Genomic DNA, 54228 nt, shown 5'->3' with positions numbered 1-54228 from the left:
TGCTCCACGGGCGAGCAGAAGGCGCTGCTGTTGTCGATCCTGCTTGCCCATGCCGCACTGGTCGCCGCTCATCGCGGCCAGCCGCCGGTTTTGCTGCTCGACGAAGTGGCGGCTCATCTCGACCCGTCGCGGCGAGCTGCGTTGTTCGGCCGGTTAAGAAAAATGGGCGGGCAAGTGTGGATGACGGGGACCGAAGATAGTCTTTTCAACGAGTTGGGTCTAGCAACACGGTTAACGGTAACGGCGGGCCAGCTTTTTCGTTCCGCAGGTTAACCCGCCTCCGCAACAATTCACCGCTTGGCGCTTCTCAACTCATCCTGGCTCTGCGCTAAAGACACCACGGGGTTGATAACGCACAACAAGTCGGGGGTCGTTTCACACATGGTCGGTGCTTTTCGCGCATTTATCGCGACTGTCGTGCTTGCGCTCGGCGCCCTGATCGTGACCCCTGCCGCCGCTGGCGTTCTGCAGTGCGCACCCTATGCGCGTCAGGTTTCCGGCATCGCACTTTATGGCAACGCCAATACCTGGTGGGGTCAGGCCGAGGGCCGCTATGACCGTGGTCATGAGCCGCGCGAAGGCGCTGTCCTGGCCTTCGCCGCCAGCCGTTCCATGCCCGTCGGCCATGTCGCCATGGTCAGCAAGGTGGTCAGCGATCGCGAAGTGCTGCTGACCCATGCCAACTGGTCCTATCGCGGCGGCATCGAGCGCAATGTGCGCGCCATCGACGTGTCGCCCAATAATGACTGGACGGACGTGCGCGTGTGGTACAGCCCGATCGGCGGCCTTGGCCTGCGCTCGAACGCCGCCAAGGGCTTCATCTATCCCGGCCATGCCGGTGAGGCCGCGCCGGTTCAGATCGCCATGGCCGATCGCGTGAACCCGGCCGCTGCCGCCGCTGGCGCTGCTTTCTGACAGTTTAACCAGTTCATAAGAGCCGCCGGATAATGTGATCGGCGGTGGGGCGATTCTCAGTGGTTTGAGGTCGCAAATAATGTTTCGATATGTTCGCGGGGCGGCTTGGCTGCTGGCGGCGCTGGTCGCCACGCCGGTATTCGGCGCAACCGCTTTGCAATGCGTGCCCTATGCGCGGATCGTGTCTGGCGTGAATATCCGGGGCGATGCGCTGACATGGTGGGATCAGGCGCAGGACCGCTATGCCCGTGGGCACGTGCCCCGGCGCGGCGCCGTCATGACCTTTCGCCCCTATGGGCCGATGACCCTTGGTCATGTCGCGGTGGTCAGCAAGGTGCTGGACGACCGGCGCGTGCTGATCCGTCATGCCAACTGGTCGGTGCCCGGCGCGATTGAGGAAGATGTGCTGGCGCTGGATGTGTCCGATGCGGGAGACTGGAGCCAGGTGCGCGTATGGCACAGCCCGACCGGGCAGATGGGCGCGCGGACCAATCCGACCTTTGGCTTCATCTATCCCGACAAGCCGCAACTGCATGCGTTCGAGCCAGATCCCGCGCTTGGCACCAGCGTGCGGCTGGCGAAGGCGGATGCCGAGGATTGGAAGCCGACAAAGGCGGTGATCAAGGCTGACGGAGAGGAGCCGTCTCTGCGCCTTGCGAGCCTTGGCCGATCCTTGCGCAAGGCGGCGCACGAGCCGAAGCTGGAAATGGATATGCGGGCGATGCAGTTCGCGGATGCCGCGCCTTCCGGGCGGTCGTTGCGCGACATCATCGCCGATGTGAAGCGGGATGCGCGGCTGCGCTGACGGGTTTGAGCGACCTCTGTTCGTGTCGAGCGAAGTCGGGGCCCGTTATGTGCAACCGTTTCTCGACTTCGCTCGAAGCGAACGGAGGTTATTGGGAAGCGCCGGTCCTATGAGGATAGGCCAGCTTATTCCGCGTCGGCGGCCTTTTCCTCTTCGCCGTCGGCCCCGCGCTCGAACCAGGCTTCCACCGGGCCGGAGAGCTTGATCGTCAGCGGCTGGCCGTGGCGGTCCTTGGTCTTGCCGGCGGCGACGCGGATCCAGCCTTCGGAAATGCAATATTCCTCAACATCGTTGCGGACGCGATCCTTGAAGCGGATGCCGATGCCCCGTTGCAGCACGTCCATGTCGAAATGGGGGCTGCGCGGGTTGGTGGAGAGGCGGTCGGGAGGCGTGTCGCTCATGGCTGTTTCAGATCCTTCGTTTCGCGCCGCCTAGCCTTTTGGCCGCGCCGCCGTCAACCGGGGCGCTTCGTCCACGTCGCAGAAGATGCGCCGGATCACCCCCTGTTCCAGCCAGGAGGCAAAGCGCGTCTCGGCATCGGCCAGCCCCGCGAAGGGATAGGCGACCGGCTGGTCATTGACGGCGCGGCTGGCGTGCACCAGCCGGATCATGGCATCGGGCGCGGTTGTCAGAATGCGGCCGCGCCGGTCGGTGGCGGCGCTGTTGACGCCAATGACATGGCCATCTTCGGCAAAGACGGGGCCACCACTGATCCCGGACAAGGTGTCGTCGCTTTCGGGCAGGCGCGCGACTTCTGCCCAGGCGAGCACCGGCTGGGTTTCCTCCGTCCGTCCGCGCCGGGCGCTGGCCGCGCCGATCAGTTCTGATACGACAAGCGCCGCGTGCCCGGCAGGGAAGCCCATGTGGAAACCGAGCGATCCCGGCGCGGGCACGCGATCCGACAGCGGCAGCGCGTGATCGCTGGGCAGGCCGTCGCGGACCAGCGCGGCGTCGGCTTCCCGGCTCTCCACGATGCGGGACACGGCGCGGGCGACGCCACCGTCCTCCAGCCCGATGCGGGAGCAGTCATGGGTGACATGTTCGGCGGTCAGCCAGGCGCCGTCCCGATCGACGGCGAAGGCAGTGCCCATGCTGTCGGATGGCGCGGCCGCCCGATCCTCGATCACGAAGGCTTCATCGCTCCATTGGGGCATGGGTCGGCGGGGCGATCGGGGATCGAAGCTTTCGACCCGTAGCGGCGTCGGTTGCGTCACCTCGCCGATCCAGGCGATCGTCAATATGACGCCCAGCATCAGCGGCAGGCAGCCGACGCTCCGCCGCGCCATGGCTCAGCCCGCCACGGCCGCTGCCGTCAGGCAGGCGATCGCGACTTTCATCATGGCAAGGAAGACGGCGGCCGACCGCTCATTCGCTTCGATCCGCGCCGACAGGGAGCCGAGCAGAAAATCCACGAAGCGGAAGGCAATGAGTTGCAGAATCAGCGTGACGCTGCCCCAGATAATCACGTCCCAGACATTGACCGACCCGGCGAGACACAGCGCCAGAGGGATGGTCAGCCCGATCGCGGCGCCGCCAAGGGATATCGCCGCCGCCTCATTCCCGGCGCGGATCAGGGCGAATTCGTCGTGCGGCGTGATCCACATATAAAGCGCCAGTGCCGCCAGCCAGGCCAGCGTTGCGGAGGCGAGGTGCAGCAGGAAGATGGGGAGCCCGGACAGCAGGCTCTGGATGACGGGCATGGGATCGCTCATGCGACCAAGGATGCCGCAACCTGATCCCCGCTTCAATCAGGGATCGGGTTGCGGAAGTGTTTCTATGCCCGGAGCTTCGTGCGTTTATCGGCACTGCCTCCTATTTCCGTTCGCCCTGAGCCTGTCGAAGGGTTCTACTTCTTTTTAGGAAGTAAAGGGCTTCGACAAGCTCAGCCCGAACGGGGTTGGGTGATTCAGATTAGAGGCACGATGCTCCAAGTCAGACAGCTATGCCTCAGCGGCAGATACGCACCCGGACGTCCCGGTCGCGATAATAGTCATAGCGCCATTCGGTCCAGCAGCGCTGGCGATAGCGATAATGGCTCCGCCGTCCATCGCGCCAGTAGCGGCGGTCGTTGTCCCAACGGCGGTCGTTGCGCCGGTCCCAATCGCGGTCATGGCGCCCATCACGCCAGTCGCGGTCGCCATAGCCATAATAGCCGCCGCGATATTGCGCCTGGGCGGGCGCGGCAGTCGCGCCCAGCGCGGTAATCGCCAATCCGAGCGCGGTCGCGCCCTTCACGAAGATGTTCATTTCCTCTCTCTCCTCACTAGCACCCCCGGACGCATGGCGTTCAGTGGGGCTACGGATGAGAAGATGCACTTGGTTGACTGAACCGTCCGGGAACGGCGCTGTCAGCCAGCGTTCAGGGGGGCTATTTGCCGCGCAGTTCGTCCTCGGCAGACACCATATAGTCGCGCGTGATCGGCAGGGATCGGCGATTGCGCGTATATTGAACCTGGTAGTTCACCATGCTGCCATGTTCGAACACCGTCGCCGCGCCCGCCAGATAGAAGGTCCACAGGCGGAAGAAGCGTTCGTCATAAAGCGCGATGATATCCGCCCGGCGCGCCATGGCGCGGGCATACCATTGGCGGATGGTGAGGCCGTAGTGCAGCCGCAGCACTTCGACATCCGTCACCATGAGGCGCGTGCCCTCGCTGCCCTGGATCATTTCAGAGAGCGCCGGGATATAGCCGCCGGGGAAGATATATTTCTGGGTGAAAGCGTCGGTGATGCCCGGCCCATCGACGCGGCCGATCGTATGGATCAGCATCACGCCATCGGGCGTCAGAAGATCGCGGCACTTGTCGAAGAAGGTGCGGTAATGGGCCGTGCCGACATGTTCGAACATGCCGACCGACACGATCCGGTCGAACGGCCCCTCTATATCGCGGTAATCGATAAGCTCGAAACGGACATGGTCAGCGACGCCGGCCTCCTCCGCCCGCTGCCGCGCGACTTTCAACTGTTCCTCCGACAGGGTGATGCCGGTCACATCGACGCCGCAGGTGCGGTGCAGATAGAGGGCCATGCCACCCCAGCCGCAGCCGATGTCCAGCACCTTCATGCCCGGCTTCAGATGGAGCTTGGCGGCGATGTGCGCTTTTTTGTCCTCTTGGGCCTGCTCCAGGCTGATCCCGGCCTCATTGTCCGCGTCGGGAAAATAGGCGCAGCTATATTGGCGGTCGCGATCGAGGAAGAGGGCGTAGAGGGCGCCGGACAGATCATAATGGTGGGCGACGTTCGTCTTTGACCGGGCGCGGTGATTGGCGCGCCAGAGCGTCTGGCGGATCGATTTGAACCCGCGCTTCAGCCGCCCCTTGTCGCTGATCGACTTGCCGCTTTCCCAGCTGTTGTTGGCGCGGATCAGCGAGATCAGTTCCATGATCCCGCCGCCTTCGATTGTGACGCGCCCGTCAATATAGGCCTCCGCCATGCCAAGGCGCGGGTCCTTGATGATGTCGAAGGGCACGCGCGCGTCGCGGAATTTCAGCGCGAGCGAGGGGAAGGCCGGATCGGGCGCGCCCGCCGTCACCTTCCTGCCATCATGATAGATGATGGTCAGCTGTCCCCGTGTGACAAGCCGCTTGATGACGCGATCGAATAATTTCATGGGCGGCAAATTGTCAGGTCATGCAGCGCCCGTCAAATGCCTGCATACCAATCATAATTGGCGCGATCTTCCCAATAGCCGCCCTTGCCGTTGCCGATGCCGGACAGGGTGCTGACCGCCTTAATCTCCATTAAATATTTGGCCTGCTTGTAGCCCAGCTGCCGCTCGACCCGCAGTCGCAGCGGCGCGCCGTTAGCTACCCTCAGCGGCTGGTCGTTGAGCGCGAAGGCGAGGATGGTTTGCGGGTGAAACGCGTCGAATATGTCGATGCTTTCATAATAGGGCCGCCCGTCGCCCATGAAGTCCGCGCATTTGAAGACGAGATAGCGCGCGCGGTCGCTCATCCGTGCACCGTCGAGGATGAGGCGGAGCGATACGCCGCGCCATTTGCCGATCGCGCTCCATCCTTCGACACAGTCATGGCGCGTGATCTGCTCGCGATGCGGAAGGTTGTGCAACTGGGCAAGGGACAGCGAAAGAGGGCGGCCGACCAATCCCGTGACCTTTAGCCGCCAATCGGCAAAGCCGGTTCGCCACAGAGCGCGATATTCCGGCGTGTCTGGATTGGCGGTGCCATTGGGCCGGAAGAAGGGGGAAATCTGGTCGGGCCTGAACTCCCGCGCCAGCGCGTCGCGCGCCATCAGGCTGCGCTGCGCCCATTTGTGGAAATTCTCGGCAGAGAATAGCGCGTCCCGCACATGTTCGTTGCGCCCCAGCCGGTCGCATCCCGACAGCGTGGCCGCCGCGCCGAGCATCAGCGTGCGGCGATTGAGGATCAGGCTCATGGCCGCTCTTCCGGTAAGCGGTAGCGGCCGGTGATCATCGATCGCAGCTCGTTCGCCGGGCCTGCCAGCATAACCATCGTGATATGGACGAGGAAGAAGGCGACGAGCGCGAAGGCGGTGATGAAGTGGATCGACCGCGCCGATTGCCGCCCGCCGAACAGATCGACCAGCCACGGCCAGGCGGCGTTCATGCCCGGCGACATGGTGAGGCCGGTGAGAATGATGAGTGGCAGGGCGACGAAGATGACCGCGATATAGCTCGCCTTTTGCAGGACATTATAGCGCAGTGCCGCCTGACCCGTCGGGAAGCGCAGCCGCGCATGATCGAGGATGTCCTGCCAGACATGGCGTGGGGCAAGCTCGCCCTTCCGGAAGGCGAGGTCGCGCGCGATATGGCGGCCCAACAGCGCCCACAGCATATAGGCAAGCAGGGCGAAGGCGAAAATTGGCGCTGCGGTGAGGTGCCAGTGCCGCGACATGGCCAGATCATAATGGGCGGGCAGGGTGATCCACTGACCAAAGCGCTCCAGCTTCAGCCAGGGCTGATCGAAGTTCGCGCCGAACTGCCCCCAGTAAAGGCGCGGATGGGCATTGAAGATGCCAAGTCCGCTGGTGAAGAGGATGTAGAGCAGTCCTGCATTGATCCAGTGCCACAGCCGCACCGGCCAGCGGTGGCGCAGTACCGGCGGCGCCTTGTCGCCTGAGGGGGAGAGGCCGCTGTCCATCGCTCTGCTGTTACCCTTTTGCATCAGTCGCGTCAAAAGCTGCCGTAGCGATCAGAACGTATCCGAAATGAGGTGCCGGTTCATCTTCTGGCCACATTCTCTGTGGATAGGAGCGCTCGGCCTTGCCTCAAGATCACGCTGTGGCGGAAAATGGGGGAATAAGATGGTGAAGAAAAGATGACTGTTGCGAAATAGCATCATCGATCGACAATCTTCATATCGATATTGCAACATTGATCAAAGACAGCCATATGCGCCCTCGCTTACGACGCAAGATCGGGGCAAGCAGGGATGGAGTAAAGGGGTCACTTCATAGCGACGCTCGAAGCTGAAATGCTTCGATACCATGCCTGTTATATATCAAGAGTGCGATCCGCTTCCTGGATAATGCACGTCTTACCGCATGAGGACATTATGAAAACTGTGATTTTCGCAGCTGTTGCTGCTGCCGCTTTCTCGGCTCCCGCTTTCGCGCAGGACGCTGCTCCCTTCACCGGCCCCCGCGCTGGCGTGACCGTTGGCTATGACAGCTTCGGCGACGAAGAAGGCGTAAGCTATGGCGTGAGCGCTGGCTACGACATCGCCCTGACCCCGTCGATCACCTTTGGTCCGGAAGTGACCTTGGGCGACACCACCACCGACGTTCCGGGTACGGACCTGAGCCGCGATCTCGCCGCTTCGGTGCGTCTGGGCTACGTCCTGACCCCGCAGGTCCTGGCGTTCGGCAAGGTTGGCTATGCCAGCACTCGCATTGAAACCACTGGTGTCGGCGGCGCGGCATTCGAAGGCGTCCGCTTCGGTGGCGGCCTGGAATATGCCATCACCGGCAACACCTACATCTCGGCTGAATATCAGCGCACCGAGTATGAAGCTGGCATTGGCGGCCGTGACGCTGGCGTTGTCGGCATCGGCTTCCGTTTCTAATCCTTTCGGGATCTGAAACACAGGAGGGCGGTCCCATCGGGGCCGCCCTTTTTGTTTGTCGGCTTTGGCTTCGCAGGTAGCTTCGCGAAGCTGACGCCGTGAATTGCGAGCAGCCTCGTATGGGGGCGAAGCGGTAAGCGATGCTATGGTGATCGAGCGAAGTCTTGCGTGGGTGCCGGGCTGCTGCCCTCCATCCCCACGAAGCTATAGCGAACCGGCCAGAGCCAGCACCACGCCGCTTCCGACCAGCAACAGGCCCATCACCTCGCCGCGGGTCATCCGCTCTCCAAGGTAGAAGTGACCAAAGCCCAGGGTGAAGGCGACCTCTATCTGACCCACGATGCGGACCAGCGCGACGGGGGCGGTCGCAAATCCGGTGAACCAGCAGGCCGATCCCAGGGCCGAGAGCAAGCCGACCTGCCCTGAAATACGCCAGCTCGCGAAGACTTTCCGCATCTCCGCCGGTTCGCGCAGCAGCAGATAACCGCCCTGCATCAGCGTCTGGAGTGACACGGTGGCCACCAGTACGACGAGGGCGGCCAGGATCGGGTCGCTGCCGCCGACTTCCTGCGTCGCGCGCCTGATGCCGATGGCGGTGAGCGCGAAGAAGAAGCCCGACGCGATGCCGGTCAGCGCGGCGGGCTGACCGAGCGCCTTGAGGAAATCGGCTGGCCCCATGCGCTTGCCGCCGGTCGACAGCAGCATGACTCCGACAACGCCGCAGCCGATGCCCGCCCAGGCGAGTGGGCTGAGCCGCTCACCCATCAACAGGAAGGACAGCGCCGCGCCCTGCACCGCTTCCGTCTTGGAATAAGCGGTGCCAACCACGAAATTGCGGTGGGCGAAGGCCATGATCAACAGGTTGGTGGCGATGATTTGCGCAAGGCCGCCGCCGATGCAGAACAATAGGAAGGACGGGTCGGGGTGAGGCAGGGGCGCCCTGCCTATCAGAACATATCCGGTCAGCAGCAACAGCGCGAAGGGCAGGCCGTAAAGATAGCGGACCAGCCCGGCGGCGTTGATCGACAGGCTATGGCTGACCCGCCGCTGCACGGCGGTGCGCCAAGCTTGCATAGCACCCGCGAACAGGGTGGCCGGGAGCCAGATGGGTGAAGTGATCATTTAATCCTCCCCATCATGAGATGGGGAGGGGGACCGTGCGAAGCATGGTGGAGGGGAAGCGCGCGACAGTTGTTCAGGATATGCCGCATCACGCTATCCAGATCGGTAGGAACATCGATAGCTTTGATCCTCAGAACCCTGAACCCCTGCGCCCGCAGCCAAATGTCGCGCTCATCATGCGTGACCCGCTCGATGTGATCATGCCCGCTTCCATCAATCTCAACCGCCAAGCGGGCTGAAGCACAGTAGAAATCCAGCACATAAGGCCCCACCGGATGTTGGCGGCGGAACTTCAATCCGCTTGGCCGTTGCCGCAGCCATTGCCACAGCGCGACTTCTGGTGGCGACATCTCTCGCCGGAGCCCGCGCGCATTTTCGACCGTTTTTCTTCGCGGAGGCATCGCGCATTTCCCCTCCACCACTCGCTATGCGAGCGGTCCCCCTCCCCATCTTTCGATGGGGAGGATGTAAAGGTCATGCCCCTTCGAGAAGGCCTTCCTTCTTGATCTTCTCCTGCCAGACCAGTGGGGCGAGGCGGTGGACATTCTGACCTTCGCTGTCCACGGCGACGGTCACAGGCATGTCCTGGACGTCGAACTCATAGATGGCTTCCATGCCCAGGTCTTCAAAGCCAACGACCTTCGCGCCCTTGATCGCGCGGGCGACCAGATAAGCCGCGCCGCCGACCGCCATCAGATAGGCGCTTTTATGCTTGGCGATGGAGTCCGTTGCAGCCGGGCCGCGCTCAGCCTTGCCGACGCAGGCGGCGAGGCCCTGTTCCAGCATCATGTCCATGAACTTGTCCATGCGGGTCGCGGTCGTGGGACCGGCCGGGCCGACTACCTCATCGCGCACCGGATCGACCGGGCCGACATAATAGATGACGCGGCCCTTGAAATCGACCGGCAGCGGCTCGCCTGCGGCCAGCATATCGGCGATCCGCTTGTGCGCGGCATCGCGGCCGGTCAGCATCTTGCCGTTCAGCAGCAGGCGGTCGCCATGCTTCCAGCTCTGCACGACTTCCGGCGTCAGATTGTCGAGATCGACCCGGATCGCTTCCTTGCTCGGCTTCCAGTCGACCTGCGGCCATTCGGAGAGCTTGGGCGCTTCCAGATAGGCCGGGCCTGAACCGTCGAGCGTGAAATGCGCGTGGCGGGTCGCGGCGCAGTTGGGGATCATCGCGACCGGCTTGCCCGCCGCATGGCAGGGATAGTCGTAGATCTTGACGTCGAGGATGGTGGAAAGCCCGCCCAGGCCCTGCGCGCCGATGCCCAGCGCGTTGACCTTGTCGAAAATCTCGATCCGCAGCTTCTCGATATCATTCTGAGGCCCACGGGCCTTGAGTTCGCCCATGTCGATGGGCTCCATCAGCGATTCCTTGGCCAGCGCCACGGCCTTTTCCGCTGTGCCGCCGATGCCGATGCCCAGCATGCCGGGCGGGCACCAACCCGCGCCCATTTGCGGGATCATCTCCAGCACCCAGTCCACGATCGAATCGCTGGGGTTCATCATCTTGAACTTGGTCTTGTTTTCAGAGCCGCCGCCCTTGGCCGCGACGTCCACCGTAACCTTGTTGCCCGGCACCATCTCGACATTCAGCACGCAGGGCGTGTTGTCCTTGGTGTTTTGGCGGGAGAAAGCCGGGTCCTTCAGGATCGAAGCGCGCAGGCGGTTTTCGGGGTTGAGATAAGCCTTGCGCACGCCGTCATCGACGACGTCCTGCATCGAACGGCTGTTGTCGTCAAAGCGACAATCCATGCCCCATTTGATGAAAACGTTGACGATGCCGGTGTCCTGGCAGATCGGGCGATGCCCTTCCGCGCACATGCGGCTGTTGGTCAGGATCTGGGCAATGGCGTCCTTCGCCGCGGGATTGGCTTCGGCGTCATAGGCTTTGCCGAGCGCGCGGATATAATCCATCGGGTGATAATAGCTGATGAACTGGAGCGCGTCGGCGACGCTCTCGATCAGATCGGCGGTCTTGATGACGGTCATCTTGCCTGCATGTCCCTAATTAGCGCCCGGCCCTGCACGGCGGGTCTTCGCAGGCGCGGCTAATAGGGATTGCGGCCAGAGTCCAGATATGCCGCGTCAGCTATCGGTTGGCATAGGGGAACATGTGCCACCAGGGCTCCTTCTCCTCCAACACGCGGGCAAAGCTCGGCCGCGCCTCCAGCCGGTCGAGATAGGCGGCCAGTGCCGGAAAGCCGCCGCGCATCGGTTCCACCTTGTCGGCATAGAAGAGAGCGGGGGCAGCGGCGCAATCTGCCAGCGTGAAGTCGTCCCCCGCCGCCCATTGCCGCGCCCCGATCCGCTCCTCCAGCATCGCATAGGCCTTGCCCAGCAGGATGCGCGCTTCGCCCACGCCATGAGCATCGCGCGCATCGTTTGGCCGCAGCCGGTCAGCGACGATCTTCTGCATCGGCGTCATGACATAATTGTCGAACAGCCGGTCCATCAGCCGCACCTCCAGTGCTTGGGCGGGATCGGCGGGGATCGGGCGGGAGGGGCCGGGGCACTGCTGCCCCAGATATTCGATGATGATGCTCGCCTCGGCGATCGTCTGGTCCCGCGCCTCATCGCGCAGCACCGGGAACTTGCCTAGCGGCCACAGCGCGAGCCATGCCTCCGCCACGCCGGGGTCCTCCATCATCGCGCGTTCGAACGATGTGTCATTCTCGTAAAGGGCGATCAGCACCTTCCAGCAATAGGAGGAAAGGGGGTGATAATAGAGAATCATCGGCTCTGCCTCTTTGCATGGTCCGGGGGGGTAAGATCGTGCCTCTTACCATGGTTTCCGGGCGGTTTCTTGGCTGCTCCTCATCCACAGTTGATCCACATCAGCTTGTGGATAAGTTGTGGATGAACCACCATCCTTAGCGGAACAGGGCAGGGGTGCTGACCTGATCCCGGCAATTTCGGGCCTAAGCGAAAATTATTTTCGTTCTCAAATTGTTTCCCTTGCCTTTTGCAGGACCGTGGGAAGTCGGCGCGTCGCTGCAATGCAGGATGACCGCCATGCCATACAGATAGCATCTCCTCCGCCGCCCGGAGTCTCCATACCGTCATTTACCCTCTTGCAAGCAGATCAAGCTGTGGCACTATCCCTTGTATCGGGTTAACGGGGGTTACCCAACAGATTGTGATTGCACCGGCCGGACCGTTTTCCGGGCGAGAGGCGTTTTGTCTCATGCGATCCGCTGCTGGCGCACCCCGCTGCCGTTCCGGGCGGCCTTACAAGATGAGGCTTGACCGAATCGAACGAAACAGGAACATTCGGGGGCTCGGAATGGATTTTCGTGACAGCGAACAGACAGGTGCAAGTGACGTGGCGACGGTAATCGATGAAGTGGTGGAAGCAGTGGCGGAAAAGAAGGCTGCGCCAGCCAAGGAGGCCGTGCGTTCTTCATCGTCCATCCAGGCGCGCCGGTTCGACGTGGTCACGGACGAAAGCCGCGATGCGCTGCTCACCGAGTTCGGCAAGGACACGCTGAAGGACCGCTATCTGCTGCCCGGCGAAAATTATCAGGACCTGTTTGCTCGCGTTGCTGCGGCCTATTCCGACGATCAGGCCCACGCCCAGCGTGTTTACGACTATATTTCGCGCCTCTGGTTCATGCCCGCCACCCCCGTCCTGTCGAACGGTGGCACCGGACGCGGCCTGCCGATCAGCTGCTATTTGAACAGCGTCGATGACAGCCTGGAAGGCATCGTCAACACCTGGAACGAGAATGTGTGGCTGGCCTCCCGTGGCGGCGGCATCGGCACCTATTGGGGCAGCGTGCGCGGCATTGGCGAGCCGGTCGGCCTTAATGGCAAGACCAGCGGCATCATCCCCTTCGTCCGCGTGATGGACTCGCTCACCCTCGCAATCAGCCAGGGCAGTCTGCGCCGCGGGTCTGCCGCCTGTTATCTCGACGTGTCCCACCCGGAGATCGAGGAGTTTCTGGAAATCCGCAAGCCCAGCGGCGACTTCAACCGCAAGGCGCTGAACCTCCATCACGGCGTCCTGCTGACCGACGAGTTCATGGAGGCGGTCCGCACCGGCGCTGAATTCTCGCTCAAATCGCCCAAGGACGGCTCCGTCCGTGGCACGGTCGATGCGCGCAGCTTGTTCCAGAAGCTGGTGGAAACCCGCCTGGCGACTGGCGAGCCCTATATCGTCTTCTCCGACACCGTGAACAGCATGATGCCCAAGCATCATCGCGATCTCGGCCTGAAAGTTTCGACTTCCAATCTTTGTTCAGAAATCACACTGCCGACGGGTCGCGACCATCTCGGCAATGACCGGACGGCGGTTTGCTGCCTTTCGTCCCTGAATCTGGAAACCTGGGACGAATGGAATAAGGACCCCGTCTTTGTTGAGGACGTCATGCGCTTCCTCGACAATGTGCTGCAGGATTATATCGACCGTGCGCCGGACGAAATGGCGCGGGCGAAATATTCGGCGGGACGTGAACGGTCAGTGGGCCTGGGGGTGATGGGGTTCCACTCCTTCCTCCAGGCCCGTGGCCTTCCTTTTGAAGGGGCGATGGCCAAGAGCTGGAACCTGCGCATCTTCAAGCATATCAGCGAGAAGGTGAACGACGCCTCAATGCAGCTCGCGGTTGAGCGTGGGCCGTGCCCGGACGCCGCCGACATGGGCGTGATGGAACGGTTCAGCTGCAAGATGGCGATCGCGCCTACCGCGTCGATCAGCATCATCTGCGGCGGCACATCGGCCTGTATCGAACCGATCCCGGCGAACATCTACACCCACAAGACGCTGTCCGGCAGCTTCGTGGTGAAGAACCCCTATCTGGAAAAGATCCTGCGCGACAAGTCGAAGGATTCGACCAACGTCTGGAACACGATCCTCGAACGCGGCGGGTCGGTGCAGCATCTCGATTTCCTGAGCCAGGAAGAAAAGGACACGTTCAAGACCAGCTTCGAAATCGACCAGCGCTGGCTGCTCGAACTCGCCGCCGATCGGACGCCCTTCATCGATCAGGCGCAGTCGCTCAACCTGTTCATTCCGGCGGACGTGGAAAAGTGGGACCTCATGATGCTCCACTTCCGCGCGTGGGAGCTGGGCATCAAGTCGCTTTACTATCTGCGGTCAAAGTCGGTGCAGCGCGCGGGGTTTGCGGGGGGCGTGGAAGCCGACAACACGATCGACGCACCGAAATTCGAGCTGGCTGGGGGAAGCACAGACTATGACGAATGTCTTGCGTGCCAATGAGCTAATGGGGGGGATGGGCGCGGCGGCGGCAACGCTGACCGCGCCCACACATTCAGCCCCGGAGGCCTTACCCCTCGTCCTGTTCTTCTTCAAAGAGGACGGCGTTGGCACCGGTCGCAGACAGCCGCACAGTGCCATCCTCGTCAACCCCGGCGATCAGTCCCTGGCTGATATAATGATGATGCCCGGAGTGACTTCCCTGGCCGCTATCCGCCTTGATCAGCTTGATACGCTGATGTCCTTCGGCGCCTTCGACATGATCGACAGTGCCGACATGGACGCCATCAGCGCCAATAACCTCAGCATGTTCCTTGATGCTGGTAAGATCAACCATCATATTGCTCCTGTGCCGGGAATGACAGGGACTGAACGTCCCGCGCCCGCGCAGGTTGCGCTTGTCCATTAATTCGCGGAGCCGACCCAATGCCCCTTCTTCAAGCCAGCAAGGTCTACAAGCCTTTCGAATATCCCTGGGCCTATGAGTTCTGGAAGCGCCAGCAGCAGCTGCACTGGCTGCCCGAGGAAGTGCCGCTGGGCGAGGATTGCCGCGATTGGGCACAGAAGCTGTCCGATCACGAACGCAACCTGCTGACCCAGATCTTCCGCTTCTTCACCCAGGCGGACGTGGAAGTGCAGGACTGCTACCACGAAAAATATGGCCGCGTGTTCAAGCCGACCGAAGTCAAGATGATGCTGACCGCGTTCAGCAACATGGAAACGGTCCACATCGCCGCCTACAGCCATCTGCTCGACACGATCGGCATGCCCGAAACCGAATATTCTGCCTTCATGCAGTATAAGGAGATGAAGGATAAGCACGACTATCTGAGCCAGTTCGGCGTCGATACGGACGAGGATATCGCCAAGACGCTGGCGATGTTCGGCGGCTTTACCGAAGGGCTCCAGCTCTTCGCCTCCTTCGCTATGCTGATGAACTTCCCGCGCTTCAACAAGATGAAGGGCATGGGCCAGATCGTCACCTGGTCGGTGCGCGACGAAACGCTGCACTGCGAAGGCATCATCAAGCTGTTCCACGCCTTCACCAAGGAACGCGATTGCCTGACGCCGTCGGTCAAGGACGACATCATGGACATGTGCCAGAAGACGGTTCGGATCGAGGACGCGTTCATCGACCTCGTCTTCGAAATGGGTCCTGTGCCTGGCATGACGCCCAAGGACATCAAGAAATATGTCCGCTACATCGCCGACTGGCGCCTGGGACAGCTGGGCCTGAAGCCCATCTACATGATCGACGAGCATCCGCTGCCGTGGCTGACGCCGCTGCTGAACGGCGTGGAGCACGCCAACTTCTTCGAAACCCGCGCGACCGAATATTCGAAGGGCGCGACGCGTGGCCAGTGGAATGAAGTGTGGGATGCGTTTGATCGGCGGAAGAAGCTGAAGGGCGGTGAGGCGGCGAACGCTGATGAGGTGAGCGATCCCGATATGTTCAAGGCGGCGGGTATCGCGGCGGAGTAGATAGTTAGTGCATGACTAGCTCTGCCGATGGTCATGTTTTCTAATGATGATTTGATAGCTTATGTATGATGTAAGGGACATTGCTAACTTCACGCTAGATATCGCTGACGAGCGCAAGATTAAAATTACAAACCTTGCGCTTCAAAAACTTTTGTACTTCGTTCATGGCTGGTTTTATTCGATGTATAATCAGCCGCTGATCAAAAACAAGTTTGAAGCATGGAGGTACGGGCCTGTTCAACGAGTGATTTACGATCAGTTTAAGGTTTTCAAGGGGGCTGCTATTGAAGGTGTTAGGGCCACTTATCTCAATCCATTAACGGGCAACCCCATATTTCGACCCCCTGTAGTAAATCCAGAGCATGCGGAAATAATAAGGGGTGTTTTGCAGAAGTATGAACGATACACTACTGGCGAACTAGTTGACGAATCCCATGTAGAGGATGGGCCTTGGGAGTATGTCTGGAAGCAGGCCGAGGAAGTTGTTTATCCTGGAATGAAAATTCCGGACACATTGATCTTGGAACACTTTAGGCGTTTGCCGCCAATTCTGACAATCCATTGAGGAGAATCTCCTAGTGCCTCGGACTGTAAATGTGCTTGATGCAGCTCGTATGACTGCACCCACTACGCGGGAGACTACTCTGCGAGTGAGTCAGTATTTTGGCGATGCAGGGCCATTCAGCTACGGGCGAGTTAGGAGCCTAACCTCCATCTTATTGGCGGGTTCTATGCCATATCATGTAGCAACGGCTGGGCTGCATAAGATTAAATTCGAGCTCGCTAGAAAATGCAATTTAGACGTCGCAACACTAGTGGCGGATTGCAAAGAATTTCGAGGCCGAACTTTTTACCCGCTGAAAAAGGCTGTGTATCCAATCGACCGCGACTTTTCACTGAGCGTCCGGCCCGAAACAGTAGCGGTTGTCGACGGGATACCAAATCTGATTTTCCTTCAACCTCGTAAGAATGCTACTCCTTGGGCCTACAATGCTCCTTTCATGCGGAGAGTGCTTGAGGAAGTCTATACAGATTACTTTGACACATTCCGTATTTGGCTAATCGATACCGAAGCGCTAGAGAAAGATGATCGGCAACTAAAATTAGTGGATCTTCAAAACGTTGATCCTATGTCTGAGCGTGAATTTATGCGACGGATTGCTTCACTTCGGACTGCTTGGCGAATACATCTCATTGAACCTCCCGCAAGGAAGGATAAGCCCACGCGGCCAGATGACGGCCAGCCGGGCTTTGATTTCTAAGTACTGTATTCCCGCTGAACGCAACGTTTTGTTCCGTTCATGCAACGTCCATCAGCATTCATGTGTTTAGCTCCACAGCCTGACAAATTATCCCAAGGAGCATCACATGAACTTTTCGATCAAGCGCGCCATCGCCGCTTTTTCGCTGGGCGCTATGACGCTGACTGGCGTTGCTGCGACCCCTGCTTTTGCACAGCCTGGCCATGGCCGACATGACGAGCGCCATGGCGGCAAGCATGACCGCGACTGGCGGGGCGACCGCGATCGCCATGACCGTGGCTGGCGCGGCGATGATCGCCGCCACGACAATGGCCGCCACAATGGCTGGCGCCGTCCCGGTGGCGTTGTCTACAGCTATGACTGGAACCGCCCGGATCGCCGCTATGGCAGCCGCTATCGTCCCGACCGCTATTATCGCAGCGGCTATGAGCCGATCCGCGTGACGCGCGGGACGCGTATCTATCGCGGCTATGATGATCGCTATTATTGCCGCCGTTCGGACGGCACGACGGGCCTGATCGTCGGCGCGGCGCTGGGCGGGTTGCTCGGGGGGCAGCTGGATCGCGGCTATTCGAACACTGCTGGCGTGCTGATCGGCGCGGGTGCGGGCGCTCTGCTCGGCCGTGAGATCGATCGCGGCGGTATCAGCTGCCGCTAACTATGGCACCATGGCTGGCGCGCTCCGGTCCAGGGGCGCGCCAGACCTTCGGCGACCAGCAATGCGCCGATCGACCGGCCCTGTCGCGTCACGATGCGCAGGGTCCGTCCATAGCGATCGCGTTCCCGCTCTACCGGCATAAGTGAAAAGGCGCCCGCATTGAGCAGCGCCAACAGCCGCTGCGTTGCCCGCGTGCCCAGCGCGCCCTCTGCGCTGCAACGCGGCCCGTGGGTTTCCGGCGTGTCGATGTCGGCGATGCGGATTTTGGTCCCCTCCATCCAGAATGTATCTCCATCGACCACGCAATCCGGCCCGCCTATGCCGTGGCACAGGCCGAAGCGCGAAGAAGGATTTTCCGCCCGGACAGGCCCCGCCGATCCGATCAGCAGGACATGAAGGGCGAGGAGGGGAGAGAGCAGTTTGCACAGGCGGATCATCCCGCCAGCCTAGGGCACGCGGTTGACGATGCGCGGTGAAGCTGATCCGTTTACCCTCCGTTATGGCGGCTTTGGGCCGTTAGAGCTTCGAGTCCTTTATCTGGATCACTCAATTCCGTTCGGGCTGAGCTAGTCGAAGCCCTGTTCTTTCTAGACAAAAGTACAGCCCTTCGACAGGCTCAGGGCGAACGGTAACAGGGGCAGTGCCGATTTAAGGCGCGACGCTCTAGCGGCTGGAGGCCGGAAGGCGCGGGGAGAGCGCCTTATCCTGCCTCGGCGCTATTCCTCGTCCTCGGTGTTGCCGAGATAGTCTTCCTCATCATCCATCTGCGGTTCGCCCGCGAAGGCGTCATTGTCGATCCGTCCGGAACGGTTCATTTCCTCCATCCGCTCCACCAGGTCGGGCGTGTCTTCGGGGATGATCTGCGCGGGGTTTGGGGTTCCGCCTCGTTCGCTGTCCTCCGACAGGTCGGTGCTGCGCGCGCGGGCGTCGTCGGCGACATCCTGCGCCTGCGATCCCCGGTCTCTCTGCTCGTCATTTTCCTCGACATCATCGGGAAAGCGGTCCTTGTCCGACTGATCCTTTGGCTGGTCCATGAGATGTCTCCTTGCCTGCCCAACCGATCAACCGGGGCGCCCGTTCCATGGCCGTCCAAAAGGCGCTGGACAGGGGAGACGGCAGGGGGCAAGAGCCGCCCGATCCCTTTCATCGCTACCCCTTCGAAGGAAATCCCATGTCCCGCAAACTCATCTCCTCGGGTTCGCCTTTCGAGGCGCAGGTCGGCTATTCGCGCGCTGTGGTTCAGGGCGACTGGTGCTTCGTCGCCGGTACGACCGGCACCGACCCTGAAACCAAGACGATGCCTGAAAGCGTCGTCGATCAGGGCGTCAACGCGCTGAAGGTCATCGGCAAGGCGCTGGAAGATGCGGGCTTTTCCTTCGCCGATGTCGTGCGCGTGACCTATTATATCACTGACCCGGCCTATTGGGATGACCTTGGCAAAGCGACCGCGCCAGTATTCGGTGAGATTCGCCCGGCCGCAAGCTGCGTCGTCGTCGGCCTTATCAAGCCGGAGATGAAGATCGAGATCGAAGTCACCGCGTTCAAAGGCTGACCCCCATGATTACCATGTATGGCATCAAAAATTGCGACACCATCAAGAAGGCGCGCAATTTCCTGGACAATGAGCGGGTCTCCTACAGCTTCCACGACTATAAGGTGTCGGGCGTGGACAAGGGCAAGCTGGAGGAATGGGTGATGGAACATGGGTGGGAAACCATCCTCAACCGTTCCGGCACGACCTTCAAGGCGCTGGACGCGGGCGACAAGGCGCATATCGACGCGGAAAAGGCGATTCTGCTGATGAGCACCAACCCTTCCATGATCAAGCGGCCGATCCTGGATGTTGGCGGTCGGACCGTCGTTGGCTTCAAGGCTACCACCTATGAAGAAGCGCTGAGCAAGGTGAAGGTCTGATCGGCCGCGCGGCGGCTTGTCAAATGGGGCGCGGGGGCGAATAACGGGAATATGCTTTCGCAGAAGACCCGTTACGCCATCCGCGCTCTCCAGCATCTTGCCGACCGCTACCGTCAGGGACCCGTGCCGCTGAATGAAATTGCGACGCGGCAGAATATCCCGGCGAAGTTCCTGACAGTCATTCTGTCGGAACTGTCGCGCGAAGGGCTGGTGGCGACGCAGCGGGGGCGGGACGGGGGCTATTGGCTCGCGCTGGCTCCGGTTGATATCAGCTATGGCGACATCGTGCGGCTGACCCGAGGATCGCTGGCGCTGACACCCTGTGCCAGCCGATTCGCGCATGAAACCTGCACCAACTGCTTGCCCGAATCGGAATGCAGGCTGCATCGCGTGATGCTGCGCGTGCGGGACGAGACGGCGAAGGTACTGGATGGCATCAGCCTGGCCGAACCACTGGCGATGGAAGACGCGGGCTAGCTCTTGCGCGCCGCGTTCGGCTTCGCCACATCTCCGCCATGACCACGCCTCCGCTAAAAGCCGCCCTGATTCCCGTCACTCCCTTGCAGCAGAATTGCACGCTCTTCTGGTGCACGGCCACCAACCGTGGTGCTTTTGTCGATCCGGGTGGGGACCTCCCGCGGCTGAAGGCCGCTGCGGAGCAGCAGGGCGTGACGATCGAAAAGATATTGGTGACGCACGGCCATATCGACCATTGCGGCGAGGCGGGCACATTGGCCAAGGAACTCGGCGTGCCGATCGAAGGGCCGCATGAGGCAGATCGCTTCTGGATCAGCCGTCTGGAAGAAGATGGCCGCAATTACGGCGTGAACGGAAAGATCTTCGAGCCTGACCGCTGGCTGGCCGACGGCGATCAGGTGACGGTCGGCGATCTGGTGCTGGACGTCTATCATTGCCCCGGCCACACGCCCGGCCATGTCGTGTTCCATCACGCGCCCAGCAAGCTGGCGATCGTCGGCGACGTGCTGTTCCAGGGATCGATCGGCCGCACGGATTTCCCGATGGGCAATCACCAGCAGCTGATCGACGCCATCACGGGCAAGCTTTGGCCGCTGGGTGGCGACACTGCCTTCGTGCCAGGCCACGGCCCGATGAGCGATTTCGCCCATGAGCGCCGCACCAATCCTTTCGTTGGTGATGCGGTTCTCGGCTAACGGCTAGCGCGCGGCCATGGCTGGTGGCGCAGGCACCGCGCGGGTCGCATGATAGGCAACATAGAGGGCAGCCACTGCTAGTGCCGCCGTCACCACCCAGGTGAGCATCGCGCCGCCTGCCCGCCAGGCGTTAGGGCGATCCGCGTCCATGCCTATCCCGTGCGAAGCGCGCGCGATGACATAGGTCAGCGCGCCTATCCACAGCCACAGCGGCGATCCGATAGCCAGTTCGACCAGCGCGAAGAGAATGAGGATGATCGGCGTATATTCGGCGAAGTTCGCATGCGCCCGTATCCGGCGCGCAAGCAGCTGATCGCCGCCATCGCCATGCAGCACCTTGCTGCCGACGCGAATCCGGGCGCAGCGAAATGCGAGCCACAGGTTGAGAAGCGCGCAGGCAGCGGCCAAGGTCAGCGTGATCGGCAACAGCATCGCATGTTTCTCCCTATCCTTACGTTGGCGGTACAATAGGCGGCCATCGTTTCGGGGCAAGGAAGGACTTGCACCCCTGCCAAAAAACGCTATAGGCGCAGGGCTTCGCGATCACCCGGGCCGCATGGGTCTGCGGCGCCTGTGGCGTCGATATTCATCGGATTTCGGCCAGTCGCTTAACCAGATCTAATTATGGAATAAGGTGCCGACATGGCTGTCCCCAAGAGGAAAACTTCCCCGTCCCGTCGCGGCATGCGTCGCAGCCACGACGCGCTGCGCGTTGAAGCGTTCCAGGAATGCTCGAACTGCGGTGAACTCAAGCGCCCGCATAATCTGTGCGACGCCTGCGGCCACTATAACGGCCGCGAAGTCGTTGCCGTCGGGGCCTGACGACACACTCCCTCCTGCAAAGGTGTCCTGAAGTGTCCAGCCAACCGCGAATCGCAATCGACGCGATGGGCGGGGATGAAGGCGTGCGCGTGATGATGGCGGGTGTAGCGCTCGCCCGTCACCGCCACGAAGGGCTACGCTTCACCCTTTTCGGAGACGAGGCGCGGATCAAGGCCGCCCTCGACAATCATCCGAATCTGCGGGCCGCTTCCGAAGTGGTGCACGCCAGCGATGTCGTGTCTGCGGGGGATAAGCCCAGCGCCGCCATCCGCAAGAAGGCCAGCTCCATGAGCATGGCGATCGCTGCGGTGAAGGCTGGCGAGGCGGGCGCTGCGGTCTCGTCGGGTAATACCGGCGCGTTGATGGCGATGGCCAAGCTGGCGCTGCGTACCATGCCGGGCATTGATCGGCCCGCTCTGGCGGCTTTGCTGCCTACGCTCGGCGACAATGACGTGGTCATGTTGGACCTGGGCGCCAATACAGAATGCGACGCCCGCAACCTGGTGCAGTTTGCTGTGATGGGCGCGGCCTATGCGCGCATCGCTTTCGACCTTGAACGCCCGCGCGTTCGCATCATGAACATCGGCACGGAAGACATGAAGGGCACGGAAGAAATCCGTGACGCTGCCGCGATTCTGCGCGCTGCGACGAGCCTGCCTCTGTCGTTCGATGGCTTTACCGAAGGCGACAAGATCGGGCGCGGCGAGGCCGATGTGATCGTCAGCGATGGGTTTTCCGGCAATGTGGCGCTGAAGACGGCGGAGGGCACGGCCCGATTCGTCACTGACCTGCTGCGCACCGCCTTCACCAGCTCGATCCGGTCCAAGATCGGGTTCCTGATTTCCAAGCCCGCCATGCATCTGCTCAAGCATCATCTGGACCCCAACAACCATAATGGTGCGGTCTTTCTGGGCCTGAACGGTGTCGTGGTGAAAAGTCATGGCAACGCCAATGACAAGGGCGTCGCCAATGCCGTCCATGTTGCTGCGCGGCTGTTGGAAGAAGATATTACGCGGCGTATCGCCGCCGACATGGCGGGTGTTAGCGCGCTTTCGGCCGTGGCGTCCAAACAGGAGCTCGCCGCAAAGTGATTCGCAGATCCGTTCTTCTGGGTACGGGGTCGGCTCTCCCGGTTCGTGCGGTCAGCAACGCTGAACTGGCGGAGACCGTGGACACGAGCGACGAGTGGATCGTCGAGCGCACCGGCATCCGCAATCGCCACATCGCGGGCGACGGCGAAACAACCGCAAGCCTTGCGACCGATGCTGCTCGCGCGGCACTGGATGCGGCGGGCTTGGCTGCGCAGGATATCGACCTCATCATTCTGGCGACGGCTACGCCGGACCAGACCTTTCCCGCCAGCGCGACCATTGTGCAGGCAGCGCTCGGCATCAATGATTGCGTGGCATTCGACGTTGCGGCGGTGTGCTCGGGCTTCCTCTACGCGGTGACGGTGGCGGACAGCATGATCCAGTCTGGCGCCGCGCAAAAGGCGCTGGTGATCGGATCGGAGACGTTCAGCCGCATTCTCGATTGGGAAGATCGGACGACCTGCGTCCTGTTCGGGGACGGCGCGGGGGCGATCATACTGGGCGCTGAGGAAAGCACGGACGGAGCGCGCGGCATATTGGCTTCAAAGCTGCATGCTGACGGTCGGCATAACCAGCTTCTCTATGTCGATGGCGGGCCTTCGACGACGAAGACGGTCGGCAAGCTGCGCATGAAGGGGCAGGAAGTCTTCCGCCATGCGGTCGTCAACCTTGCCTCGGTACTGACCGAGGTCATGGAAATAGCAGGCCTCGGCACGGACCAGATTGACTGGCTGATCCCTCATCAGGCGAATGCGCGCATTCTGGACGCCACCGCGCGGAAGCTGAAGCTGTCGCCCGATCGGGTCGTCATGACGGTGGATCGCCACGCCAATACTTCCGCCGCTTCGGTGCCATTGGCGCTTGATCTGGCCATGCGTGACGGCCGGATTAAGTCCGGCGACCTGCTCGTGCTGGAGGCGATGGGCGGGGGCTTTACCTGGGGCGCTTGCGTCCTTCGGGTCTAAGCCAAGGCATCTACCCGGAATTCTTTGACTTTCTTCCGCGAGTCATCTTGCAGAATCATTCAGCTTATCGCACAATTTACCATTGTCGTCGGCATTGACCCGGCGGATGAAGGTGGGGACGTTCGATGACTGGCAATGGCACCCTGACACGCGCAGATCTGGCGGAAAGCGTCAATCGTCATATTGGCCTTTCACGATCCGAGGCCGCCGCGCTTATCGAGTCCATATTGGAACATATGACCTCCGCACTGGAACGCGGGGAAAATGTGAAGATATCGAGCTTTGGCACCTTCGTTCTGCGCGACAAGACCCAGCGCATGGGCCGCAATCCCAAGACAGGGGTTGAGGTGCCCATCGAACCGCGCCGCGTGTTGACCTTCCGCGCCAGCCAGACCATGCGGGACCGCGTTGCCGCATCCTGATAGGTTAGGCCCTAAGGATAGCTGCCAGTTAATCCCGCGCATGGTTGACCTTTGCGCCCTGATAGGTGCAACATCGGACCCATGGAAAAGGCAGAGGGTGCGTTCCTGACGATTAGCGAGCTGTCCGGGGAACTGGGGCTTCCGCAGCATATTCTGCGTTACTGGGAAACGCGTTTTCCCCAACTGCGTCCTCTCCAGCGGTCGGGTAATCGCCGCTATTACAGGCCAGCGGATGTGGCGCTGGTCAGGCGCATCAATCAGTTGTTGAACGAAGAGGGCTTCACGGTGCGGGGCGCGCAAAAGGCGCTTGCCGATGGGATCGCCGTGGCGAAGCCTGCCGCTGTTCCAGCTCCTGCCGTTTCGGCCAAGCCTGAGCGGGGTGCGGATTTGCTGGATCGGCTTCAGGCGATCCGGGCGGCTTTGGCGCAGGCTATTGGGGAGTAAGTTCAGCGCCTCGTGTTTACTTAGCGCTTCGTGCGCTAACTTAGTGCCGCCCTTTAAACCGGTTCGCCCCAAGCTTGTCGAAGGGCTTTACTGCCCCTCAAAAAGAAGAGGGCTTCGACAAGCTCAGCCCGAACGGAGGTGGGTGGTCCGGGTTGAACTCACTCTGCGGCAGCAGCGACCTTGGTGACTTAGAACAGTTGATTTAACGCGATTCCGGGCCTAGCGCCGGATCCAGATCACGCGGGCGAGTGAAGCTCATCAGCGTTCCCGCGTTCGGTGCGACGTCCGCCCAGGCATCGACATCCAGATCCAGAACCGCCAGGCTGGCGGTTGGAAACTTCACTTCCACATCGCCGCGTAGCGGGCTGGCGTCATTGTCCGGCACAAGTTCCAGGATCAGTTCTTCGAGGCCGGGATTATGTCCCGCCAGGATCACGTTGCTTGCAGTGTCGGGCAGATCGCGCAGCACATCCAGCAACGTTGCCACGGACGCCAGATATATGCGGCGATCCCAATGAGGATCGAGCGGCTGGCCGTAGCCTTCAAGGAAGGTGTCGAGAGTCTGCACGACCCGGACGGCGGGAGAGGCGACGAGAAAGTCGAACTGCATTTTCCGGTTGCGGGCATATTGACCGATCAGCAGCGCCGCCTTTTCCCCGCGTCGGTTCAGTGGCCGGTCGAAATCCCGCTCTACCGGATCGTCCCAGTCGGACTTGGCGTGGCGCAACAGGGTCAACCGCTTCATCTTTGCTCCAGGTCGGGAATGCCGGATTCGTGTCCTCGTTGCCCTAGCGGCATGCCGTCGCCAAGGCCAGCGTGGCAATGGGCGCTGACCGCAATGATCGCTTCGTCAAGGGTGACGCGGCGAATGGGGGTGCCCGGTGGAAAGGCGCTGAGCAGGCGACTGGGCATCGCGGCCGACAATATGACGAAGCTGCCGCGATCCTCGGCGCGGCGGATCAGGCGGCCAAAGGCTTGGGCAAGGCGCGCGCGGATGAGCCGGTCGTCATAGGCGGCACCCCCTCCGGCGAGACGGCGGGCGGCGTGCAGCACCGTGGGCTTTGACCATGGGACGCCCTCCATCACGACGAGGCGTAACGAATGGCCGGGCACATCGACTCCATCGCGCAAGGCGTCCGTGCCGAGCAGCGACGCGCGCGGATCGTCGCGGAAGATGTCGATCAGCGTGCCGGTGTCCATCGGATCGACATGCTGGGCGTAGAGCGGCAGGCCCGCCCGCGCCAGACGATCGGCGATGCGCGCATGGACCGCACGCAACCGCCGTATCGCCGTGAATAGGCCGAGCGTCCCGCCGCCAGCCGCCTCGATCAGCCGCCCATAGGCACCCGACAGTGCGGCAATGTCCCCGCGCTTGATGTCGGTGACGACCAGCACCTCGGCGCGGCCGGGATAGTCGAACGGGCTTGCCGCTTCGAACCGTTGGGCACCGTGCGGGAGATGGCTCGCCCCGCTGCGGCTTTCCGCATTGTCCCAATCGCCGCCGCCCTTGAGTGTCGCGGAGGTTATAAGCACGCCCTGTGCAGGTTTCAGCACGGTTTCAGCCAGGGGCCGGGTAGGGTCCAGCCAGTGGCGATGGATGCCGATGTCGAATTCCCGGCCTTCGATGCGATCGACCGTCATCCAGTCGACGAAATCCGCATCAGCCGGGCCGCCGATCCGGGCCAGCAGCGCGAGCCAAGCGGCGATGAGGTCGCACCGCCAGCCGAGCGAAGCAATCGCGCCTTCGATCCGTGCGCGGGCTGCGCCGTCGAGCCAATCGGGCGCATCCTCGATGACTGCCTCCAGCCGTTTGCTAAGCCGGTTGAGCGGCCGCAGCAAAGCGTCGAGCGCCAGCGCCGCCTCCTGCGCGGCTTCGACCAGCGGGCCATCTGGCTCGGCAACTTCCGTTTCCAGTCCATAGCCTGCGTCCGCTTCCCCAACGTCGGCGGCGCGGGCATAGACGGTGCCACGCACCGCGGCGAGCAGCTGTTCAAGTGGTCCGAAGGGTTCCCCCGCGACGATCCGCTTCAGCCATTCATCGGCTGGCAGCGCGCGCGCGGCGTCCGCCGCCGCGCGGATCGCCTGGCCGCCTTCCTCGTCATAGCTGGCCAAATCCGAAAGGCGGGCGGCAAGACCGCGCCGCCGACCGCGCGAATTGCCTTCAGGTCCCATGACCCAGCGGCGCAGCTCGATGGCTTCCTGCCCTGACAAGGCGACGGAAAAGGTGGAGTCGGCCGCGTCGAAAAGGTGATGGCCCTCATCGAAGATGATGCGCTGGGGCCGCTGGCCTGTCTCACGACCGCGCGCGGCGTTGATCATGACGAGGGCGTGATTGGCGATGACGATGTCCGCGTCGGCCGAGGCGCGCGCCGACCGTTCGATGAAGCATTTGCGGTAATGCGGACAGCCCGCGTAGATGCATTCGCCCCGGCGGTCGGTCAACGCGGTCGATCCATTGCGGCGGAACAATGTCGGCAGCCAGCCCGGCAGGTCGCCGCCGACCATGTCGCCGTCTTTGCTGAACGCCGCCCAGCGCGCGACGAGTTGGGCCAGGATCGCCGCGCGGCCGGAAAAACCGCCCTGCAATGCATCTTCCAGGTTCAGCAGGCAGAGGTAATTTTCGCGCCCCTTGCGTACGACGATCCGCCGCGCTGCCGTTGCCGGATCGGGGAAGAGGCGCAGGCTTTCGCGGTCAAGCTGCCGTTGGAGCGCTTTGGTATAGGTCGATATCCACACCGTGCCTTGCGCCTGCGATGCCCAAAGCGAGGCCGGGGCGAGGTAGCCCAATGTCTTGCCGATCCCGGTGCCAGCCTCCGCCAGCAGCATGTTGGGTTGATCCCGATGTTGTCGCGGGCGGAAGCTTTCCACGGCTGCCGCCGCATAAGCGCGCTGCCCCGGCCGGGCTTCCGCCTCGCTACCGGTCAGATGCGCCAACCGCGCCAACACCGCCTCTTCGTCGAGGGAGATGGTGCGCGGGGCTGGACGCGGCGGTGTTTCCTCCCATTCGGGCAGGCGGGAGAAAAGCCAGCGTTCCGCTTCGGACGGTCGGCTTATCCGGGGGGCGATCAGCGGCGCCCATGGCCAGCGGAGGCGGTGCAGCGTTTGGGCGGAAGTCCAGCCGCCTTCCCGCTCGGTCCATGAAGGCGATCCGAGCATGTCCAGCAGCGCGGCGGTGGCGGCTTGCAGCAGCTGCGGAATGTCCGCTTCGCTGCCCGGCCGTTCCAGGCCGAGCGCTTCGGCAAGGCCCTTGGGCGTGGGGACAAGAAAGCGGGCCGGGTGGACGAAAGCCCAAAGCTCCAGCAGGTCCAGGCCGTTAAGCTCAGGATAGCCGAGCCTTTGCCCCGTCAGCGGCGCATTGAGCAGCAAAGTGGGTGTCTCTGCGGCGCAGGCTATGGCCGCTCCCTTTGCGACCGCCCGGGTGTCTTCACCCTCGCGCAACCAGATCCCACCATGGCTGGCATGAAGGGCGGGCAGGGCAGTGGGGTCGATCACTCCAATCGCTTAGGCGACAGGGAACAAAAGGGAAACCGGAAAAAGGCTCAACTCAGCTTGCGCGGCGGCCAAATCCGGTTGGCCGCAAGGAAAAGGCGCGCGGGGCAAAGCCGCGTCCGCCGCTGTACGGAAAGACGTTCCATTTCCGGCCTTCCAAGGCTAGGGGCATGTGCATCATGACCGTGTCCGATATCCTCCGCACCGCCGCTCTGGCGTCCAAGGCCTGGCCCTATGAAGAAGCGCGCAAGCTGCTGAAGCGCTACCAGAACGGCGCTCCCGACAAAGGCCATATCCTGTTCGAGACCGGCTATGGCCCGTCCGGCCTGCCGCACATCGGCACCTTCAACGAAGTGTTGCGCACGACGATGGTGCGCAACGCCTATCATGCGCTGTCCGATATACCCACGCGCCTGATTGCGTTTAGCGACGATATGGACGGGCTGCGCAAGGTGCCCGACAATGTGCCGAACCAGGCGATGCTGGCCGAACATCTTGGCAAGCCGCTGACCCAAGTGCCTGATCCGTTCGAGAAGTTCGAAAGCTTCGCACATCACAATAACGCCATGCTGCGCGAATTTCTGGACCGCTTCGGTTTCGATTATGAATTCGTGTCCGCGACCGACCGGTACAAGTCCGGCGCGTTCGACGACGCGCTCAAGAATGTCCTGCGTCACTATCAGGACATCATGGACGTTATGCTGCCGACCCTGCGCAAGGAACGGCAGGCGACCTATTCGCCTGTGCTGCCGATCAGCCCGAAGAGCGGCATCGTCCTTCAGGTGCCGATCGAGGTGCTGGACGCCGACGCCGGGCTCGTCCGGTTCGAGGATGAGGGCGAGATGATCGAGCAGTCGATCCTGTCCGGCGGCGCGAAACTACAATGGAAGGTCGACTGGGCGATGCGCTGGGTCGCGCTGGGCGTCGATTATGAGATGGCGGGCAAGGATCTGATCGATTCGGTTACCCAGTCGTCCAAGATCTGCCGCGCGCTGGGCGCCCGCCCGCCCGAAGGCTTCAATTATGAGATGTTCCTGGACGAGAAGGGGGAGAAGATCTCCAAGTCCAAGGGCAATGGCCTGAGCCTTGAACAGTGGCTGACCTACGGGCCGCAGGAAAGCCTGGCCTTTTACGCCTATCGTGAGCCGAAGAAGGCCAAACAGCTGCACATGGGCGTGATCCCGCGCGCGGTGGACGAATATTGGCAGTTCCGCGTCAACTATCCCAACCAGCAGGTCGAGCAGCAACTCGGCAATCCGGTGCATCATATCCATGATGGAAAGCTGCCCGACGGCAAGCTGCCGGTGACCTTCGGCCTGTTGCTCAATCTGGTCGGCGTCATGGGCGACGCCAGCCGGGAACAGGTGTGGGGATATCTGCAAAATTATGTCCCTGAAGCGAGCGCGCAGACCTATCCTGAACTGGACGCACTGATCGGGCATGCGCTGGCCTATCATCGCGACTTCGTGGCGCCCACGCTGAAGCGTCGCGCGCCGGAGGCCCATGAAGCCGAGGCGCTGCGCAGGCTGGACGCGGAACTGGCGGCGCTGGGCGATGACGCCACCGCCGAAGATATCCAGAATATCGTTTATGCGATCGGCAAGGACGAGGCCTTTGGCTTTGCGGAACTGCGGGACTGGTTCAAGGCGCTGTATCAGACGTTGCTGGGCGCCGATCAGGGGCCTCGCATGGGCAGCTTCATCGCCCTTTATGGCGTGGCAAATAGCCGCCGCCTGATCGCGGAAGCGCTGGGTTGACGCAGGGGAACATTAGCCGACCCTAAGCGTTCCTATTCCGGTCCACCCCCTTTCGGACTGATGGTGCGCCCTGTGCGTGCCATCGGCCGCGCCTGTTCGGAGACGGGCGGCGCGGCCAAGGGGATTTCCAAAAATTGAGATACTGGCTGCGATCGCACCGCGACCGCTCTTCTGTGGCGAAAGAAATAGCGAACGGCTCCGAACCGAAATCCGGAGCCGCGCTTAGTCGTCAGTTCTGCGTTACCAGAAGAAGCCGCGATGGACTTGCATCACGCGCCCGCTGCGGACGTTGACCAGCAGCACGTCGTTATAATGCCTTACCCAGCGCAGGTTGCGGTTCGCGGGCCGGGGCAGGCGATAGCGATAGGGATCGCTGATATAGTAGCGGGAATTATAGAAGCCCGGGCGTAATTGAGACCCGACTTCCCAGCGATTGTAGCGGAAGGGCGCGCGCCAGTTGCCGCTGCGATAGACGTCGCGGTGCGAACGGCGATAGTCGCGCCAATCTTCGCGCATTTCCTGCCTGGCGTCGCGGACATCGCGGCGCTCTTCCCGTACATCGTGACGTGAGCCATGGCGTTGCGCGTCGCGCAGTTCGCGCTGCTCCTGACGTAGGTCCCGCGCACTGTCGCGCACTTCGCCGCGCGACTGGGCCATGACCGCGCTAGGCATCGCGGTCGCTGCGATAAGGCCGAGGATGATCAACTTACGCATATATTTTCTCCCATCAGCTTGGCGGCCTGAACCGGCTGGGATCAAACTTTCATCCCCTGGACCGGTTCCGTCACCAACAATGGGGTTATGCATTCCGGCCGCTGAACCTGTGGGGAACAGTGCTGTCAGGAATCAGTCATTTATGTCGCAACTTGTATCACGGCTATGAAGAGGTGCGCTTGCGATCAGTGTACCCAGCGCCGCTCCCGAAACCATTTGGTCACGACATATTTGACGCCGCTTTCCACTGGCCGGGCGGCATGCAGGCTCATCGGATTGGGCGACCCGTCGGCCTTCAGGTTGTTCCAGATGAGGATCATCCCCTCAACGGGAGGCACCATGAACTCGCAATGGGGAAAATGCGTCTCCCCGCCGGCTCCAACCGGCGACAGATAGATCATCGCCGTCCAGCTGCGCTGCCCGCCCTTTTTCATCATCGCGGGCCAATAATTGGCGGTGACAGGGAAATAATCGCAATGCGCCTTATATTCCTGACCGACCGCATAGCGCTGACCCTGCAAGGTTTCGCCATTTTCGGGCGGCAAGCCGGTCAGCGCGCAAATCCGGCGGCTGATGCCATCCACCAGCGGGTGCCAGGGGCTAAGGTTGCAGCTGTGGCTGGTGCGGTAGTCGGCATTCGCGCTGCCGGAAAACAGCGTGGAGGGCTGGGCGTCGGCGTCGATCAGTGCGCGCAAGCCTTCGCATTCTTCGGCGCTGAGGAAGTGATGGCGGCCGTAGATTTCGAGGTTCGCGGCGTCGATCCGGCTGACCAAGGGGTTGCGGTCCAGCTTTGCGCGCACCGCATCGCCGATCTTCGCCCGAGTGGCCGAAGCGATGCCGCCATCATCAATCACGTCCGTCATGCCCGCTTCCTGCCGCCGTCGTCCCGTCGGTGCAAATGAAAAGGGCCTGACGCACATGGCGCCAGGCCCAGATGAAATCAGCGGATATGATCCTTCGCTTACCAGAAGAAATCGTGGATCACGTCTACGACATAGCCGTCCCGGATATCGACCAGCAGGGCATCGTCATAATAGCGCACCCAACGCAGCGTGCCGTAGGCAGGCGGCAGGCGATAGGACCATGGATCGTTGATCCAATAGTTGTTCGCGAACAGCAAGCTGTTCAGGAAGATGCCTGTCGAAAAGCTTCTGTAGCCATAGCTCCATCCGCGCGGCGCATAATAGCGGCCCATCCGGTAGCGGTCGCTGTAGCGTGAGCGATAGCTGCGCCAGTCATAGCGGCGGTCCTGCCGCCAGTCATTGTCCCAACGACGCTGGCCGTTCCAGCGGGTGCGATCATCGAACCGGCGATTGCCCGCCAGGCTGCCGCGCCAGTTGTTGCCGCTGTCGAGGCGCCCTTCTGGGCGTCCATCCCGACGATCATCACGCCGGTCCTGTCGCCTGTCGTCGCGACTGCCGCGCCAGCCCGCCTGGTTGTTGTCCCGGCGGTCATCCCGCCACTGGGGACGATCGCCAACGGCCCGTTCCCGGACGCGCGTATCGTTGCGCCGCGCATCGCGAGGAGCATCAGGGCGTGATTCCGCAGCACGCCACTGTCGATTGGGCTGTGCCGGAACAGTCTGTACCCGCGCGCGATCATTTACCCGTTCTTGCCAACGCTGCGTGGAAGCCTGGTCACGCACGCGGACGTTTCCGCGATCGCCATCCTGCCCGCCGCCACGGGGTGCCCGGCCTTCGTTCCGGCCAGACTGCTCACCGCCGCGATCGCGCCCTCCATCCTGCCCGCGTTGCGCATAGGCAGGGGCGACGCCACCCAGAACGGTGGCGGTCATCAGCCCCGCCAACATCATTTTCCTCAACATGGTCTTTTCTTTCCAAAAGGGGCGCCATGCCCCGCATGATTTCCCTTTTATGTCTGCAGCCATGTCGCGACGCTGAACTCGTTCGTCAGCGATTTGAAAGAATCTCACAAGTATAGATGATCATTGGGACCTGGCGTACACAAATCGATTATTTCGGTAGAAAATCGACCAACCACCGCCGTCAGGCTCAAAAACTGATCCAGATCAGTGCGCGCCTCGGTGTCAGCCTTTAGGAACGACGAGTGAAGAGAACGTCCAACGTCGGCCGAATTCGACAGGCCTTAAGAAAAGCGACGATGGAAAACCATCAGCGGGTGGATGATCTTTTTTCCGGCTTTTTGCTGGATTCCCCTGCGGAATATGGAGCCTTTCTGAAAGCGCATGCACGCGCGCTGATGCCGCTGGAACAGTTGGCGATGCCCGATTCTCCGCGCTTGCCCCAGTTGATGGAAGACCTTGCATCATTGGGCGAAACGCTGCCGGAGCCATTGGAAACAACGGCGCATGCGGGCGAAGGGTTTCGGTGGGGTGCGCTCTACGCCCTGGAAGGTTCGCGGCTGGGTGGCGCCATGCTGGAGCGGCGCGTGCCTGCCGGGTTGCCCAGGGCCTATCTCAAGTCTGTCCACGGCCAAGGAAGCTGGATCGCCTTTCAGCAAGCGCTGGACAAGGCAGCGGATGGCGGTGGCCAGGATTGGATCGACAACGCGATACAGGGAGCGCAAGCCGCCTTCGCTCTGTTCGCGGCAGGTGCCGCGGCGGAACGGGTGAGCACTCATGGCTGAACGCGATGGACGGGAGATGGCCGACTTCGCCGTCGACATCAGCAACTGCGATCGCGAACCGATCCATGTGCCGGGCACCATACAGCCGTTCGGCTTTCTGGTTGCGCTGACCGCCGACTGGCTGGTTTCCCGCGTCTCGGCAAATTGTGAACAGTTCATCGGGCTGGCGCCTGAGCAGATGCTGGGCCAGCCGATCAGCGGCCTGTTCCGGGATGATGCGATTCACTCGCTGCGGAACCGGATCACGCTGCTGCGTGGCCCCGACGCGGTCGAGCGGATGTTTTCGCTGGTGCTGATCGACGGCATTCAGCCCTTTGACATCGCCGTTCATTTCTCGGGCTCGCTCGTGGTGATCGAGGCCGAACCGGCTTTCGCGGATGAGATCGAGGCGACCAGCATGGTGCGCTCCATGGTCGCGCGGCTTGCTCAAACGGACAGCATGGCTGCCTTCCTGCGCGATGGGGCGAGGCAGGTAAGGGCCTTGACCGGATTCGACCGCGTCATGGTTTACCGCTTTGCCGATGGTGGCGACGGCGAAGTCGTGGCCGAAGCGCTGCGGCCCGGCATCGACAGCTTTTTCGGGCTGCATTACCCGGCTTCGGACATCCCGACCCAGGCCCGGGCGCTTTACTTGCGCAATATCTTCCGCGTCATCGCGGACGTTGGGGCAGAGCCGGTTCCGGTGATCCCGGTGCTTGATCCCACCGGCGCGGCGCTCGACATGTCGTTGTGCCTGCTGCGCGCGGTCTCCCCGATCCACATCGAATATCTCGGCAATATGGGCGTGGGGGCTTCGCTCTCCATCTCGATCATTGTCGAGGGGCGCTTGTGGGGTTTGTTCGCCTGCCACCATTATGGCCCGCGCCTGCCGACCTTCGCGCAGCGTAGCGCGGCTGAGCTGTTCGGACAGATTTTCTCCATGATGCTGGAAAGCCGCGAGCGGGCGGAGACGGCGGATTATGAGGGGAAGGCGCGGCAAGTCGCTGATCGCCTTATGTCCGCTGTTGCCCAGGATCATGATCTGCTGTCCAACGCTCGTTGGCTGGGGGACGTCATCTTCGACACCGTGCCTGCGGATGGCGTCGGCGTGTATATTGACGGGGACGTGACGCTGGCCGGTTTGACGCCGGACAGGTCCGCCTTTGCAGCGATCGTCTCGATGCTCAATCGGACGGCGGCCAGCCAGGTGTTCGCGACCGACTGCCTCTGCCGGGTGATGCCGGAAGCAGAAGCCTACGCCGATCGCGCGGCGGGCCTGCTCGCCATTCCGCTGTCACGGCGACCGCGCGACTATGTCGTGCTGTTCCGCGCGGAGCAGATGCGTTCGGTGCGCTGGGCGGGCAATCAGGAAAAGCATATCGAATATGGGCCGAATGGGCCGCGCCTGACCCCGCGCAAGAGTTTCGAGGAATGGTCGCAACTGGTGAAGGGCACGTCGGTGCCTTTCACCCCGGCAGAATTGCGCGTCGCGGAGGCATTGCGGACGGCTCTGCTGGAAGTGGTGCTGCGCCTTTCCGACTCCGCCAACGAGGAACGGCAGAAGGCGCATGAAAAGCAGGAACTGCTGATTGCCGAGCTGAACCATCGGGTCCGCAATATATTATCGCTGATCCGTGGGCTTTTGTCCCAGACGCGCGACAATGCCCGTTCGGTGGACGAGTTTATCGACACGTTGGAAAGCCGTGTGCATGCGCTGGCCCGCGCTCATGACCAGATCACGGCTGACCGCTGGGCACCGGCACGGTTGCAGGACCTGATCGAGGTGGAGGCAGGGGCTTATCTGGGCGAGCGGCGCGACCGGGTCAAACAGACCGGCCCCAATGTACTGCTGACGCCGTCGGCCTTTACCGTGCTGGCGCTGGTCATTCATGAGTTGCTGACCAACGCCGCCAAATATGGCGCGCTGTCGGATGGTGGCACGGTTGCGATCGACTGGCGTGTCGATCCGGAGGGCAGCTTGCTGCTCGACTGGAATGAAAGCGGCGGCCCGGCTGTCGTCGCCCCGACTCGCCGGGGTTTCGGTTCCACCGTCATCGAACGGTCGATCCCTTATGATCTGGATGGCAAAGCCGAGATTACCTACCGCCTTTCCGGGCTGGAGGCGCATTTCTGCATCCCGTCCCAGCATATCGTGACGGTCCTGCCGGATGTCACCGTTGGGGAAAGATCGAAGCCCTTGCCCGCGCCTGCTCCCGGCTTGCTCAAGGGGCGCAACGTCCTTCTGGTCGAGGACAATATGATCATCGCCATGGATGGCGAGGATGCGTTGCGCGATCTGGGCGCGGAAGTCATCACCGCCGCCAGCGTCGGGCGAGCGCGTGAAGCCATCGATCTGCACGCCATCGATTTTGCCGTCCTGGATTTCAATCTGGGCAATGAAACCAGCTTGCCGATCGCCGACATGCTCGCGGAAAATGGCATCAGCTTTCTGTTCGCGACGGGCTATGGCGATGGCCTGAACCTGCCCGAGCGGTTCAGCGGGATCACCTTGTTGAAGAAGCCCTATTCAGGCGCCACGCTGGCGCAGGCCATCGCTCCCATTATCGAGGCTGGTGAAGCTTAGGGGGCGGCGAAACGCACTGTTTCACGTCGCGTACTTGCATGGTGAGGGGCGGAGCGCGATCTAACGGTCATGAAACAGCCCAGCCTTTATATCCCGCACGGTGGTGGTCCTTGCTTCTTCATGAACCCCGTAGATCCCGACCGCCCCTACAGCGACCCCATGTGGCAGACGATGCAGGATTATCTGACGCAACTGGTCGAGAGCCTGCCCGAACGTCCGCGCGCGATGTTGATCGTGTCGGCGCATTGGGAGGAGCCGGTCCTTACCGTCCACAAGGGGGATCGTCCGGACCTTCTGTTCGACTATTATAATTTTCCACCGCACACCTATTCCCTGAAATGGGATGCGCCGGGAGCGCCCGCCGTCGCCGACCGCGCCGCCCAACTGCTGCGTGAAGCTGGCTTCCCCGTCGCGGAAGAGGATGAACGCGGCTGGGACCACGGCGTCTTCATTCCGATGAAGGTCGCGCGGCCGCAGGCCGACATTCCCGTCGTGCAACTGTCGTTGAGAAAAGACCTCGACCCACAGGCGCATATCGCGGCAGGCCGGGCGCTTGAACCGTTGCGCGATGAAGGGGTCGTGATCATCGGGTCGGGGATGAGTTTCCACAATATGCGGGTCCACGATTCGCAGGCGCGAACACCATCGCTATTGTGGCACGAGGCTTTGACTGACGCGGTGACGGACCCGGACCCCCAACGGCGATCGGCTCGCGTCGCTGCGTGGGAGACTTTGCCGGAGGCGCGCTTCGCCCATCCTCGTGAAGAACATCTGCTGCCGCTGATGGTGGCGCTGGGCGCGGGCGGCGATGATGTCGCGCAGGTTGATTATGACGACGCCGTGAGGGGATGGCCGGTATCGGCCTATCGGTTCGGCTAGGCGGCGGCGGGACTAGGGCCGCCGGAGCGCCGGGACGGCGCGGGCGGCCTCTTCGGGCGATACGCCGGGGGGCGGGGCCGCCTCTACCTGTTCCTCGCCGCGCATGACCTTTCCGGCGCGCTTGATGGCGCCGCGCAGGCGGGGGTAGATGCCACACCGGCATATGTTGGTGATGGCGGCGTCTATATCCTCGTCACTCGGATCGTTGTTACGCTTCAGCAGAACCGACGCCGCCATGAGGACACCGGGGATGCAATAGCCGCACTGCGACACGTTGTCGGCCGCGAAGACCTGTTGCAGCGGGTGGCCGCGATCGGGGGAAAGCGCTTCTATCGTGGTGACGAAGCGTCCTTCGGTCTCCCTAATGCTGACCTGGCATGAGCGCACCGCCTGCCCGTCGATATCGACCGTGCAGGCCCCGCAATCGCCCGTTCCACAACCATATTTGGTGCCGGTCAGGTTGGATGCGTCGCGCAGCGCCCAGAGGAGTGGCGTGTCGGGGTCCATGCGATATTGGACCGGGCGGTCGTTGACCGTGAATTTGGTCATGCCTCCTCTTCCCCCTCCGCTTGGTGATAGAGGACTTCGTTGCGGATGCGGATGGTGCGCGATGCCAGGCGGATTTCCTGAATGAAGGTTGCAAAACCGCCCGCCTGAAGCAGCATCGCCAGACTGAACAGGATGGCAATGAGCGTGCCAAGATGCGCACCGAACAGGTTGCCCGCAAACAGCAGGATGACGACCAGGCAGACCGCGCATGCGGATGCCACCGAAAGGAAGATCGCGACGTTGACCACGTTCATGCGCCGGTCCAGCACGCGGATCTCGCCCACCATGCGGTCATGTTCCTTACCGCGCGACGTGAGTATTTTGCCTTCGACCAGCCTGGCGCGGTCGATAATCCGGGCAAGGCGCCCCGCACAGACGTTTAGGAAGGCGCCGATGCCCGCGAGCAGGAACACCGGCGCCAAAGCAAGCTGGATCGTCTGCGCGACCTGCGAAACCTGGGGCAGGGGGATTGTCGAGTGAAGTGCCACGCCCTTTAACCCGGCGCCGCTTCCGTCAGGCCGCGCCCTTGGCGGGCGTGTTGATGCCCATGGACTTCAGATATTGTTTGATGTTGCGCGCCGCCTGCCGCAGCCGCTGCTCATTTTCGACCATGGCGATGCGGACGAAACCTTCGCCATCCTCACCATAACCGACGCCGGGAGCTACCGCGACCTTGGCATGGGTCAGGAGCTGCTTGGAAAATTCCAGGCTGCCCATATCCTTGAGCGCGGGGGGCAGTGGAGCCCAGGCGAACATCGACGCCTTGGGCGCCGGAATTTCCCAGCCAGCGCGGCCAAACGCCTCGACCATTACATCACGGCGCTTGTGATAGAGTTCGCGATTCTTCTGAACGATGTCCTGCGGCCCGTTCAGCGCCGCGCAGGCAGCGGCCTGGATCGGCGTGAATGCGCCATAGTCGAGATAGGATTTCACCCGCTTGAGCGCCGCGATCAGTTTGCGGTTGCCGACCGCGAAGCCGATGCGCCAGCCAGCCATCGAATAGGTTTTGCTGAGCGAGGTGAATTCGACCGCGACATCCTTGGCGCCCGGAACCTGCAGGATGGAAGGCGTCGGGTTGCCGTCATAATATAGTTCGGAATAAGCTAGGTCGGACAGGACCCAGACGTTATTTTCCTTCGCCCAGGCGACAAGCCGCTCGTAAAAGGCAAGATCGACCGTTTCGGCCGTAGGATTGCTGGGATAGCCGACGACCAGAATGGAGGGACGCGGCACGGTGAAAGCCATCGCGCGTTCCAGCGACTTCCAATAATTTTCATCCGGCGTCGTCGGGACCGAGCGAATGGTCGCGCCCGCGATGATGAAGCCGAACATGTGAATCGGATAGCTGGGATTGGGCGCCAGAACGACGTCGCCCGGCGCGGTGATCGCGGTCGCGAGGCTGGCAAGCCCTTCCTTCGACCCCATGGTCACGACGACCTCGGTCTCGGGATCAAGGTCTACGCCGAAGCGGCGGCCATAATAATTGGCCTGCGCCTTACGCAGTCCGGGGATGCCCATCGACTGGGAATAGCCGTGGGCGCTCGGCTTTTGCGCGACTTCGCACAGCTTGGCGATGACGTGGTCGGGTGGTGGCAAATCAGGATTGCCCATGCCGAGGTCAATAATGTCCTCACCCGCGGCTCGCGCGGCGGCCCGCATCGCGTTGACTTCAGCGATGACATAGGGCGGCAGACGCTTCATGCGGTAAAATTCTTCGGACATTATAGGGCTTTCCTGAAAGGTCTCCATGGGGAATAGTGCTGCACGCACTTTCGCGCGATGCGCTCTGGCTATAGCCCGCCAGATTGGCTCACGCCAGCGAAAGCGGCGGACATAAAGGATGCCAGGAGGAGGAAGGTGGCCATGGAAGCGCAGAACCTCAACGAGCCTCATCTGCCTACGCTGGAACAGATGCAGCAATGGACGCAAGTCGTCGGCCGGGCGCAGCAGCTCATTCTGGAGCAGGCAGCCGGAGCCACGGGAAGGACGATGCCATTCGATCCAGATGCGGTGGCGCGCATTCAGACAGGCTTTGCCAATGAAGGCCTGGCCCTGTGGCAGCGGTTTCTTGACTCAGGCGGCATGCTTCGCGACCAGCCGGACGCTCCGCCTCCCGAAAGCCCTGCCGCGCGCAAGGATCGCCGCTTTGCTGACCCCGCCTGGACCAAGCATCCGTTCTACGACCTGATCCGGCAAAGCTATCTGCTGATGTCGGACTATCTGCTGAAATTGACGGATGCGGTGGATGGGGTCGATCCCAAGCAAAAGGCAAAGCTGCGCTTCGCTACCAGCGGCATGCTGGACGCGGTGGCGCCCAGCAACTTCCCGCTGACCAACCCACTCGTCATGGAAAAGACCCTGCAGAGCGGGGGCGAAAATCTGGTCAAGGGCCTCCAGCACATGCTGGCGGACATGGAAAAAGGTCAGCTGACACAGACGGACGGCACCGTCTTTGAACTTGGCCGGAACATCGCGACCACCCCGGGCAAGGTGATCAAGGAAACGCCGCTTTACCAGCTGATCCACTACGCGCCCACCACGGACAAGGTGCTGGAAACGCCGCTCGTCATCTTTCCGGCGTGGATCAACCGCTTCTACATACTCGACCTGTCACCGGAAAAAAGCTTCGTCAAATGGGCGACCGATCAGGGGATGAGCGTCTTCCTGCTGTCCTGGAAATCGGCCGATGCATCGATGAAGGACCTGCTCTGGGATGATTATATCGTCCGGGGCCAGGTCGACGCGATCGACACCGTGCGCGAACTGCTCGGCGTGCCGAGCGTCCATACGATCGGCTATTGCGTGGCTGGCACCACCCTTGCTGCGACCCTGGCCTATCTTGCCGAACGTGGCGAAGCGGACAAGGTGGCAAGCGCGACCTTCTTCACGGCGCAGGTGGACTTCACCGAGGCGGGGGATCTTGGCCTGTTCGTCGACGATGAGCAGATGAAACTGGTTGACCAGCTTTCGACCGGGGGCTTCCTGGATGGGCGCTATATGGCCGCGACCTTCAACCTGCTGCGCGGCCGCGACCTGATCTGGAACTATGTGGTCAATAATTACCTGCTGGGGCAGGATTATCCGCCGTTCGACCTGCTATATTGGAATGGCGACACCACCAATCTTCCCGCGTGCTGGCACAAAAATTACCTGACGCAGCTTTATCGCGACAACCAGTTGGTGGTGCCGGGGGCGCTGACCATCGACGGAACGCCGCTTGATCTGAGCAAGGTCAAAACGCCCGCCTATGTTCAGGCGGGACGGGAAGATCATATCGCTCCTCCCGAAAGCGTGTGGAAGATCACATACCACTTCGCTGGGCCTATCCGGTTCCTGCTGGCTGGATCGGGCCATATCGCGGGCGTGGTCAATCCTCCGGCGGCGGGGAAGTATCAATATTGGTCCTGCGATGAACTGCCTGCCAGCCTTGCCGACTTCGTGGCGAACGCGAAGGAGACGAAGGGAAGCTGGTGGCCGGACTGGATCGAATGGATTCGCTCTCATGGTGATTCGATGGTCTCTGCCAAAGACGGTGGTCGGGTGCCGGGCGCCGGTTCCCTGAAGGCCATAGAGGATGCGCCAGGCCGTTATGTGAGGGAGCGCTAAGCCTCACAACACACGCTGATTTCAGACTGGTAAAACAAGGACCGATTTCTCCGCCAATCTTGTTTTGCTGCACTGCACAAAAATTCTTGCGTTTGCGCTTTGAATTATATATTGTGCACTGCAGCAACGGAGAACCTTTTATGCCAGTCACTCCAAAGCCTGCTCGCCGCAAGGCAGTGGCCAAGACGCCCGGCTCTACATTGTCGGCGGCTGAAGCATTGAAGGCCGCGGAAGAAGCGGTGAGCGTCAGCCCAAAGGTTGCGCCAGCGCGGAAGGCCGTGGCGGTCAAGAAGGCGGCGGTTAAAGCCGCAAAGCCTGACCCGGTCGCGATCGTCGCCGCCACCACGGCGGTCGATGCAGCGCCCGAACCGGCTGCTCCGCCAGCAATTGAACCGGCCCCTCATGCACCAGCGCCGCTGGTCGAAGAGGTCGCCATCGAAGTCGAAGAAACCAAGAGCCTTTCGTCCGAGGCCGGGCCGGTAGAGCCCACCATGCTGCCTGCCACAGAAGGAACCAAGATGATGAACGACGTGATCGAAACCGGAAAGAAGTTCGCTGAAGAGACCAAGGCCAAGTTCGAGACGGCCTATGCCGGTCTGAACGAGAAGGCCAAGGCTGGCGTCGAAAAGTCGACCAAGGCCATCGAAGAGCTGAGCGACATCGCCAAGGGCAATGTCGAAGCGCTGGTCGAATCGGGCAAGATCGCTGCCAAGGGCATTGAGACCCTGAGCCAGGAAGCTGTCGATTACAGCCGCAAGAACTTCGAGAAGGCGACTGCCTCGCTCAAGAGCTTCTCGACGGTCAAGACGCCGACGGAATTCTTCCAGCTGCAGAGCCAGCTTTTCTCGAGCAGCTTTGACGAGCTGACCAAGGAAGCCGCGAAGAGCAGCGAAGCGCTGATCAAGCTGGCTGGCGAAGTCGCCCAGCCGCTGACCGCACGCGTTACCGTTGTCACGGACAAGGTAAAGTCGCTCGCCGCCTGATCGGCGGTAAAAGACTTGAAAGAATGAAGCGGCTCTCATCCCCGGGGTGAGAGCCGCTATTCTTGGTTACCACCATCCCTTGCGCGATGACCTGCAATCTGCGCCCCTTGCCTTAAGGGCTGGAATCGCCATATCCTCACCCGTCATGAGCAGCATCAGCAGATATCGGGAGAAGATGGCGGGCCGGGACCAGGATGATCAGGGTGAAGGCCCTGGCGGTCCCAATGTCGGCATCGCGACGCGCACCCGCGCCCGCACCAAGAAGCCGTCTCTCTACAAGGTATTGATGCTGAACGACGACTACACGCCGATGGAATTCGTCGTGCATGTCCTTCAGCAGTTTTTCCGCATGGATATGGAAGAAGCCACCCGCGTGATGCTTCACGTGCACCAACGCGGCGTCGGGGTTTGCGGCATTTTCAGCTATGAAGTGGCGGAGACAAAGGTGAACCAGGTGATGGACTTCGCCCGGCAGAACCAGCATCCGCTTCAATGTACGCTGGAAAAGGCCTGAATTTCCGAAGTCACGCTTTTCCTAGCTTAAGGTGACGAACACCACGCTTTTGGCGTCATCGGGCTCCTTTCATGGTTATTATATATTAAGGATGGTTGCTTAGGCAGAAGGCGTCATGCCTGCCATTCTCCGTTCTCCTTCTTCCAGACTGACGCCGCTGGTTGCTGGCATTGCCTATTTCCTGATGGCGACGCTGGCGATGCTATGCTCGCGGTTCGAAGGGGGACTCGCTTTTGTATGGGCCGCCAACGCGTTGCTGATGGCGGAATTGCAGACATCGGAAACCAGCTATTGGCCGCGTGTAATCGTGGCTTGCGGTATTGCCAGCATCATATCGACGTCGCTGTTTGGCATGGGGCCTTGGGCAGCGCTGCCCATGGCGTTCATCAACATCGCCGAATCGCTGATCGTCGCGATCCTGTGCCGTCGGTTCATTCCCGTCCACCTGAGTGACGGGTCGAAGCGCTCCCTTCTCGTCTTCATCCTGGCACTTTGCATCCCTGCGAATATCATCGCTGGCACGGCTGCGGCGCTTGTCGCCTCGACCCTTACGCCTGTGTCCTTCGGCGCTTCATGGCTGCAATGGTATAGCGGCCATGTGCTGGGCGGCCTAGTCTGCACGCCGATCCTGACGATGCTGTTGCAGGGACAGGTTCGCGCCTGGGCTCGGGAGACATCCGGCAGGCAGAAGCTGGAGGCTTTGGCTCTTCTGGCCCTCTTCGCGGCCGTGATCGTCCATATATTCTATTTCGCGCATTACCCGATGCTGTTCCTATTGGTGTTGCCGCTGGTCGCGATCGCGTTCCGCATCGGGTCGTTGGGAACGGCGGCCGCAGTCGTGCTGCTCGCCGTGATCGGCGGGGCCGCGACCATAACGGGCCATGGGCCGGTGAACGTAGTAGCCAGTAGCGTGGGTGAACGCACCCAGTTGTTTCAGTTCTTCCTTGCCTTCACTTTCCTGCTGTCCATGCCGCTTGCAGCCGAACTGAACGGTCGCCGACGCCTGTTCCAGATGTTGCAGTCGAGCGAGGCCCGATATCGCGCCATTGCCGAACATAGCGGCGACCTGGTGTTGAACGTCAGCGTTGATGGCATCATCCAATATGCTTCGCCTTCAGCGGCCGAGCAGATCGGCTGCGCGCCCGCAGTGCTCGTGGGCCGTTCGGCGGACATCATGGTCGATCCCAAGGATCGCGCGGAGGTTCACGGGGCTCATCAGCGCGCTCTGGCACGGCCGGGCGACGTGCAGACAGTAGAGTTCCGCCCGGCAGCTTTCACCGATGGGGTCGATTGGTGCGAGATGGTCACGCGTGCCGTGCTGGACGAACAGGGCCTTCCTACCGGGGTGATCAGCACGATCAGGGACATGTCGCGGCACAAGGCGCGGCAGAGGGCGCTGCAGCGCGTCGCGGCCGTGGATACGCTGACCGGCGCCGACAGCCGCTGGGCCTTCATCGAAAAACTCGACCAGGAAATCAAGCGGGTGGCGCGAGGCGCTAATGCCTGTCTGCTGATGATCGACATAGATCATTTCAAATCGGTCAATGATCGCTACGGCCACGGGGTAGGGGACAAGGTGCTCTCCAGCTTCGTCGAGCGCCTGCGTCCTGGCTTGCGCGGCGGGGACAGTATCGGAAGGCTTGGCGGAGAGGAGTTTGCGATCCTTCTGACGGGCACCGATATCCAGCGCGCGAGCATGGTGTGCGAGCGCTTACGGAACATGGTGTCCGCGCAGCGCATCAGCGCCGTCGGCAGCGAATCGATCGCCATTACCTTCAGCGCAGGACTCGTTGAACTTGACGGGCGAGCGAGCAGGGCGGATCTGCTCGATGTTGCGGACAAGGCCCTTTATCGCGCCAAGAATAGCGGGCGAAACTGTTTGCGACTTGCCGCCTGAACCGGCCACCGGGCTTCCGGAAAACGCATCTCCGATCCTGACGAATATGTCAGATGATATGTTGTAACTTCATCTGGTCTGGCCTATGTACTGGCCACCATGCCAACCAACATCCGCTCTCGCCTGTCAAATGGCCGCATCGATCGCATCGCGATTGCGGTGTCGGGCATGTGCGTCGCGCATTGCATCGGCACGGCGGTCCTGCTCGGCGTTCTTGCGTCGGCTGGCGGGGTTTTTGAGAATCCTCTCTTCCATGAGGTTGGGCTTGTGCTCGCTATCCTGCTGGGGGCGGTGGCGCTTGGGCATGGGGCAATGGAACATGGCTTCATGATGCCAGCGGCCGTCGGCTCGCTGGGTCTGGGCATAATGGCAGGGGCCATGACCCTGGACCATGGATGGCAGGAAAGTGCTTACACCTTGTTTGGCGTGGTGACGCTGGCCCTGGGGCATGATCTCAATCACCGGGCTGGACGATAAGGCAGCCTGACCGGAACGCATAGGAAAGGGGGCTTGTCGCCCCCTTTTTTTGTTATTGGCTTATATTCCGGTCAGGACTGCTTCCGGTCCAGATGATGATCGCCCTTAACCCAGCGAACCGTCCCGGTGCTGGCGCGCATCACGACGCTATCCGTGGTCAGCTTGCCGCCGGGCAGCCGCTTGACGCCTGCGAGCAGGGAGCCGTCGGTGACGCCGGTCGCCGCGAAGATGCAGTCGCCCTTTGCCAGCTCCTTGAGGTCATAAACCTTGTCGAGATCGGTGATGCCCCATTTGAACGCCCGCGCCCGCTCGTCGTCATTGCGGAACAGCAGCTTGCCCTTGAACTGACCGCCGACGCAGCGAAGTGCCGCGCACGCCAGCACGCCTTCAGGCGCGCCGCCTGAACCCATATAAATATCGATATTCGTTTCCGGATCAGTGGTCGCGATCACACCGGCGACGTCGCCGTCGGGGATCAGCATGATGCCGCATCCGATTGCGCGCAGTTCCGCGATCAGCTTTTCATGCCGGGGCCGGTCAAGAACGCAGACGATGAGCTCATGAGGATGAACGCCCTTCGCCTTAGCTACGGCTTCGACATTCTCTTTCACCGGCCTGTTGAGGTCGATGATGCCGTCCGGATAGCCCGGACCCACCGCCAGCTTTTCCATGTAAACGTCGGGCGCGTTCAGCAAGCCGCCTTCTTCCGAAATGGCGAGAACCGCGAGCGCGTTGGGACCAGCCTTGGCCGTGATCGTCGTCCCTTCAAGCGGATCGAGAGCAATGTCGATCTTCGGGCCTGATCCGATGGCGTTGCCGACCTTCTCACCGATGTAGAGCATCGGTGCTTCGTCGCGTTCGCCTTCGCCGATGACGACGGTGCCGTCCATGTAGAGGTCGTTGAATGCCATGCGCATCGCTTCGACAGCGGCAGCGTCAGCCGCTTTTTCGTCGCCGCGTCCAATCAGCTTCGAGGCGGCGATGGCGGCCGCTTCGGTGACACGCACCATCTCAAGCACCAGGACGCGATCGAGAACTGAGCTAGCCTGCACCATGATAATCCCTCTGCTGTCTCTTTGTGATCAGCGCGATAGGAGGTCATCCCCGCCTTGTCGAGCCATCCACCCGGACTCAGCCTGCTTTTCGCGGCGCCAATGCAACGGAAGGTCGTCTGTGGCGTTAAAATGCCAACAATGACAAGGGGTCGAAGTGATGATCGCCGCGCTGCTTGCTACCAGCCTCGTTCAGTCAGCGGCTCATCCTCCTCAACCTATCTCGGCTAAGGCAGCCCCGTGCCAGGCGGTGCCGATGCTGTGCATGTCCGGTCGGCATGCTTCGAGCCGCCTGCCGTGGGAGGACAGCGCAAGACGCGCGGACAACAAGATGAGCGCCTATCGCTTCGACGCGCGGCCGTGCCGGATTATCGGAAACATGGGTTGCCCCAAGCAAGCCCGTCTGCGCGTATTCAAACTTGGCGAACCTTTGCGCGAGACTTTGATGCGCAGCTTCGCGGCCCGTTAAACGGCAGCCCTTTTCAGTCGAGAATATGCATGACCATCGGGGTCTGGAGCAGGCTGTCCGATCCCGCGAGCCGCCGAAGCGTATCGAGGACGCAGCGCTCTTCCCCCGCATGGGTGACGATCGCCATCAGCACGCTGTCATCATGGCTTGCGCCGCGCTGGATCATGCTTTCAATCGACACACCGGCGTCGCGCGTCGCAGCGGCGATCTCGGCAAGGACGCCGGGGCGGTCCTGTACCTTGAAGCGCAGATAGCTGCGGCCAATCCGCGCGCCTGCGTCCGCTGCCGGTTGCCGCGCCAATGCCGCGACCGGCATCGCCAGGGCATCGCCATATTCATCGCGCGCGACGTCGATCAGATCTGCGACCACGGCCGATGCTGTAGGACCATCGCCTGCGCCCCGGCCCTGGAAGAAGAGGCGGCCGACGAAATTGCCTTCGGCCACGACGGCGTTGAGTGAACCGTCGACATGGGCAAGCGGATGATCGAGGGGGACGAGCATGGGGTGAACGCGCTGGAATAACCCGCCCGGTCCATTTTCGGCCATCCCGACCAGGCGAATGCGATAACCCATGGCCGCTGCTTCGGCGATGTCGGCGGCGATGACGTGGCGGATGCCCGTTACCGCGACGCTGCCAAAGTCCAGTTCCGTGCCGAAAGAGAGGCTGGCAAGAATGGTCAGCTTGTGCGCGGCATCGACACCGTCGATGTCGAAGCTCGGGTCCGCTTCGGCATAGCCCAGTTCCTGCGCTTCCTTCAGCACATCGTCGAAACCGCGCCCTTCCTTCTCCATCGTGGTCAGGATGTAGTTGCAGGTGCCATTGAGGATGCCATAGACGCGGCTGATCTCATTGGCGGCGGCGCCTTCGCGCAGGCCCTTGATGACCGGGATGCCCCCGGCGACGGCAGCTTCATATTTGAGGGCGATGCCGGCTCTCTCCGCCAGCGTGGCGAGATCAAGGCCGTGATGGGCCAGCATGGCCTTGTTGGCCGTGACGAATGGCTTGCCCGCCGAAAGACACTGCCGGGCTAGGGTGAGCGCGGGGCCGTCGGCGCCGCCGATCAGTTCCACCACCACATCTATATCGTCGCGGCCGGGCAGGGTGGTCATGTCGTCCACCCATTCATAGGGTGACAGGTCCACGCCCCGGTCCTTGTTGCGGTCACGCGCGGAAATGGCGACGATCTGAATCGGGCAGCCAGCGCGCCGCGCGATCAGGTCGGCATTTGTCTGCAACAGCCGGATCACGCCACCGCCCACCGTGCCAAGGCCGACAAGCGCGACGCGCAGCGGGGCATGGCGGTGAAGATTGGTCATGATAGTGGCTGTCCTCAGGCTGATATAATGCCGCGCTGATAGCCGCCAACGCGCCGCTGTCCAAGAAAAAGGACAAGGGCGGCGCGTTCGGGGGTGTCAACGCGCGGAACGGGTGCGGCCGCAATTGCCGAGTGACTGGATGACAAAGGCATAATCGATCCGAGCCGCCTCCGCATCGACAGGAGCCAGCGCGCGAGCCGAGGAGCCCGGCAGGGTGGGCGGCAAGCTGCAAGCCAGGCGATACCAGAGAAGGCTTCCGGGTGCAGGCGGCCGCGCCGCTTCATCGACGATTTCGCCCAGGGCAACGGCCCATTTCGGTTGCTGCCCTGGGCGGCGCAGGATGGAAAGGGATACCGGATCCCCCGTGGCCGTTCGCAGGAAAATCTGCGTCTCGCCTTCGCCTGCTACCGTTCCTGCCACGTGGAAGGCGTCGCCAGGGCCGATGATGCGAGGCGGTGCGTTGGAAGCTACCAGTTCAGACAGAATGGCCTTCACCTGCTCGATCGCCGCAGTCGTGGCAGGAATTTGAGCGTCGCCCGCCACCAACTGGATTTCTCCCGGCCGTCCTCCTGGACGAGCAAACAGGATGACCTGCGTTTTCTTCAGCTTGGGAAGCTTTCCTCGGCCATTCAACGGCGCATCATAAAGATAGCGGACGCGTGGACTGATTCCCCCTTCGCCGCGAATCAGTGACGTGACTTCGGCCTCCACAAAGACCCGTTTTTGACCGGGAGGGACATTTTGGACCGTTTTTTCGGGTAGTGCAATTATGCTGCTGATGCGTGTTACTGCAACCAGCGGAGCCGTGTCTGCCAAATCCGCGAAATCGGCATAGGAAAGGGTGGCGGACTTTGTGCCATCACTCGTCTGGGCCGCTGAAATCAGCGGAGATGCGGCGAAAATGAGGCATGTTGCGGCGGCGGTTTTGAAGGTCATGGAGGATTTTCTTTGCATGTTCGTCACTGCCTAAAGTCATCCGTGACAATGTTGTCACAGGCAAGTCATTCTGTATTAAAATGCTAATCGGAAATTATCCTGTCGATAAAGCGTTTGCGTGCCACGATGCGCCGCGATAGGAGTTTGCGCGGTAGCAAATGCGCGGAAGGGGGCCAAAGGTGGCCAGGGACGACCTGGTCAACTAGGGCCATTTTTGGCTTGTTTGCTTATAACAATGGTAAGTTGAGTTAAGGAGTGTCGTTGCCGAATGGCCTATGCTGACCACTCGCAAGGATCGAGTCGTACGATCTCGATCGTCATCGTCGCCCTGATTCACGCTGTTCTGGGTTATGCCTTTGTTACCGGCCTTGGCATGAAATATGTCAAAAAGGCGGCGGAACAGCTGAACGTGATCGACGTGAAGGAGGAACCGCCGCCACCGGATGAGGAGCCGCCGCCGCCGCCGCCAGACCAGCCGGTCGAGCCGCCGCCAGTGGTCGCGCCTCCGCCGATCGTCCAGACGCCAGCCCCCGCGCCGGCCATTGCCACGGTGCGTACGCCGCCGCCGGTTTTCAACCCGGTTCCGGTTGCTGCTCCACCGCCACCACCGCCGCCGCCACCTGCAGTGCCTGCTTCGCGTGCAACGCCGCGCAGTTCGCCCGGCAGCTGGCTTAGCGATGCGGACTATCCGAGCCGCGCACAGCGTGAGGAGCGTTCGGGTACAGCGGGTTTCCGGCTCGAGATCGGCCCTGACGGTCGCGTCACGAGCTGCACCATCACCTCTTCGACCGGTCATTCCGATCTCGATGAGGCGACCTGCCGTCTCCTGCCGCGCCGCGCGAAGTTCAAACCGGCCACGGCAGCCGGAGGTGGCCCGATGTCGGATACCTATAATGGTCGCATTACCTGGCGACTGCCTGAATAATTGTAACGGGAAGGCTGGCGCTGCCGCCTTCCCCTTCTATTGATCCTTTTGAGAGGGAAGTCTTGAAAATGTTGATGTATCTCGCAGCCGCGGCCGCGCCGAAATCGGAGAACCCTTACGGCTTGATGGAGGCCCTGCAGCAGGGCGGCACCATCGCCTGGACCGTGTTCCTCATCCTTTGCGCCATGTCGGTGGGCACATTCTACATCCTCTTCACCAAGCTGATCGAACAGCAGAAGGTCCTCAATCAGGGCAAGAAGGTTCGTGCAACCTTCTGGCGCGCCCCGACCCTCAAGGAAGGTTCGGCCAAGCTCGAAAAGAACTCGGCCTACAAGCAGATCGTCGATGACGGCATCAAGGCTCAGGAAGAACACACCAAGCTGACCGATCCTGTCGAAGCCCATGACTGGCTGCACGGTTCGCTTGCCCGTTCGGAAGCCTCGATCAACTCGAAGCTGGGCGGTGGTCTGGCGTTCCTCGCGACCGTCGGTGCAACTTCGCCGTTCATCGGTCTGTTCGGTACGGTTATCGGCATCTATCGCGCGCTCATCAAGATCGGCGCTGCCGGTCAGGCTTCGATCGACGCCGTTGCCGGTCCGGTCGGTGAAGCTCTGATCATGACGGCGCTGGGTCTGGCCGTGGCCGTTCCCGCCGTGCTTGCCTACAACTTCCTGCAGCGTCGCAACAAGTCGATCGCCGAACAGCTGAATGGCTTCACCGTCGATCTGCTGGCTCACCTGGTGTCGAACGGCGCTGTTAAGCCTTCGTTCGCGACTGCCCCGGCTGCGCCTGCCGCCAAGACGGCTGCTGCTCCGACCAAGGCCTGATTGGGTCAAGGAGCCGGTGTGGGGGTTAGTGGACGGCTGCGACCGCTGCTTCCCCACCGGCCATGGGCCCCAATTGACGGGGCGCCATCGACACGCATGTTAGGAAATTATCAATGGCAATGAGTGTTGGCTCCGACGGCGGTGAAGACAAGCCGATGTCCGACATCAACACGACGCCGCTCGTCGACGTCATGCTGGTGTTGCTCATCATCTTCCTCATCGCGATTCCGGTCGTCGTCCAGACGGTTCAGCTGCAGCTCCCCAAGGTCGCTTTCGAGCCCACGACCACGAAGCCGGAAAATGTGTCGCTATCGATCACGCAGGCCAAAGACGGCAGCTGTGCGGTCTATTGGAACCTGACCAGGGTGTCTTCAAACGAACTGCTCGACCGCGCGGTCGCGAAGCTTGAAGCGGACATCAAGAAGGCGGGTGGCGTTGAAAACATGACGCCTGAGGATCTGCCCGAAGTACACATTCGTGGGGACATCAATACCCCCTATCGGTGCATCGGTGGCACCATCTACACGATGCAGCGCGCCGGTTTCCCGAAGGTCGGCTTCATCTCCGAACCCGAACCGGGTTCGACGGTGCAGCGGCTCTAAGTTTTTAGGAGTATCGCCCCATGGCAATGAGCGCCGGAAAAGATGATGGCGAGCCGATGATGGACATGAACACGACGCCGTTGATCGACGTCATGCTCGTTCTCCTCATCATGTTCATCATCACGATCCCGATCCAGACCCACGCGGTCAAGATCGACCTACCGCAGAACGCGCCACCGACCGACAGCGTCATCGACCCTGTCAAGAACAAGGTTGCGATTGATGCTGGCGGAATCATCACCTGGAACGGTTCGGCCATCGACCTTCTGACCCTGCGTCAGTATCTGCAGCAGTCGCTGCGGTTGCCGGTCGAACCCGAATTGCAGTTCCAGCCCGATGCTGCGACCCGCTATGTCGTCGTTGATCAGGTTCTGGCCGAGATCAAGCGCGCTGGCGTCACGAAGCTCGGCTTCGTGGGCAATGAACAATATGGAAACTTCTAAGAGCTGGCTACGCCGCCGCCGTCTGGCCGGGAATGTTCGACTTCCCGTTTCCGGGCGCGGGCTGGGGTGACGCAATCAGCTTTTGGTTATCTAAAGGGTCGCTTCGGCGGCCCTTTTTTTGGTCCCCGCCTCAACGGTTCCTTAACCCTAATGTGAGAAGTTCCACCCAAAGGAATGCATCTGATCATGGGCGCTGAATTGCACATGGACCTGAACCAAAAGCGCGGTCGCCAGACTGACCGGCGCTATGTTCAGGTGCCCGTCAAAGTGAGGCGGCCAAGCGAGAACTGGTTCAAAAGCAGCGTCGCCGACTTGTCAGTTAATGGCTTCCTCCTGCAGAGCTTCATGAAGCTGGCCGCAGGTGATTCCCTCTGGGTCATGCTGCCTGGATTCGAAGGACGACGCGCTCAAGTTCTCTGGACACGGGGCCATGAAGCAGGTTGCCGGTTCGAACGGCCCCTGCATCCCGCCATCCTTGATCATATTGTCAGGATCAGCGGATAGTATAGCTTTGGAGGCGGATTTGCCTCAGGCCGCTGGCGCATCCTGAAACTGAAGGTTTGCCAACCTCGCGTACAGACCCTTCTCGGTCATCAGTGCGGCATGATTGCCCTGTTCCACCACGCGACCATTATCGAGTACGATGATCCGGTCAGCGGCGCGAACCGTTGCCAGCCGGTGAGCGATGACGATTGTCGTTCGCCCCTGCATCAGGCGCGCCAGTGCATCCTGAACCAGCCGCTCCGATTCCGCGTCCAGAGCAGAGGTCGCCTCGTCCAGCAGCAGGATCGGCGCATCGCGGAGCAGGGCGCGCGCGATCGAAAGGCGCTGCCTTTGTCCTCCGGAAAGCCGCGCTCCACCTTCGCCCAAAAATGTGTCCAGCCCCTCGGGAAGGGCGCGCAGAAACGTCTCTGCATTGGCCGCACGCGCTGCTCCCCAAATCTCCTCGTCCGACGCGTCCCAGCGGCCAAAGCGCAGATTGTCCCGCGCCGATGCAGCAAAGATAACGCTGTCTTGCGGAACCATCGCCATCATATTCCGAACGGTTGCCGGGTCGGCATCCTTCAGATCGACGCCATTCAGCCGGATAACCCCGGTCTCAGGATCATAGAAGCGTAGCGCGAGCTGTATCAGCGTGGATTTGCCTGCACCTGACGGCCCGACGACTGCCACTGTTTCACCCGCCGCAATATCGATCGAGATGCCGTGCAGCGCGGCATCGCCCGGTCGCGTGGGATAGCTGAAATGCACCCCGTCGAACTGGAGATTCGCGCCATGTGGAAGTTGGGGAATCGGTTTGGGCGACGCAGGAGCGACGATTTCAGGCTGCGCCGTCATAAGCTCGTGCAAGCGGCTCGCCGCGCCCGCTCCCCGGAGCAGGTCGCCCCAGGTTTCTGACAGCGCGCCAAATGCGCCCGCAACAAGGCCGCCGGTGAGAACAAAAGCCGCGATACTGCCGCCCGAAAGCCTGCCCGCCGCAACATCCAGGGCGCCTTGCCACATCACCGCAGTGATCGATCCAAAGACCAGAGCGATGACAACCGCCGTCATCGCCGCGCGGAGGAGGATACGGCGCCGGGCCGTCGCAAATCCTGCTTCCACCGTGGTGTCGAAGCGCGCGGATTCCCGCGCCTCCTGCCCGAAAGCCTGAACGATCTTCATGGCGCCCAGCACTTCGGACGTTACGCTGCCGACGGCGGCCAGCCTGTCCTGACTGGCGCGGGAGAGTAGCCGTACGCGGCGGCCGAGGCTGATCATCACGACCAGAATGATGGGGATGCCAAGCACCAGAAGGCCCGCGAGCTTGGGCGCGAGCGCGAAGAGGTAGATGAGGCCACCAACCCCGGTGACCAGATTGCGCAAGGCGACCGACACAGTCGAGCCGACGATCTGGTCGATGATGGCGGTGTCCGCCGTCATCCGCGACGCGATTTCAGATGGCCGGTTCTCTTCGAAAAAGCGGGGTTCCAGGCGCAGCAGATTGGCCTGCGTCGCCGATCGGATATCGGCCACCACCCGTTCCCCAAGCCAGGATACGAAGTAGAAACGTGCCGCCGTTGCCAGGGAAAGGATCAGCACAATCAGCAGCAGATACTGAAACCACCGGCTGATATCCCCGCCGCCCATGAACCCCCGATCGATGACGAGTCGAAAGCCGCTGGGGATGGCGAGTGTCGCGGCGGACGAGACGATGAGCGCGGCGAGCGCGGCGGCGATCCGTCCGGGATAGCGCGTGGCGAAGCGCCACAGCATGGCGAGGCTGCCAAGGGACGAACGCGCGCCGCCGCGCGGCATGGACTTTTCCGCATCTTGCATGGGCGCGCGCTTAGCAGCCCCCGGCGCAAGCCTCAACGAGGATCAGCGGCGCGGCGTCAGCTGGAAGGTGTAATCTCCGCCGCCAGCGTCATGATGCGGCGAGCGGCCGTGCGCCCGGTCAGCGCGTAGGCCATGTCGCCAGCTTCCCAATAGGCGATGATATCGGCTGCGCGCCGGGCGATCAGGGGATGTCCCTCTGCAGGCGTTTCGGCTTTATCCGCAAAGAAGGAGAGTTGTTCGCCTGCCGGTGTCACGATCGAGATGGCTATGGCCGGACTGTCCGGCGTCGGAAAGAGCTGAACGTCGGTAACGCGCCAGCTGCGGGGAAAAGATGGCAGGATGATCCCGGTTGAACGGCGTATTTCCTCGCTGTTGAGGGTCGCGCTTTCCACCTGGGACGCCATGTTCTGCCGCAACAGGCCAGCACGGTGGGAGGCTGCTGCTTCGTCGAGGAAGGGGCTGGCCTGCGCCGCCTGTGGAAACTCGCCCAACGCGCCTCTCGCAATCCAGCCAGTCGCCAGCAGGGCTGCGATCGCGGCTGTCCGGCGCAAATGCTGCCAGCCGCGCCCGCTTTCATTATCGTTGGCGACCGGGATCGACATGTCACGCCTGCGCCCTACCAGCGTGCCCTTGGTGCCGTCATGCATCAGCCGGAAATCGATGTGCGGCCAGCGCTGACGCCAGCGCCGCGCCACGATCCGCTCGCCCGGCCGCGCCGCGTCATCCAGCAAGACAACGGCGTTGGGCGACAGCCGTGCAAACAGGCTGTCTGCTGCGCCTCGCACCAGCGGGTGAACCGACCATGGCGGCCCGTCGATGATCAGCAGGTCGATGCGCTCAGGCAGATCGTCGAGCGCATACCAGCGCCCCGGCCAATCGCCGCTCTCCGATGCCAGCGGCGCATGGCGCAGGTCGGCTTGCAGACCATGATCGCAGAGCCAGTTGCGGGTGGCATCGACAAAGCCGCCA

The 54228-nt window shown here is 61.8% G+C and carries 60 protein-coding genes (2 of these 60 only partly in view); 32 read left to right on the top strand and 28 right to left on the bottom strand.

From position 1 onward, the window contains the following. The 3 genes from recF to ACZ5TH_RS09855 all read left to right on the top strand — a co-directional run. On the top strand, positions 1 to 273 hold the final stretch of the coding sequence (gene recF / locus ACZ5TH_RS09865; RefSeq protein WP_464793783.1) for a DNA replication/repair protein RecF. 798 nt of this gene lie to the left of the window's left edge; 273 of the gene's 1071 nt are visible here — the last part of the coding sequence; the start codon falls outside the window, past its left edge; its stop codon occupies positions 271 to 273. Between the two features lie 108 nt (positions 274 to 381). Continuing rightward, positions 382 to 915, top strand: coding sequence for a CHAP domain-containing protein (locus ACZ5TH_RS09860; protein ID WP_464793782.1), 534 nt, complete (start codon positions 382 to 384; stop codon positions 913 to 915). A 79-nt stretch (positions 916 to 994) separates the two neighbouring features. Next, positions 995 to 1720: a CHAP domain-containing protein gene (locus ACZ5TH_RS09855; RefSeq protein ID WP_464771364.1), complete on the top strand. Its 726-nt coding sequence runs from the start codon at positions 995 to 997 to the stop codon at positions 1718 to 1720. Positions 1721 to 1845: 125 nt separating this feature from the next. Here ACZ5TH_RS09855 and ACZ5TH_RS09850 read toward each other — a convergent pair whose 3' ends face one another. From ACZ5TH_RS09850 to ACZ5TH_RS09820, 7 genes are all read right to left on the bottom strand, one after another. Next, entirely contained in the window at positions 1846 to 2121 is a 276-nt protein-coding gene (locus ACZ5TH_RS09850) for a DUF3297 family protein (protein ID WP_460986840.1), read from the bottom strand. Positions 2122 to 2151: 30 nt separating this feature from the next. Then, entirely contained in the window at positions 2152 to 3006 is an 855-nt protein-coding gene (locus tag ACZ5TH_RS09845; RefSeq protein WP_460986839.1) for a S1 family peptidase, read from the bottom strand. 3 nt (positions 3007 to 3009) lie between these two features. Next, complete coding sequence (locus tag ACZ5TH_RS09840) at positions 3010 to 3432, bottom strand: DUF350 domain-containing protein (protein ID WP_449474264.1); 423 nt, start codon at positions 3430 to 3432, stop codon at positions 3010 to 3012. A 235-nt stretch (positions 3433 to 3667) separates the two neighbouring features. Continuing rightward, a complete protein-coding gene (locus ACZ5TH_RS09835) occupies positions 3668 to 3967 on the bottom strand; it encodes a hypothetical protein (protein ID WP_460986838.1) in 300 nt (99 codons plus the stop codon). A gap of 121 nt (positions 3968 to 4088) precedes the next feature. Beyond that, positions 4089 to 5330, bottom strand: a complete 1242-nt coding sequence (locus tag ACZ5TH_RS09830) for a class I SAM-dependent methyltransferase (RefSeq protein WP_464793781.1) — start codon at positions 5328 to 5330, stop codon at positions 4089 to 4091. Positions 5331 to 5362: 32 nt separating this feature from the next. Further along, on the bottom strand, positions 5363 to 6115 hold the full coding sequence (locus ACZ5TH_RS09825; RefSeq protein WP_464793780.1) for a molybdopterin-binding protein: 753 nt from the start codon (positions 6113 to 6115) through the stop codon (positions 5363 to 5365). After that, positions 6112 to 6840: a cytochrome b/b6 domain-containing protein gene (locus ACZ5TH_RS09820; protein ID WP_464795090.1), complete on the bottom strand. Its 729-nt coding sequence runs from the start codon at positions 6838 to 6840 to the stop codon at positions 6112 to 6114. The genes ACZ5TH_RS09825 and ACZ5TH_RS09820 overlap by 4 nt, the downstream gene beginning before the upstream one ends. A gap of 414 nt (positions 6841 to 7254) precedes the next feature. Between ACZ5TH_RS09820 and ACZ5TH_RS09815 the strand changes: the two genes are divergently transcribed. Next, positions 7255 to 7764, top strand: coding sequence for an outer membrane protein (locus ACZ5TH_RS09815; protein ID WP_464793779.1), 510 nt, complete (start codon positions 7255 to 7257; stop codon positions 7762 to 7764). Positions 7765 to 7968: 204 nt separating this feature from the next. Here the strand turns inward: ACZ5TH_RS09815 and ACZ5TH_RS09810 are convergent, their stop codons facing one another. The 4 genes from ACZ5TH_RS09810 to ACZ5TH_RS09795 form a co-directional block, all read right to left on the bottom strand. Next, the gene (locus ACZ5TH_RS09810) at positions 7969 to 8886 is read right to left on the bottom strand and encodes a DMT family transporter (protein ID WP_464793778.1); all 918 of its coding nucleotides are present in this window, start codon (positions 8884 to 8886) and stop codon (positions 7969 to 7971) included. After that, entirely contained in the window at positions 8883 to 9236 is a 354-nt protein-coding gene (locus ACZ5TH_RS09805; RefSeq protein ID WP_464795089.1) for an endonuclease domain-containing protein, read from the bottom strand. Before ACZ5TH_RS09805 ends, ACZ5TH_RS09810 begins: the two co-directional genes overlap by 4 nt. A gap of 124 nt (positions 9237 to 9360) precedes the next feature. Beyond that, positions 9361 to 10881 (bottom strand): fumarate hydratase, encoded by a 1521-nt coding sequence (locus ACZ5TH_RS09800; RefSeq protein ID WP_464793777.1) that lies wholly within the window; start codon positions 10879 to 10881, stop codon positions 9361 to 9363. A 100-nt stretch (positions 10882 to 10981) separates the two neighbouring features. Continuing rightward, positions 10982 to 11626 (bottom strand): glutathione S-transferase family protein, encoded by a 645-nt coding sequence (locus ACZ5TH_RS09795; protein WP_464793776.1) that lies wholly within the window; start codon positions 11624 to 11626, stop codon positions 10982 to 10984. A gap of 549 nt (positions 11627 to 12175) precedes the next feature. Here ACZ5TH_RS09795 and ACZ5TH_RS09790 point away from each other — a divergent pair. Then, the gene (locus tag ACZ5TH_RS09790) at positions 12176 to 14107 is read left to right on the top strand and encodes a ribonucleoside-diphosphate reductase subunit alpha (RefSeq protein ID WP_464793775.1); all 1932 of its coding nucleotides are present in this window, start codon (positions 12176 to 12178) and stop codon (positions 14105 to 14107) included. Between the two features lie 67 nt (positions 14108 to 14174). Here the strand turns inward: ACZ5TH_RS09790 and ACZ5TH_RS09785 are convergent, their stop codons facing one another. Then, positions 14175 to 14441 carry a DUF2171 domain-containing protein gene (locus ACZ5TH_RS09785; RefSeq protein ID WP_464780013.1) on the bottom strand — a complete coding sequence of 89 codons (267 nt, stop codon included), beginning with the start codon at positions 14439 to 14441 and terminating at the stop codon, positions 14175 to 14177. An 89-nt stretch (positions 14442 to 14530) separates the two neighbouring features. Here ACZ5TH_RS09785 and ACZ5TH_RS09780 point away from each other — a divergent pair, with 89 nt between their 5' ends. From ACZ5TH_RS09780 to ACZ5TH_RS09770, 3 genes are all read left to right on the top strand, one after another. Beyond that, complete coding sequence (locus ACZ5TH_RS09780) at positions 14531 to 15586, top strand: ribonucleotide-diphosphate reductase subunit beta (RefSeq protein ID WP_464793774.1); 1056 nt, start codon at positions 14531 to 14533, stop codon at positions 15584 to 15586. Positions 15587 to 15647: 61 nt separating this feature from the next. Continuing rightward, positions 15648 to 16151, top strand: coding sequence for a Panacea domain-containing protein (locus ACZ5TH_RS09775; RefSeq protein ID WP_464793773.1), 504 nt, complete (start codon positions 15648 to 15650; stop codon positions 16149 to 16151). An 803-nt stretch (positions 16152 to 16954) separates the two neighbouring features. Then, positions 16955 to 17506: a glycine zipper 2TM domain-containing protein gene (locus ACZ5TH_RS09770; RefSeq protein ID WP_464793772.1), complete on the top strand. Its 552-nt coding sequence runs from the start codon at positions 16955 to 16957 to the stop codon at positions 17504 to 17506. Here ACZ5TH_RS09770 and ACZ5TH_RS09765 read toward each other — a convergent pair. Next, complete coding sequence (locus ACZ5TH_RS09765; RefSeq protein WP_464793771.1) at positions 17503 to 17943, bottom strand: thermonuclease family protein; 441 nt, start codon at positions 17941 to 17943, stop codon at positions 17503 to 17505. The two genes, ACZ5TH_RS09770 and ACZ5TH_RS09765, sit on opposite strands and share 4 nt — an antisense overlap. A 279-nt stretch (positions 17944 to 18222) precedes the next feature. Beyond that, a complete protein-coding gene (locus ACZ5TH_RS09760) occupies positions 18223 to 18540 on the bottom strand; it encodes a hypothetical protein (protein ID WP_464793770.1) in 318 nt (105 codons plus the stop codon). Positions 18541 to 18677: 137 nt separating this feature from the next. On the opposite strand from ACZ5TH_RS09760, the gene ACZ5TH_RS09755 reads away from it, so the two are divergent. From ACZ5TH_RS09755 to ACZ5TH_RS09740, 4 genes are read left to right on the top strand one after another with little or no spacing between them, the layout of a single operon-like run. Next, positions 18678 to 19058: a RidA family protein gene (locus ACZ5TH_RS09755; RefSeq protein WP_460988117.1), complete on the top strand. Its 381-nt coding sequence runs from the start codon at positions 18678 to 18680 to the stop codon at positions 19056 to 19058. A 5-nt stretch (positions 19059 to 19063) separates the two neighbouring features. Further along, the gene (locus ACZ5TH_RS09750) at positions 19064 to 19420 is read left to right on the top strand and encodes an ArsC family reductase (protein WP_464793769.1); all 357 of its coding nucleotides are present in this window, start codon (positions 19064 to 19066) and stop codon (positions 19418 to 19420) included. A 51-nt stretch (positions 19421 to 19471) separates the two neighbouring features. Then, positions 19472 to 19897, top strand: a complete 426-nt coding sequence (locus tag ACZ5TH_RS09745; RefSeq protein ID WP_196224625.1) for an RrF2 family transcriptional regulator — start codon at positions 19472 to 19474, stop codon at positions 19895 to 19897. Positions 19898 to 19935: 38 nt separating this feature from the next. After that, the gene (locus tag ACZ5TH_RS09740) at positions 19936 to 20592 is read left to right on the top strand and encodes an MBL fold metallo-hydrolase (protein ID WP_464771350.1); all 657 of its coding nucleotides are present in this window, start codon (positions 19936 to 19938) and stop codon (positions 20590 to 20592) included. Between the two features lie 3 nt (positions 20593 to 20595). Here the strand turns inward: ACZ5TH_RS09740 and ACZ5TH_RS09735 are convergent, their stop codons facing one another. After that, entirely contained in the window at positions 20596 to 21024 is a 429-nt protein-coding gene (locus tag ACZ5TH_RS09735; protein WP_464793768.1) for an MAPEG family protein, read from the bottom strand. 210 nt (positions 21025 to 21234) lie between these two features. Here ACZ5TH_RS09735 and rpmF point away from each other — a divergent pair, with 210 nt between their 5' ends. From rpmF to ACZ5TH_RS09710, 5 genes are all read left to right on the top strand, one after another. After that, positions 21235 to 21414: a 50S ribosomal protein L32 gene (gene rpmF / locus ACZ5TH_RS09730; RefSeq protein ID WP_081570365.1), complete on the top strand. Its 180-nt coding sequence runs from the start codon at positions 21235 to 21237 to the stop codon at positions 21412 to 21414. A gap of 65 nt (positions 21415 to 21479) precedes the next feature. Then, positions 21480 to 22505, top strand: coding sequence for a phosphate acyltransferase PlsX (gene plsX / locus ACZ5TH_RS09725; RefSeq protein WP_449474679.1), 1026 nt, complete (start codon positions 21480 to 21482; stop codon positions 22503 to 22505). Continuing rightward, positions 22502 to 23470, top strand: coding sequence for a beta-ketoacyl-ACP synthase III (locus tag ACZ5TH_RS09720; protein WP_464793767.1), 969 nt, complete (start codon positions 22502 to 22504; stop codon positions 23468 to 23470). Before plsX ends, ACZ5TH_RS09720 begins: the two co-directional genes overlap by 4 nt. 125 nt (positions 23471 to 23595) lie before the next feature. Further along, positions 23596 to 23892, top strand: coding sequence for an integration host factor subunit alpha (gene ihfA, locus ACZ5TH_RS09715; protein WP_449474233.1), 297 nt, complete (start codon positions 23596 to 23598; stop codon positions 23890 to 23892). An 81-nt stretch (positions 23893 to 23973) separates the two neighbouring features. Continuing rightward, positions 23974 to 24336 carry a MerR family transcriptional regulator gene (locus ACZ5TH_RS09710; protein WP_464793766.1) on the top strand — a complete coding sequence of 121 codons (363 nt, stop codon included), beginning with the start codon at positions 23974 to 23976 and terminating at the stop codon, positions 24334 to 24336. Between the two features lie 202 nt (positions 24337 to 24538). On the opposite strand, the gene ACZ5TH_RS09705 is transcribed toward ACZ5TH_RS09710, so the two are convergent. Together ACZ5TH_RS09705 and ACZ5TH_RS09700 are read right to left on the bottom strand one after the other, a co-directional pair. Continuing rightward, a complete protein-coding gene (locus ACZ5TH_RS09705) occupies positions 24539 to 25081 on the bottom strand; it encodes a SixA phosphatase family protein (RefSeq protein WP_464793765.1) in 543 nt (180 codons plus the stop codon). Beyond that, positions 25078 to 27828: an ATP-dependent DNA helicase gene (locus ACZ5TH_RS09700; protein WP_464793764.1), complete on the bottom strand. Its 2751-nt coding sequence runs from the start codon at positions 27826 to 27828 to the stop codon at positions 25078 to 25080. Before ACZ5TH_RS09700 ends, ACZ5TH_RS09705 begins: the two co-directional genes overlap by 4 nt. Before the next feature lie 176 nt (positions 27829 to 28004). Between ACZ5TH_RS09700 and ACZ5TH_RS09695 the strand changes: the two genes are divergently transcribed. Then, positions 28005 to 29582, top strand: coding sequence for a lysine--tRNA ligase (locus ACZ5TH_RS09695; RefSeq protein WP_464793763.1), 1578 nt, complete (start codon positions 28005 to 28007; stop codon positions 29580 to 29582). Between the two features lie 240 nt (positions 29583 to 29822). On the opposite strand, the gene ACZ5TH_RS09690 is transcribed toward ACZ5TH_RS09695, so the two are convergent. The 3 genes from ACZ5TH_RS09690 to ACZ5TH_RS09680 form a co-directional block, all read right to left on the bottom strand. Then, the gene (locus ACZ5TH_RS09690; protein WP_464793762.1) at positions 29823 to 30296 is read right to left on the bottom strand and encodes an RcnB family protein; all 474 of its coding nucleotides are present in this window, start codon (positions 30294 to 30296) and stop codon (positions 29823 to 29825) included. 185 nt (positions 30297 to 30481) lie between these two features. Then, positions 30482 to 31159, bottom strand: a complete 678-nt coding sequence (locus ACZ5TH_RS09685; protein WP_464793761.1) for a 2OG-Fe(II) oxygenase — start codon at positions 31157 to 31159, stop codon at positions 30482 to 30484. A gap of 98 nt (positions 31160 to 31257) precedes the next feature. Further along, on the bottom strand, positions 31258 to 32091 hold the full coding sequence (locus tag ACZ5TH_RS09680; protein WP_464793760.1) for an RcnB family protein: 834 nt from the start codon (positions 32089 to 32091) through the stop codon (positions 31258 to 31260). A gap of 326 nt (positions 32092 to 32417) precedes the next feature. Between ACZ5TH_RS09680 and ACZ5TH_RS09675 the strand changes: the two genes are divergently transcribed. The 3 genes from ACZ5TH_RS09675 to ACZ5TH_RS09665 all read left to right on the top strand — a co-directional run bounded on the left by ACZ5TH_RS09675 (position 32418) and on the right by ACZ5TH_RS09665 (position 36345). Then, entirely contained in the window at positions 32418 to 32903 is a 486-nt protein-coding gene (locus tag ACZ5TH_RS09675; RefSeq protein ID WP_464793759.1) for a biliverdin-producing heme oxygenase, read from the top strand. Further along, positions 32896 to 35466: an HWE histidine kinase domain-containing protein gene (locus ACZ5TH_RS09670; RefSeq protein WP_464793758.1), complete on the top strand. Its 2571-nt coding sequence runs from the start codon at positions 32896 to 32898 to the stop codon at positions 35464 to 35466. Before ACZ5TH_RS09675 ends, ACZ5TH_RS09670 begins: the two co-directional genes overlap by 8 nt. Positions 35467 to 35535: 69 nt before the next feature. Next, positions 35536 to 36345: a DODA-type extradiol aromatic ring-opening family dioxygenase gene (locus ACZ5TH_RS09665; RefSeq protein ID WP_464793757.1), complete on the top strand. Its 810-nt coding sequence runs from the start codon at positions 35536 to 35538 to the stop codon at positions 36343 to 36345. Positions 36346 to 36357: 12 nt separating this feature from the next. Here ACZ5TH_RS09665 and ACZ5TH_RS09660 read toward each other — a convergent pair whose 3' ends face one another. From ACZ5TH_RS09660 to ACZ5TH_RS09650, 3 genes are read right to left on the bottom strand one after another with little or no spacing between them, the layout of a single operon-like run. Next, positions 36358 to 36894 (bottom strand): (2Fe-2S)-binding protein, encoded by a 537-nt coding sequence (locus tag ACZ5TH_RS09660; protein WP_449474215.1) that lies wholly within the window; start codon positions 36892 to 36894, stop codon positions 36358 to 36360. Then, positions 36891 to 37382: a DUF2721 domain-containing protein gene (locus tag ACZ5TH_RS09655; RefSeq protein ID WP_449474213.1), complete on the bottom strand. Its 492-nt coding sequence runs from the start codon at positions 37380 to 37382 to the stop codon at positions 36891 to 36893. Before ACZ5TH_RS09655 ends, ACZ5TH_RS09660 begins: the two co-directional genes overlap by 4 nt. Positions 37383 to 37407: 25 nt before the next feature. Beyond that, the gene (locus tag ACZ5TH_RS09650; RefSeq protein ID WP_196224609.1) at positions 37408 to 38616 is read right to left on the bottom strand and encodes an LL-diaminopimelate aminotransferase; all 1209 of its coding nucleotides are present in this window, start codon (positions 38614 to 38616) and stop codon (positions 37408 to 37410) included. Positions 38617 to 38757: 141 nt separating this feature from the next. Here ACZ5TH_RS09650 and ACZ5TH_RS09645 point away from each other — a divergent pair, with 141 nt between their 5' ends. The 5 genes from ACZ5TH_RS09645 to ACZ5TH_RS09625 all read left to right on the top strand — a co-directional run bounded on the left by ACZ5TH_RS09645 (position 38758) and on the right by ACZ5TH_RS09625 (position 44371). Continuing rightward, positions 38758 to 40500, top strand: coding sequence for a PHA/PHB synthase family protein (locus ACZ5TH_RS09645; protein ID WP_464795088.1), 1743 nt, complete (start codon positions 38758 to 38760; stop codon positions 40498 to 40500). 140 nt (positions 40501 to 40640) lie between these two features. Then, the gene (locus tag ACZ5TH_RS09640) at positions 40641 to 41483 is read left to right on the top strand and encodes a phasin family protein (protein ID WP_464793756.1); all 843 of its coding nucleotides are present in this window, start codon (positions 40641 to 40643) and stop codon (positions 41481 to 41483) included. Between the two features lie 145 nt (positions 41484 to 41628). Next, positions 41629 to 41997: an ATP-dependent Clp protease adapter ClpS gene (clpS, locus tag ACZ5TH_RS09635; protein ID WP_449474206.1), complete on the top strand. Its 369-nt coding sequence runs from the start codon at positions 41629 to 41631 to the stop codon at positions 41995 to 41997. A 115-nt stretch (positions 41998 to 42112) separates the two neighbouring features. Beyond that, positions 42113 to 43894, top strand: coding sequence for a sensor domain-containing diguanylate cyclase (locus ACZ5TH_RS09630; protein WP_464793755.1), 1782 nt, complete (start codon positions 42113 to 42115; stop codon positions 43892 to 43894). Between the two features lie 99 nt (positions 43895 to 43993). Continuing rightward, positions 43994 to 44371: a MerC domain-containing protein gene (locus ACZ5TH_RS09625; protein ID WP_464793754.1), complete on the top strand. Its 378-nt coding sequence runs from the start codon at positions 43994 to 43996 to the stop codon at positions 44369 to 44371. Between the two features lie 71 nt (positions 44372 to 44442). Here ACZ5TH_RS09625 and glpX read toward each other — a convergent pair whose 3' ends face one another. After that, positions 44443 to 45426 (bottom strand): class II fructose-bisphosphatase, encoded by a 984-nt coding sequence (gene glpX, locus ACZ5TH_RS09620; RefSeq protein WP_464793753.1) that lies wholly within the window; start codon positions 45424 to 45426, stop codon positions 44443 to 44445. Positions 45427 to 45583: 157 nt separating this feature from the next. Between glpX and ACZ5TH_RS09615 the strand changes: the two genes are divergently transcribed. Then, a complete protein-coding gene (locus ACZ5TH_RS09615) occupies positions 45584 to 45892 on the top strand; it encodes a hypothetical protein (protein ID WP_464793752.1) in 309 nt (102 codons plus the stop codon). A gap of 13 nt (positions 45893 to 45905) precedes the next feature. Here ACZ5TH_RS09615 and ACZ5TH_RS09610 read toward each other — a convergent pair whose 3' ends face one another. Continuing rightward, positions 45906 to 47210: a homoserine dehydrogenase gene (locus tag ACZ5TH_RS09610; RefSeq protein ID WP_464793751.1), complete on the bottom strand. Its 1305-nt coding sequence runs from the start codon at positions 47208 to 47210 to the stop codon at positions 45906 to 45908. 96 nt (positions 47211 to 47306) lie between these two features. Continuing rightward, entirely contained in the window at positions 47307 to 48146 is an 840-nt protein-coding gene (locus tag ACZ5TH_RS09605; RefSeq protein WP_464793750.1) for a hypothetical protein, read from the bottom strand. Between the two features lie 268 nt (positions 48147 to 48414). Here ACZ5TH_RS09605 and ACZ5TH_RS09600 point away from each other — a divergent pair, with 268 nt between their 5' ends. From ACZ5TH_RS09600 to ACZ5TH_RS09580, 5 genes are all read left to right on the top strand, one after another. Beyond that, on the top strand, positions 48415 to 49071 hold the full coding sequence (locus tag ACZ5TH_RS09600; protein ID WP_460986806.1) for an energy transducer TonB: 657 nt from the start codon (positions 48415 to 48417) through the stop codon (positions 49069 to 49071). A gap of 68 nt (positions 49072 to 49139) precedes the next feature. Beyond that, positions 49140 to 49898 carry a MotA/TolQ/ExbB proton channel family protein gene (locus ACZ5TH_RS09595; RefSeq protein WP_449474194.1) on the top strand — a complete coding sequence of 253 codons (759 nt, stop codon included), beginning with the start codon at positions 49140 to 49142 and terminating at the stop codon, positions 49896 to 49898. 113 nt (positions 49899 to 50011) lie between these two features. Beyond that, positions 50012 to 50500, top strand: coding sequence for an ExbD/TolR family protein (locus ACZ5TH_RS09590; protein ID WP_449474193.1), 489 nt, complete (start codon positions 50012 to 50014; stop codon positions 50498 to 50500). A 20-nt stretch (positions 50501 to 50520) separates the two neighbouring features. Then, positions 50521 to 50943, top strand: a complete 423-nt coding sequence (locus ACZ5TH_RS09585; RefSeq protein ID WP_196224597.1) for an ExbD/TolR family protein — start codon at positions 50521 to 50523, stop codon at positions 50941 to 50943. A 186-nt stretch (positions 50944 to 51129) separates the two neighbouring features. Beyond that, positions 51130 to 51447 carry a PilZ domain-containing protein gene (locus ACZ5TH_RS09580; protein ID WP_449474191.1) on the top strand — a complete coding sequence of 106 codons (318 nt, stop codon included), beginning with the start codon at positions 51130 to 51132 and terminating at the stop codon, positions 51445 to 51447. A 24-nt stretch (positions 51448 to 51471) separates the two neighbouring features. Here the strand turns inward: ACZ5TH_RS09580 and ACZ5TH_RS09575 are convergent, their stop codons facing one another. Beyond that, positions 51472 to 53259, bottom strand: a complete 1788-nt coding sequence (locus ACZ5TH_RS09575) for an ABC transporter transmembrane domain-containing protein (protein WP_464793749.1) — start codon at positions 53257 to 53259, stop codon at positions 51472 to 51474. 56 nt (positions 53260 to 53315) lie between these two features. After that, positions 53316 to 54228 carry the 3' portion of a class I SAM-dependent methyltransferase gene (locus tag ACZ5TH_RS09570; RefSeq protein ID WP_464793748.1) on the bottom strand. It continues 374 nt past the right edge of the window, so only the last 913 of its 1287 coding nucleotides appear in the window; the start codon falls outside the window, past its right edge; it ends in the stop codon at positions 53316 to 53318.

The sequence above is a fragment of the Sphingobium sp. TomTYG73 genome, assembly GCF_055394245.1.
Note: the sequence above shows the minus strand (reverse complement) of the source record. Positions and strands in the feature narration are given on the sequence as shown.

Bases quoted from the DNA above. Each gene is read 5' to 3' on its own strand.
- ACZ5TH_RS09675 (WP_464793759.1), top strand. From the start codon at position 32,418: ATGGAAAACCATCAGCGGGTGGATGATCTTTTTTCCGGCTTTTTGCTG.
- ACZ5TH_RS09650 (WP_196224609.1), bottom strand. From the start codon at position 38,616: ATGTCCGAAGAATTTTACCGCATGAAGCGTCTGCCGCCCTATGTCATC.
- ACZ5TH_RS09625 (WP_464793754.1), top strand. From the start codon at position 43,994: ATGCCAACCAACATCCGCTCTCGCCTGTCAAATGGCCGCATCGATCGC.
- ACZ5TH_RS09840 (WP_449474264.1), bottom strand. From the start codon at position 3,432: ATGAGCGATCCCATGCCCGTCATCCAGAGCCTGCTGTCCGGGCTCCCC.
- ACZ5TH_RS09680 (WP_464793760.1), bottom strand. From the start codon at position 32,091: ATGACCGCCACCGTTCTGGGTGGCGTCGCCCCTGCCTATGCGCAACGC.
- ACZ5TH_RS09580 (WP_449474191.1), top strand. From the start codon at position 51,130: ATGGGCGCTGAATTGCACATGGACCTGAACCAAAAGCGCGGTCGCCAG.
- ACZ5TH_RS09745 (WP_196224625.1), top strand. From the start codon at position 19,472: ATGCTTTCGCAGAAGACCCGTTACGCCATCCGCGCTCTCCAGCATCTT.
- ACZ5TH_RS09760 (WP_464793770.1), bottom strand. From the start codon at position 18,540: ATGGACCAGCCAAAGGATCAGTCGGACAAGGACCGCTTTCCCGATGAT.
- ACZ5TH_RS09815 (WP_464793779.1), top strand. From the start codon at position 7,255: ATGAAAACTGTGATTTTCGCAGCTGTTGCTGCTGCCGCTTTCTCGGCT.
- ACZ5TH_RS09855 (WP_464771364.1), top strand. From the start codon at position 995: ATGTTTCGATATGTTCGCGGGGCGGCTTGGCTGCTGGCGGCGCTGGTC.
- ACZ5TH_RS09740 (WP_464771350.1), top strand. From the start codon at position 19,936: ATGACCACGCCTCCGCTAAAAGCCGCCCTGATTCCCGTCACTCCCTTG.
- ACZ5TH_RS09845 (WP_460986839.1), bottom strand. From the start codon at position 3,006: ATGGCGCGGCGGAGCGTCGGCTGCCTGCCGCTGATGCTGGGCGTCATA.
- ACZ5TH_RS09820 (WP_464795090.1), bottom strand. From the start codon at position 6,840: ATGGACAGCGGCCTCTCCCCCTCAGGCGACAAGGCGCCGCCGGTACTG.
- ACZ5TH_RS09780 (WP_464793774.1), top strand. From the start codon at position 14,531: ATGCCCCTTCTTCAAGCCAGCAAGGTCTACAAGCCTTTCGAATATCCC.
- ACZ5TH_RS09695 (WP_464793763.1), top strand. From the start codon at position 28,005: ATGACCGTGTCCGATATCCTCCGCACCGCCGCTCTGGCGTCCAAGGCC.
- ACZ5TH_RS09775 (WP_464793773.1), top strand. From the start codon at position 15,648: ATGTATGATGTAAGGGACATTGCTAACTTCACGCTAGATATCGCTGAC.
- ACZ5TH_RS09795 (WP_464793776.1), bottom strand. From the start codon at position 11,626: ATGATTCTCTATTATCACCCCCTTTCCTCCTATTGCTGGAAGGTGCTG.
- ACZ5TH_RS09615 (WP_464793752.1), top strand. From the start codon at position 45,584: ATGATCGCCGCGCTGCTTGCTACCAGCCTCGTTCAGTCAGCGGCTCAT.
- ACZ5TH_RS09850 (WP_460986840.1), bottom strand. From the start codon at position 2,121: ATGAGCGACACGCCTCCCGACCGCCTCTCCACCAACCCGCGCAGCCCC.
- ACZ5TH_RS09790 (WP_464793775.1), top strand. From the start codon at position 12,176: ATGGATTTTCGTGACAGCGAACAGACAGGTGCAAGTGACGTGGCGACG.
- ACZ5TH_RS09835 (WP_460986838.1), bottom strand. From the start codon at position 3,967: ATGAACATCTTCGTGAAGGGCGCGACCGCGCTCGGATTGGCGATTACC.
- ACZ5TH_RS09750 (WP_464793769.1), top strand. From the start codon at position 19,064: ATGATTACCATGTATGGCATCAAAAATTGCGACACCATCAAGAAGGCG.
- ACZ5TH_RS09860 (WP_464793782.1), top strand. From the start codon at position 382: ATGGTCGGTGCTTTTCGCGCATTTATCGCGACTGTCGTGCTTGCGCTC.
- ACZ5TH_RS09605 (WP_464793750.1), bottom strand. From the start codon at position 48,146: ATGACCTTCAAAACCGCCGCCGCAACATGCCTCATTTTCGCCGCATCT.
- ACZ5TH_RS09810 (WP_464793778.1), bottom strand. From the start codon at position 8,886: ATGATCACTTCACCCATCTGGCTCCCGGCCACCCTGTTCGCGGGTGCT.
- ACZ5TH_RS09630 (WP_464793755.1), top strand. From the start codon at position 42,113: ATGCCTGCCATTCTCCGTTCTCCTTCTTCCAGACTGACGCCGCTGGTT.
- ACZ5TH_RS09670 (WP_464793758.1), top strand. From the start codon at position 32,896: ATGGCTGAACGCGATGGACGGGAGATGGCCGACTTCGCCGTCGACATC.
- ACZ5TH_RS09785 (WP_464780013.1), bottom strand. From the start codon at position 14,441: ATGGTTGATCTTACCAGCATCAAGGAACATGCTGAGGTTATTGGCGCT.
- ACZ5TH_RS09660 (WP_449474215.1), bottom strand. From the start codon at position 36,894: ATGACCAAATTCACGGTCAACGACCGCCCGGTCCAATATCGCATGGAC.
- ACZ5TH_RS09755 (WP_460988117.1), top strand. From the start codon at position 18,678: ATGTCCCGCAAACTCATCTCCTCGGGTTCGCCTTTCGAGGCGCAGGTC.
- ACZ5TH_RS09640 (WP_464793756.1), top strand. From the start codon at position 40,641: ATGCCAGTCACTCCAAAGCCTGCTCGCCGCAAGGCAGTGGCCAAGACG.
- ACZ5TH_RS09690 (WP_464793762.1), bottom strand. From the start codon at position 30,296: ATGCGTAAGTTGATCATCCTCGGCCTTATCGCAGCGACCGCGATGCCT.
- ACZ5TH_RS09645 (WP_464795088.1), top strand. From the start codon at position 38,758: ATGGAAGCGCAGAACCTCAACGAGCCTCATCTGCCTACGCTGGAACAG.
- ACZ5TH_RS09830 (WP_464793781.1), bottom strand. From the start codon at position 5,330: ATGAAATTATTCGATCGCGTCATCAAGCGGCTTGTCACACGGGGACAG.
- ACZ5TH_RS09825 (WP_464793780.1), bottom strand. From the start codon at position 6,115: ATGAGCCTGATCCTCAATCGCCGCACGCTGATGCTCGGCGCGGCGGCC.
- ACZ5TH_RS09665 (WP_464793757.1), top strand. From the start codon at position 35,536: ATGAAACAGCCCAGCCTTTATATCCCGCACGGTGGTGGTCCTTGCTTC.
- clpS (WP_449474206.1), top strand. From the start codon at position 41,629: ATGAGCAGCATCAGCAGATATCGGGAGAAGATGGCGGGCCGGGACCAG.
- ihfA (WP_449474233.1), top strand. From the start codon at position 23,596: ATGACTGGCAATGGCACCCTGACACGCGCAGATCTGGCGGAAAGCGTC.
- ACZ5TH_RS09735 (WP_464793768.1), bottom strand. From the start codon at position 21,024: ATGCTGTTGCCGATCACGCTGACCTTGGCCGCTGCCTGCGCGCTTCTC.
- ACZ5TH_RS09705 (WP_464793765.1), bottom strand. From the start codon at position 25,081: ATGAAGCGGTTGACCCTGTTGCGCCACGCCAAGTCCGACTGGGACGAT.
- glpX (WP_464793753.1), bottom strand. From the start codon at position 45,426: ATGGTGCAGGCTAGCTCAGTTCTCGATCGCGTCCTGGTGCTTGAGATG.
- ACZ5TH_RS09770 (WP_464793772.1), top strand. From the start codon at position 16,955: ATGAACTTTTCGATCAAGCGCGCCATCGCCGCTTTTTCGCTGGGCGCT.
- ACZ5TH_RS09590 (WP_449474193.1), top strand. From the start codon at position 50,012: ATGGCAATGAGTGTTGGCTCCGACGGCGGTGAAGACAAGCCGATGTCC.
- ACZ5TH_RS09800 (WP_464793777.1), bottom strand. From the start codon at position 10,881: ATGACCGTCATCAAGACCGCCGATCTGATCGAGAGCGTCGCCGACGCG.
- ACZ5TH_RS09685 (WP_464793761.1), bottom strand. From the start codon at position 31,159: ATGACGGACGTGATTGATGATGGCGGCATCGCTTCGGCCACTCGGGCG.
- ACZ5TH_RS09585 (WP_196224597.1), top strand. From the start codon at position 50,521: ATGGCAATGAGCGCCGGAAAAGATGATGGCGAGCCGATGATGGACATG.
- ACZ5TH_RS09765 (WP_464793771.1), bottom strand. From the start codon at position 17,943: ATGATCCGCCTGTGCAAACTGCTCTCTCCCCTCCTCGCCCTTCATGTC.
- rpmF (WP_081570365.1), top strand. From the start codon at position 21,235: ATGGCTGTCCCCAAGAGGAAAACTTCCCCGTCCCGTCGCGGCATGCGT.
- ACZ5TH_RS09600 (WP_460986806.1), top strand. From the start codon at position 48,415: ATGGCCTATGCTGACCACTCGCAAGGATCGAGTCGTACGATCTCGATC.
- ACZ5TH_RS09610 (WP_464793751.1), bottom strand. From the start codon at position 47,210: ATGACCAATCTTCACCGCCATGCCCCGCTGCGCGTCGCGCTTGTCGGC.
- ACZ5TH_RS09595 (WP_449474194.1), top strand. From the start codon at position 49,140: ATGTTGATGTATCTCGCAGCCGCGGCCGCGCCGAAATCGGAGAACCCT.
- plsX (WP_449474679.1), top strand. From the start codon at position 21,480: ATGGGCGGGGATGAAGGCGTGCGCGTGATGATGGCGGGTGTAGCGCTC.
- ACZ5TH_RS09575 (WP_464793749.1), bottom strand. From the start codon at position 53,259: ATGCAAGATGCGGAAAAGTCCATGCCGCGCGGCGGCGCGCGTTCGTCC.
- ACZ5TH_RS09805 (WP_464795089.1), bottom strand. From the start codon at position 9,236: ATGTCGCCACCAGAAGTCGCGCTGTGGCAATGGCTGCGGCAACGGCCA.
- ACZ5TH_RS09710 (WP_464793766.1), top strand. From the start codon at position 23,974: ATGGAAAAGGCAGAGGGTGCGTTCCTGACGATTAGCGAGCTGTCCGGG.